The 57,228-nt window shown below is 63.1% G+C and carries 50 protein-coding genes, 1 pseudogene and 1 riboswitch (2 of these 52 running past the window's edge); of the genes and pseudogenes, 22 read left to right on the top strand and 29 right to left on the bottom strand.

Annotation, left to right across the window (positions count from 1 at the left end):
* From X757_RS156540 to X757_RS156555, 4 genes are all read right to left on the bottom strand, one after another.
* On the bottom strand, positions 1-791 hold the 5' portion of the coding sequence (locus X757_RS156540) for a potassium channel family protein (protein WP_023725720.1). It extends 13 nt beyond the left edge of the window; the window shows 791 of its 804 coding nt (coding positions 1-791); the start codon lies at positions 789-791; the stop codon falls past the left edge of the window.
* A gap of 153 nt (positions 792-944) precedes the next feature.
* A complete protein-coding gene (locus X757_RS156545) occupies positions 945-1,343 on the bottom strand; it encodes a nuclear transport factor 2 family protein (protein WP_023710634.1) in 399 nt (132 codons plus the stop codon).
* 169 nt (positions 1,344-1,512) lie between these two features.
* Positions 1,513-5,040 (bottom strand): DNA polymerase III subunit alpha, encoded by a 3,528-nt coding sequence (dnaE, locus tag X757_RS156550; protein WP_023725719.1) that lies wholly within the window; start codon positions 5,038-5,040, stop codon positions 1,513-1,515.
* 260 nt (positions 5,041-5,300) lie between these two features.
* Positions 5,301-7,313, bottom strand: coding sequence for an acetyl/propionyl/methylcrotonyl-CoA carboxylase subunit alpha (locus tag X757_RS156555; RefSeq protein ID WP_023725718.1), 2,013 nt, complete (start codon positions 7,311-7,313; stop codon positions 5,301-5,303).
* 237 nt (positions 7,314-7,550) lie between these two features.
* On the opposite strand from X757_RS156555, the gene X757_RS156560 reads away from it, so the two are divergent.
* The 6 genes from X757_RS156560 (at position 7,551) to X757_RS156585 (ending at position 12,426) form a co-directional block, all read left to right on the top strand.
* Positions 7,551-8,678 (top strand): S-(hydroxymethyl)glutathione dehydrogenase/class III alcohol dehydrogenase, encoded by a 1,128-nt coding sequence (locus X757_RS156560; RefSeq protein ID WP_023725717.1) that lies wholly within the window; start codon positions 7,551-7,553, stop codon positions 8,676-8,678.
* 122 nt (positions 8,679-8,800) lie between these two features.
* Positions 8,801-9,370 carry an S-(hydroxymethyl)glutathione synthase gene (gfa, locus tag X757_RS156565; RefSeq protein ID WP_023725716.1) on the top strand — a complete coding sequence of 190 codons (570 nt, stop codon included), beginning with the start codon at positions 8,801-8,803 and terminating at the stop codon, positions 9,368-9,370.
* Positions 9,371-9,433: 63 nt separating this feature from the next.
* Entirely contained in the window at positions 9,434-9,907 is a 474-nt protein-coding gene (locus X757_RS156570; protein ID WP_023695438.1) for a YaiI/YqxD family protein, read from the top strand.
* A 21-nt stretch (positions 9,908-9,928) separates the two neighbouring features.
* The gene (locus X757_RS156575; RefSeq protein ID WP_023704537.1) at positions 9,929-10,621 is read left to right on the top strand and encodes a DUF1345 domain-containing protein; all 693 of its coding nucleotides are present in this window, start codon (positions 9,929-9,931) and stop codon (positions 10,619-10,621) included.
* Positions 10,622-10,772: 151 nt separating this feature from the next.
* Complete coding sequence (locus X757_RS156580; RefSeq protein ID WP_245275045.1) at positions 10,773-11,633, top strand: cytochrome b/b6 domain-containing protein; 861 nt, start codon at positions 10,773-10,775, stop codon at positions 11,631-11,633.
* A 1-nt stretch (position 11,634) separates the two neighbouring features.
* Entirely contained in the window at positions 11,635-12,426 is a 792-nt protein-coding gene (locus X757_RS156585; protein ID WP_023725714.1) for a molybdopterin-binding protein, read from the top strand.
* Positions 12,427-12,578: 152 nt separating this feature from the next.
* On the opposite strand, the gene X757_RS156590 is transcribed toward X757_RS156585, so the two are convergent.
* Positions 12,579-13,577 (bottom strand): hypothetical protein, encoded by a 999-nt coding sequence (locus X757_RS156590; RefSeq protein WP_023725713.1) that lies wholly within the window; start codon positions 13,575-13,577, stop codon positions 12,579-12,581.
* Between the two features lie 199 nt (positions 13,578-13,776).
* Positions 13,777-13,863: riboswitch (glycine riboswitch) on the top strand.
* Positions 13,864-14,012: 149 nt separating this feature from the next.
* Between X757_RS156590 and gcvT the strand changes: the two genes are divergently transcribed.
* From gcvT to gcvP, 3 genes are read left to right on the top strand one after another with little or no spacing between them, the layout of a single operon-like run.
* A complete protein-coding gene (gene gcvT / locus X757_RS156595; RefSeq protein ID WP_023725712.1) occupies positions 14,013-15,113 on the top strand; it encodes a glycine cleavage system aminomethyltransferase GcvT in 1,101 nt (366 codons plus the stop codon).
* A gap of 5 nt (positions 15,114-15,118) precedes the next feature.
* Entirely contained in the window at positions 15,119-15,487 is a 369-nt protein-coding gene (gene gcvH, locus X757_RS156600) for a glycine cleavage system protein GcvH (protein WP_023725711.1), read from the top strand.
* Between the two features lie 17 nt (positions 15,488-15,504).
* Complete coding sequence (gene gcvP, locus X757_RS156605) at positions 15,505-18,315, top strand: aminomethyl-transferring glycine dehydrogenase (RefSeq protein WP_023725710.1); 2,811 nt, start codon at positions 15,505-15,507, stop codon at positions 18,313-18,315.
* A 12-nt stretch (positions 18,316-18,327) separates the two neighbouring features.
* On the opposite strand, the gene X757_RS156610 is transcribed toward gcvP, so the two are convergent.
* The 10 genes from X757_RS156610 to cpaB all read right to left on the bottom strand — a co-directional run bounded on the left by X757_RS156610 (position 18,328) and on the right by cpaB (position 28,510).
* Positions 18,328-19,491: a GGDEF domain-containing protein gene (locus X757_RS156610; protein ID WP_023725709.1), complete on the bottom strand. Its 1,164-nt coding sequence runs from the start codon at positions 19,489-19,491 to the stop codon at positions 18,328-18,330.
* A gap of 161 nt (positions 19,492-19,652) precedes the next feature.
* A complete protein-coding gene (locus X757_RS156615) occupies positions 19,653-20,123 on the bottom strand; it encodes a hypothetical protein (protein ID WP_023704531.1) in 471 nt (156 codons plus the stop codon).
* Between the two features lie 133 nt (positions 20,124-20,256).
* Entirely contained in the window at positions 20,257-21,309 is a 1,053-nt protein-coding gene (locus tag X757_RS156620; protein ID WP_245261854.1) for a hypothetical protein, read from the bottom strand.
* Positions 21,240-22,205 (bottom strand): type II secretion system F family protein, encoded by a 966-nt coding sequence (locus X757_RS156625; protein ID WP_023725707.1) that lies wholly within the window; start codon positions 22,203-22,205, stop codon positions 21,240-21,242. The genes X757_RS156620 and X757_RS156625 overlap by 70 nt, the downstream gene beginning before the upstream one ends.
* Position 22,206: 1 nt before the next feature.
* Positions 22,207-23,172, bottom strand: coding sequence for a type II secretion system F family protein (locus X757_RS156630; protein ID WP_023688292.1), 966 nt, complete (start codon positions 23,170-23,172; stop codon positions 22,207-22,209).
* A gap of 4 nt (positions 23,173-23,176) precedes the next feature.
* Positions 23,177-24,598, bottom strand: a complete 1,422-nt coding sequence (locus X757_RS156635) for a CpaF family protein (protein WP_023667600.1) — start codon at positions 24,596-24,598, stop codon at positions 23,177-23,179.
* Positions 24,595-25,809, bottom strand: coding sequence for a CpaE family protein (locus X757_RS156640; RefSeq protein ID WP_023667601.1), 1,215 nt, complete (start codon positions 25,807-25,809; stop codon positions 24,595-24,597). Before X757_RS156640 ends, X757_RS156635 begins: the two co-directional genes overlap by 4 nt.
* Before the next feature lie 45 nt (positions 25,810-25,854).
* Positions 25,855-26,121, bottom strand: coding sequence for a hypothetical protein (locus X757_RS156645; protein WP_023667602.1), 267 nt, complete (start codon positions 26,119-26,121; stop codon positions 25,855-25,857).
* A gap of 4 nt (positions 26,122-26,125) precedes the next feature.
* The gene (locus X757_RS156650) at positions 26,126-27,526 is read right to left on the bottom strand and encodes a type II and III secretion system protein family protein (RefSeq protein ID WP_031251186.1); all 1,401 of its coding nucleotides are present in this window, start codon (positions 27,524-27,526) and stop codon (positions 26,126-26,128) included.
* 78 nt (positions 27,527-27,604) lie between these two features.
* Positions 27,605-28,510, bottom strand: a complete 906-nt coding sequence (gene cpaB / locus X757_RS156655; RefSeq protein WP_023681601.1) for a Flp pilus assembly protein CpaB — start codon at positions 28,508-28,510, stop codon at positions 27,605-27,607.
* Between the two features lie 257 nt (positions 28,511-28,767).
* On the opposite strand from cpaB, the gene parE reads away from it, so the two are divergent.
* Positions 28,768-30,822, top strand: a complete 2,055-nt coding sequence (gene parE / locus X757_RS156660; RefSeq protein WP_023691142.1) for a DNA topoisomerase IV subunit B — start codon at positions 28,768-28,770, stop codon at positions 30,820-30,822.
* Positions 30,823-30,924: 102 nt separating this feature from the next.
* On the top strand, positions 30,925-32,994 hold the full coding sequence (locus tag X757_RS156665; RefSeq protein ID WP_023725705.1) for an FUSC family protein: 2,070 nt from the start codon (positions 30,925-30,927) through the stop codon (positions 32,992-32,994).
* A gap of 4 nt (positions 32,995-32,998) precedes the next feature.
* Here the strand turns inward: X757_RS156665 and X757_RS156670 are convergent, their stop codons facing one another.
* A complete protein-coding gene (locus tag X757_RS156670; protein WP_023701210.1) occupies positions 32,999-34,120 on the bottom strand; it encodes a DUF2336 domain-containing protein in 1,122 nt (373 codons plus the stop codon).
* Between the two features lie 151 nt (positions 34,121-34,271).
* Here X757_RS156670 and X757_RS156675 point away from each other — a divergent pair, with 151 nt between their 5' ends.
* Both X757_RS156675 and X757_RS156680 read left to right on the top strand, forming a co-directional pair.
* Positions 34,272-34,724 carry a MaoC family dehydratase gene (locus tag X757_RS156675; protein ID WP_023725704.1) on the top strand — a complete coding sequence of 151 codons (453 nt, stop codon included), beginning with the start codon at positions 34,272-34,274 and terminating at the stop codon, positions 34,722-34,724.
* Positions 34,724-35,599, top strand: coding sequence for a CoA ester lyase (locus X757_RS156680; RefSeq protein WP_023710650.1), 876 nt, complete (start codon positions 34,724-34,726; stop codon positions 35,597-35,599). Before X757_RS156675 ends, X757_RS156680 begins: the two co-directional genes overlap by 1 nt.
* Here the strand turns inward: X757_RS156680 and X757_RS156685 are convergent.
* Both X757_RS156685 and X757_RS156690 read right to left on the bottom strand, forming a co-directional pair.
* Complete coding sequence (locus X757_RS156685; protein ID WP_023725703.1) at positions 35,596-37,497, bottom strand: hypothetical protein; 1,902 nt, start codon at positions 37,495-37,497, stop codon at positions 35,596-35,598. The two genes, X757_RS156680 and X757_RS156685, sit on opposite strands and share 4 nt — an antisense overlap.
* A 111-nt stretch (positions 37,498-37,608) precedes the next feature.
* Complete coding sequence (locus tag X757_RS156690) at positions 37,609-38,193, bottom strand: nitroreductase (protein WP_023723386.1); 585 nt, start codon at positions 38,191-38,193, stop codon at positions 37,609-37,611.
* 165 nt (positions 38,194-38,358) lie between these two features.
* Between X757_RS156690 and X757_RS156695 the strand changes: the two genes are divergently transcribed.
* The 3 genes from X757_RS156695 to X757_RS1000000168860 all read left to right on the top strand — a co-directional run bounded on the left by X757_RS156695 (position 38,359) and on the right by X757_RS1000000168860 (position 40,490).
* Positions 38,359-39,321, top strand: a complete 963-nt coding sequence (locus X757_RS156695) for a hypothetical protein (RefSeq protein ID WP_023695450.1) — start codon at positions 38,359-38,361, stop codon at positions 39,319-39,321.
* 232 nt (positions 39,322-39,553) lie between these two features.
* Entirely contained in the window at positions 39,554-39,841 is a 288-nt protein-coding gene (locus tag X757_RS1000000168865; protein ID WP_031251184.1) for an ankyrin repeat domain-containing protein, read from the top strand.
* 82 nt (positions 39,842-39,923) lie between these two features.
* Positions 39,924-40,490 carry an ankyrin repeat domain-containing protein gene (locus X757_RS1000000168860; protein ID WP_023725701.1) on the top strand — a complete coding sequence of 189 codons (567 nt, stop codon included), beginning with the start codon at positions 39,924-39,926 and terminating at the stop codon, positions 40,488-40,490.
* Positions 40,491-40,694: 204 nt separating this feature from the next.
* Here X757_RS1000000168860 and X757_RS156700 read toward each other — a convergent pair whose 3' ends face one another.
* Together X757_RS156700 and thrS are read right to left on the bottom strand one after the other, a co-directional pair.
* The gene (locus X757_RS156700) at positions 40,695-41,633 is read right to left on the bottom strand and encodes a lysophospholipid acyltransferase family protein (protein ID WP_023725700.1); all 939 of its coding nucleotides are present in this window, start codon (positions 41,631-41,633) and stop codon (positions 40,695-40,697) included.
* An 85-nt stretch (positions 41,634-41,718) separates the two neighbouring features.
* Positions 41,719-43,692 carry a threonine--tRNA ligase gene (gene thrS / locus X757_RS156705; protein WP_023725699.1) on the bottom strand — a complete coding sequence of 658 codons (1,974 nt, stop codon included), beginning with the start codon at positions 43,690-43,692 and terminating at the stop codon, positions 41,719-41,721.
* A 207-nt stretch (positions 43,693-43,899) separates the two neighbouring features.
* Between thrS and X757_RS156710 the strand changes: the two genes are divergently transcribed.
* Complete coding sequence (locus X757_RS156710; protein WP_023695453.1) at positions 43,900-44,736, top strand: SAM-dependent methyltransferase; 837 nt, start codon at positions 43,900-43,902, stop codon at positions 44,734-44,736.
* 13 nt (positions 44,737-44,749) lie between these two features.
* Here X757_RS156710 and blaOXA read toward each other — a convergent pair whose 3' ends face one another.
* The 3 genes from blaOXA to X757_RS1000000168485 all read right to left on the bottom strand — a co-directional run bounded on the left by blaOXA (position 44,750) and on the right by X757_RS1000000168485 (position 46,373).
* Entirely contained in the window at positions 44,750-45,565 is an 816-nt protein-coding gene (gene blaOXA, locus X757_RS156715; RefSeq protein ID WP_023667616.1) for a class D beta-lactamase, read from the bottom strand.
* A gap of 157 nt (positions 45,566-45,722) precedes the next feature.
* Positions 45,723-46,091, bottom strand: coding sequence for a membrane protein insertion efficiency factor YidD (gene yidD, locus X757_RS156720; protein WP_023667617.1), 369 nt, complete (start codon positions 46,089-46,091; stop codon positions 45,723-45,725).
* Between the two features lie 102 nt (positions 46,092-46,193).
* Entirely contained in the window at positions 46,194-46,373 is a 180-nt protein-coding gene (locus X757_RS1000000168485; protein ID WP_198024397.1) for a hypothetical protein, read from the bottom strand.
* Positions 46,374-46,465: 92 nt separating this feature from the next.
* On the opposite strand from X757_RS1000000168485, the gene X757_RS156725 reads away from it, so the two are divergent.
* Positions 46,466-47,383, top strand: a complete 918-nt coding sequence (locus X757_RS156725; RefSeq protein WP_023725698.1) for a LysR substrate-binding domain-containing protein — start codon at positions 46,466-46,468, stop codon at positions 47,381-47,383.
* Positions 47,384-47,409: 26 nt separating this feature from the next.
* Here X757_RS156725 and X757_RS156730 read toward each other — a convergent pair whose 3' ends face one another.
* On the bottom strand, positions 47,410-47,808 hold the full coding sequence (locus X757_RS156730) for a cell envelope integrity protein TolA (RefSeq protein WP_156933417.1): 399 nt from the start codon (positions 47,806-47,808) through the stop codon (positions 47,410-47,412).
* Positions 47,809-47,848: 40 nt separating this feature from the next.
* A complete protein-coding gene (locus X757_RS156735; RefSeq protein WP_023667621.1) occupies positions 47,849-48,295 on the bottom strand; it encodes an iron-sulfur cluster assembly scaffold protein in 447 nt (148 codons plus the stop codon).
* Positions 48,296-48,536: 241 nt separating this feature from the next.
* Here X757_RS156735 and folE point away from each other — a divergent pair, with 241 nt between their 5' ends.
* The 3 genes from folE to X757_RS156750 all read left to right on the top strand — a co-directional run bounded on the left by folE (position 48,537) and on the right by X757_RS156750 (position 50,722).
* Positions 48,537-49,172, top strand: a complete 636-nt coding sequence (gene folE, locus X757_RS156740) for a GTP cyclohydrolase I FolE (RefSeq protein ID WP_023725696.1) — start codon at positions 48,537-48,539, stop codon at positions 49,170-49,172.
* Between the two features lie 35 nt (positions 49,173-49,207).
* Positions 49,208-49,666, top strand: a complete 459-nt coding sequence (gene hisI, locus X757_RS156745; protein ID WP_023688273.1) for a phosphoribosyl-AMP cyclohydrolase — start codon at positions 49,208-49,210, stop codon at positions 49,664-49,666.
* Positions 49,667-49,750: 84 nt separating this feature from the next.
* Entirely contained in the window at positions 49,751-50,722 is a 972-nt protein-coding gene (locus X757_RS156750; protein ID WP_023667624.1) for a patatin family protein, read from the top strand.
* Positions 50,723-50,737: 15 nt separating this feature from the next.
* Here X757_RS156750 and recJ read toward each other — a convergent pair whose 3' ends face one another.
* The 4 genes and pseudogenes from recJ to X757_RS156765 form a co-directional block, all read right to left on the bottom strand.
* Positions 50,738-52,522 (bottom strand): single-stranded-DNA-specific exonuclease RecJ, encoded by a 1,785-nt coding sequence (gene recJ / locus X757_RS156755; RefSeq protein ID WP_023695459.1) that lies wholly within the window; start codon positions 52,520-52,522, stop codon positions 50,738-50,740.
* A gap of 247 nt (positions 52,523-52,769) precedes the next feature.
* Positions 52,770-54,153, bottom strand: a pseudogene (locus tag X757_RS01000000164645) (homoserine dehydrogenase).
* Between the two features lie 50 nt (positions 54,154-54,203).
* Positions 54,204-55,421 (bottom strand): LL-diaminopimelate aminotransferase, encoded by a 1,218-nt coding sequence (locus tag X757_RS156760; protein ID WP_023681615.1) that lies wholly within the window; start codon positions 55,419-55,421, stop codon positions 54,204-54,206.
* Between the two features lie 90 nt (positions 55,422-55,511).
* Positions 55,512-55,922, bottom strand: a complete 411-nt coding sequence (locus X757_RS156765; protein WP_023667627.1) for a hypothetical protein — start codon at positions 55,920-55,922, stop codon at positions 55,512-55,514.
* 97 nt (positions 55,923-56,019) lie between these two features.
* Here X757_RS156765 and phaC point away from each other — a divergent pair, with 97 nt between their 5' ends.
* A protein-coding gene (gene phaC / locus X757_RS156770; protein WP_023725695.1) for a class I poly(R)-hydroxyalkanoic acid synthase crosses the window boundary here: on the top strand, positions 56,020-57,228 show its 5' portion. It continues 627 nt past the right edge of the window; 1,209 of the gene's 1,836 nt are visible here — the first part of the coding sequence; it begins with the start codon at positions 56,020-56,022; the stop codon falls past the right edge of the window.

Here is a 57,228-nt window from a genome sequence, read left to right as displayed (position 1 = left end):
TCCGGTATGTTGAGAAGATGCCCGCAGGCCTTGCAGTGCACGGCGTCCGGCTCATGCCGTTGCAGTCCGCACTGCGGACAGGGAAAGAACACCTTGGCGGGTCGAAAAATCGCCGTCGCCAGTCTGACGAACAGCGAGATGCCGATGATCATGGTGGCGATCGCGGTCAGCTTGCCGGCGATCCCCGGCAGCACGATGTCGCCGAAACCGGTCGTCGTCACCGTGGCAACGGTGAAATACAGCGCATCAATGTAGTTTTCGAGGCCGGCGCCGGTGCGGAAGAAGAAGGTGTAGACGAAGCCGGTGATGACGAACAGGAACGTCAACAGGTTGATGACCGCGTGGCTCGCCTCGCGCCAGGGCCTCAAGCCACGCATTTCGAAATGCCGCCACAGCGACCCGCTGCGCGACAGCGACCATAGCCGCAGGATGCGCAGGAACGCCAGATTTGCCAGCGCCGTCGGCATCAGCAGCGTCAAAAGGATGAAGACATCGACCCAGGATGTCGGCTGTTTCATCAGCCGCAACATGTCGTTGGAGGCTAACAGTCGGGCAATCAGGTCGGCGGCGACCAGCGCCGCGACGGTATAGTCGAGCCACAGGAATGACGGCTTGTCCTGGAGCACCGGCGTGGCAACGAAGAAGGCGATGATGGCGAGGTCGATGATGACCGCCACCAGTTGAAACCGGAACGCCGCCGGCGTGCGTCCGTGATAGAGCTTGCGCAGCCTGTCACGCAGCCGCGCCATCGCTGAGCTTTGCTGCAATCCGTCCTTCTCGGCTGCTTTCATCACCAAGTGCGTAACGGTCCCAGCCGGGGTCGTCTAGAGCATGATCCCAAAAAGTGGGTGCCGGTTTGCGGAAAAGATCATGCTCCAACAAAGGGTTAGATCATGATGAGATTTCAACCAAATCTCATCATGATCTAGTGGCCCCGGTGATCGTCAGCCCTCCACCACCTTGCCGTCCGGCCCCACGAGGCGCCAGGCCGAGGCGGTGTCGTAGACGAACCGCTCCTCCGCAATCCGGTCACCACGCCAGCGCTGCAGGGCCACCTCTTCCAGCCGGCGCACGGTGCCGGCCTTGTCGATACGGTCGAAGGTCCAGCGGATGGCGACATTGTCGCCATCGACCAGGAATGTCTGGACAGGATGGGTGTGCATCTTCTCGATCCGGTCGAGTGCTGCCTGCTCATGCGCCATCAGTGTTTCCTTGCCGCGCCGCGGGACGCCGAGATTTTCCTGCATGGTGGCATCGTCATGGTAGAAGTCGGCGATCGCCTTGACGTGGCTGCCTTCGACCACCTCCTTGAGGAAGGCTTCGACGCGTTCGCGGCTGGGCATGATTGTGCGTTCCTGTGAAGTTTCTGCTCAACGCATGTGGTTCAAAGGAAGGTCAGTTCAACCACGCCCCGCACGCTGGCCCTATCGGCTGCAATGTCAGGCCCAGAGCATTCTTAGGCCGTCATGCACTGGCCGACGTCGATGCGACTGCCGTGTATATCAGGGCAGCCTAGACGAGCTCGACTTCGACCACCCCCGGCACCGCGCGCATGGCCGACGCGATCTGCGGCGAGATGCGGTAGCGATTGGGCAATTCGATCTCGATCTCACCTTGCCCGGCCTCCTTGATCAGCACGAAGCTGACCTGGCCCTCGCCCTTCACCGCAAGCTGGCCGGCCAGCATGCCGATCGGAGCCGCATCGCGCACGAAGATGCGCAGCGCCTTCTGGATGCGGCTGGCCTCATCCTCCAGCGACTGCACCGTCTGGATGCGCAGATTGACCCCTTCGGGCCTATCCTCGGCCGAAACGGTGATCACCACCGAACGTCCAGGCTCGAGCAGATCGCGATACTGCGCCAACCCTTCCGAAAACAGCACGGCTTCATACTGGCCAGAAGTGTCGGAAAAGGCGATGACGCCCATCTTGTTGCCGGTGCGGGTCTTGCGTTCCTGCTTGGTGGTGACCGTGCCGGCCAGCCGGCCGGCGGCGGCGCCACGCTTGACCGCGGCCGAGAACTCTCCCCAGTTCTGCACCCGCATCTTCTGCAGGGCCGCCTTGTACTCGTCGAGCGGATGCGCCGAGAGATAGAAGCCGACGACCTGGAATTCGCGGTGCAGCCGGTCGGCGGCAAGCCACGGATCGGTCTGCGGCAGATTGAGCGCCTGCTGCTGCGCGCCGAGCGACGCGCCGAAAATGTCGTGCTGGCCCGAAATGGCATTCTGCTGCGCCAGCGAAGCCAGCCCCATCATCCGTTCGACGCCGGCCATCATCTGGGCGCGGTCGTGGCCGAAGCAGTCGAGCGCGCCGGCCATGATCAGGCTTTCGAAGACGCGCTTGCCGACGATCTTGGGATCGACCCTTTCACAGAAATCGGCGAGATTCTTGAACGGCTTTTCGCCGCGCATGGCGACGATGTGCTCGACCGCAGCGTCGCCGACGCCCTTGAGGGCCGCCAGCGAATAGTAAATGCGGTTCTCGCCGACCTCGAAATTGCGGAAGCCGGTCATCACCGACGGCGCCACCACCTCGATGCCGAGACGCAGCGCATCCTGGCGGAAATCGGCGAGTTTGTCGGTATTGCCCATGTCGAGCGTCATCGACGCCGCCAGGAACTCGACGGGGTAATGCGCCTTGAGATAGGCGGTCTGGTAGGACACGACGGCGTAGGCGGCCGCGTGCGATTTGTTGAAGCCGTAGTCGGCGAACTTGGCCAGAAGGTCGAAGATGAAGTCGGCCTGCGGCTTGCCGACGCCGCGTTCGACCGCGCCGGTGACGAAGCGCTCGCGCTGCTTGTCCATTTCGGCGCGGATCTTCTTGCCCATCGCGCGGCGCAGCAGATCGGCTTCGCCGAGCGAATAGCCCGACAGTTCCTGCGCGATCTGCATCACCTGTTCCTGGTAGACGATGACGCCTTGCGTCTCCTTCACCAGATGGTCGATCTTGGGATGGATCGATGCCATCTCCTCCTCGCCATGCTTTCTGGCGTTGTAGGTCGGGATGTTCTCCATCGGGCCGGGACGGTAGAGCGCCACCAGCGCGATGATGTCCTCGATACAGTCGGGCCGCATGCCGATCAGCGCCTTGCGCATGCCGGCACTTTCCACCTGGAACACACCGACCACTTCGCCGCGCGACAGCATGGCGTAGGTTTCAGGATCGTCGAGCGGGATCGTCGCCAGGTCGATCTCGATGCCGCGCCGGCGGATCAGCTTCACCGCCGTCTCCAGCACCGTCAGCGTCTTCAGGCCGAGGAAGTCGAATTTTACCAGCCCGGCCTGCTCGACATATTTCATGTTAAACTGGGTGACCGGCATGTCGGAGCGCGGATCGCGGTACATCGGCACCAGTTCCGACAAGGGCCGGTCGCCGATGACGATGCCGGCGGCGTGCGTCGAAGCGTGGCGGTAGAGCCCTTCCAGCTTTTGCGCCATATCGAGCAGCGTCTGCACGATCGGCTCCTTCTCGGCCTCCTCGGCAAAGCGCGGCTCATTGGCGATGGCATCCGCCAGCTTGACCGGATTGGCGGGGTTCTGCGGCACCATTTTGGAGAGCTTGTCGACTTGGCCGTAAGGCATTTGCAGCACGCGGCCGACGTCGCGCAGCACCGCGCGCGCCTGCAGCGTACCGAAGGTGATGATCTGCCCAACCTGGTCGCGGCCATATTTCTGCTGGACGTAGCGGATGACCTCTTCGCGCCGGTCCTGGCAGAAGTCGATGTCGAAGTCGGGCATCGACACGCGGTCGGGGTTGAGGAAGCGCTCGAACAGCAGCGAGAAGCGCAGCGGATCGATGTCGGTGATGGTCGTGGAATAAGCGACCAGCGATCCGGCGCCCGAACCACGGCCCGGCCCGACCGGAATGCCTTGCGCCTTGGCCCATTTGATGAAGTCGGCGACGATCAGGAAATAGCCGGGAAACTTCATCTTCTCGATGATGGAGAGTTCGAAATCGAGCCGCTCGCGGTATTGTTCGACCGTGTAGCCGGCGGTGGGTCCATGCGCCGCCAGCCGGGCGTCGAGACCTTCATGGGCCTGCCGGCGCAGTTCATCGGCCTCGGCCTTCAGCGCCACCTCATTGTCGGCGACATCGCCGCCGGTAAAGCGTGGCAGGATCGGATTGCGGGTCTTGGGATAGTAGGAACAGCGCAGCGCGATCTCGACGGTGTTGTCTATCGCTTCCGGCAGGTCGGCGAACAGCCGCGCCATATCCGCCTGGCTGCGCAGGAAATTGTCCGGTGTCAGCCTGCGGCGGTTGTCGGCGGCAACGACGGACCCTTCGGCAATGGCGATCAGCGCGTCATGCGCGTCATAGTCGTCGCGGGCGGCGAAGAACGCCTCATTGGTGGCGACCAGCGGCAGATCATGGATATAGGCAAGGTCGACCGATGATTTCTCGATAGCGCGGTCATAACCGGAAACACGGTCCAGCTCGACATAGAGCCGGTCGCCGAACAGCGCCTTGAGTGCCAGAAGCCGCGTCTCGGCAAGATCTCGGCGATCCTCCTTCAGCGCCCGGCCGATCGGGCCGCGCGGCCCGCCGCTGAGGCAGATCAGGCCATCGCTATGGCCTTCCAGCATTGCTGACGTCAGATGCACGGGCTCGCCCGGCGGCGTCTCCAGATAGACCTGGCTGACCAGCCTGACGAGGTTGCTGTAGCCGGCCTCGGTGGCGGCGAGCAGCACCACGGCGTGCATCTCCGGACCATGGCGGCGGCGGTCGCGCTGCGCGTCGCTGGTCTCGCCGGAAAAGGCGAGATCGATCTGGCAGCCGATGATCGGCTGGATGCCGTCCTTCACTGCCTTCTGGGCAAATTCCAGCGCGCCGAACAGATTGTTGGTGTCGGTGACGGCGATTGCCGGGCACTCGTCCTTGACAGCATGACCGACAACGGCGGCGACCTGCAAGGCTCCCTCGAGCAGCGAATACGCCGAATGCACCCGCAGATGGATGAACGGCCGCGCCGGCGCCTCCGGGCGCGCAGCAGCGAGCGCTGCTTCGCGCCTCAGGGGATCGCGTGGAAGTTTGTCATCCGCCATGATGTTTCAAATTGCTCGAAGGGCTTTGAGTCGATGGAGATGTATTGTCCCGGACCGGGCGATGCCAGTCCAGCACAAATGACCACCGACCACAGGCTTCCGTACCCAGCCGCACGGCTCAGAGATTGTTCGAAATTCGCTCTGGCGAGTCATATGATGGTGGTTTCGAGAACCGGAGCGCAGCGGCTATTGGTCCGTGAGCACGGGAAGCGCAGAAACCACCTTCAGATGGCCGCCGGAGTAGAATTTCCAAACAATCTCTAGGCGAACTCCATGATCACCGCATCGACAGCCAGGCTGTCACCCGGCTTGGCGTTGAGCTTCGACACGACAAGATCGCGGTCGGCGCGCAGCACGTTTTCCATCTTCATCGCCTCGACCACGGCCAGCGTCTCGCCGGCCTTGACCTCCTGCCCCTCGGCAACCGCGATCGACACGACCAGGCCCGGCATCGGGCAAAGCAGCATCTTGGACGTGTCCGGCGCCACCTTCTCCGGCATCAGCCTTTCCAGTTCAGCCGTGCGCGGCAGCATGGCGCGCGCCGTCACCGATATGCCTTTCCAGGCAATGCGCAGGCCGTTCGGCGCCGGCCTGATCTGCGCCGTGACCTTGCGGGCACCGACAGTGCCGCGCCAGATGAGGTCGCCCGGCCGCCAGTCGGACGCCACCGTCAGCGCCTTGCCGCCATCGACCGACAGATCGATTTCCATCGGAATGGAGATCATGCCTTCCAGGATCGAAGCCTGGAGATAGTCCTCACCGAGCTTCACCACCCAGTCGCGCTTGAGCGTGCCTGAATGCGGCGCCAGACGGCCGCCCAGCCGGTCGAGCCTGTCGCGGCGCAGAAGCTCGACCGCCGTGGCGATCGCGGCCAGCACTGCCTTTTCGTCATCGTCCGGAACGATCGGTGCGAAACCGTCAGGATATTCCTCGGCGATGAAGCCCGTCGATATCCGCCCCTCGCGCCAGCGCGGATGCTGCATCAGCGCCGCCAGGAACGGAATGTTGTGCTCGATGCCGTCGACGACGAAACTGTCCAGAGCTTCCGACATGGCGTCGATTGCCGCCAGCCGCGTCGGCGCCCAGGTGCAGAGCTTTGCCACCATCGGGTCATAGAACATCGAAATCTCGGAGCCTTCGGTGACGCCGGTGTCGTTGCGGATGACGATGTCGCCGAACGTGCCCTCCTCCGGCGGCCGGTAGCGCGTCAGCCGGCCGATCGACGGCAGGAAATTGCGGTAGGGATCCTCGGCATAGAGCCGGCTTTCCACCGCCCAGCCCTTCAGCTTGACGTCACTTTGCTTGATGCCGAGCTTTTCGCCGGCGGCAATGCGGATCATCTGCTCGACCAGATCGATGCCGGTGATGAGCTCCGTCACCGGATGCTCGACCTGCAATCGTGTATTCATTTCAAGGAAATAGAAGTTCTTTTCAGCATCGACGATGAACTCGACGGTGCCGGCACTCTGATAGTCGACCGCCTTGGCCAACGCCACGGCCTGTTCGCCCATCGCCTTGCGCGTCTTGGCATCGAGGAATGGCGACGGCGCCTCTTCCGCGACCTTCTGGTTGCGGCGCTGGATCGAGCATTCGCGCTCGCCGAGATAAAGCGCGGTGCCATGCGCGTCGGCCAGCACCTGGATTTCGATATGGCGCGGATCGACGACGAACTTTTCGATGAAGACGCGGTCGTCGCCGAACGAGCTTTTGGCCTCCGAACGCGCCCGGTCAAAACCGTCGCGCACTTCCGATTGGCTCCAGGCGATGCGCATGCCCTTGCCGCCGCCGCCGGCCGAGGCCTTGATCATCACGGGATAACCGATCTCGCCGGCGATCTTTTCGGCATGGTCGGCATTTTCGATGACACCAAGCCAGCCGGGAACCGTCGACACCTCAGCGGCCTTGGCGAACTTCTTCGATTCGATCTTGTCGCCCATCGCCTTGATAGCCTTGGGTTTCGGACCGATGAAGACAATGCCCTCAGCCTCAAGCGCTTCGCAGAAGGCGGCCCGCTCCGACAGAAAACCGTAGCCGGGATGCACGGCCTGCGCGCCCGTCTCCTTGCAGGCAGCGATGATCTTTTCAGGCAGAAGATAGCTTTGCGCGGCAGGCGATGGCCCGATATGCACGGCTTCGTCGGCCATTTCGACGTGCACGGCGTCGCGATCGGCGTCGGAATAGACCGCTACGGTGGCAATCCCCATCCTGCGCGCCGTCTTGATGACGCGGCAAGCAATCTCGCCGCGATTGGCGATCAGGATTTTCGTGAACATCGAAGGCGTTTCCTCGGTCTTTCGTCCTTCTTATGGGCTTCGGCAGCCGGGCTCAAGCACCGCCGGCAGCGCACCCATCAAGACACTCCCTGCCCGCCAGGCCCGTGCCGAGGGGCGAAGGTTGGGCTCGCCGACGACTGGGCCAAGATTTGCGCCATATTTGGTCGCCAAATCGTGTTGAAACAGTATAAAAACCCTGAAAGCCTGAAGACCAATCGCCTTGGGAGGAATTGCCTGATGAAAACCCGCGCCGCTGTCGCTGTCGCCGCCGGAAAGCCGTTGGAAATCATGGAGGTCGACCTCGACGGACCGCGCGAAGGCGAGGTGCTGGTCGAGATCAAGGCGACCGGCATCTGCCACACCGACGAGTTCACCCTGTCGGGCGCCGATCCCGAAGGTCTGTTTCCGGCAATCCTCGGCCATGAAGGCGCTGGCGTTGTCGTCGATGTCGGCAAGGGCGTCACCTCGGTCAAGAAGGGCGACCACGTCATCCCGCTCTACACGCCGGAATGCCGGCAGTGCCCGTCCTGCCTGTCGCGCAAGACCAATTTGTGCACCGCCATCCGCGCCACGCAGGGCCAGGGCATGATGCCGGACGGCTCGTCGCGCTTCTCGATCGGCAAGGACAAGATCTTCCACTATATGGGCTGTTCGACCTTCTCCAATTTCACCGTTTTGCCCGAGATCGCCGTCGCCAAGGTCAACCCGGACGCGCCCTTCGACAAGATCTGCTACATTGGTTGCGGCGTCACCACCGGCATCGGCGCGGTCATCAACACCGCGAAGGTCGAGCAAGGCGCGACTGCTGTCGTCTTTGGTCTCGGTGGCATCGGCCTCAACGTCATCCAGGGCCTGAAACTCGCCGGCGCCGACATGATCATCGGTGTCGACCTCAACAACGACAAGAAGGCATGGGGCGAGCGCTTCGGCATGACGCATTTCGTCAATCCGAAGGAGATCGACGGCGACATCGTTCCTCACCTCGTCAACCTGACCAAGCGCGGCGCCGACCAGATCGGCGGCGCCGACTACACATTCGACTGCACCGGCAACACCAAGGTGATGCGCCAGGCGCTGGAAGCCTCGCATCGCGGCTGGGGCAAGTCGGTTATCATCGGCGTGGCCGGCGCCGGCCAGGAGATTTCGACCCGGCCGTTCCAGCTGGTCACCGGCCGCACCTGGATGGGCACCGCCTTCGGCGGCGCGCGCGGCCGCACCGACGTGCCGAAAGTCGTCGACTGGTACATGGACGGCAAGATCCAGATCGACCCGATGATCACCCATTTGCTGAAGCTTGAGGACATCAACAAGGGTTTTGATCTCATGCATGAGGGCAAGTCGATCAGGAGCGTCGTCGTTTACTAAGTGCGATCAGCAAAAGTGGCGCCCGGTTTTGCGTCCGATCGCACACCAAACGGAGGAAGAACAAGCCGCCGACCGAAGGGCCAGCGACTGAAGTTGCACAGGTTCAACAAGGGAGGAAGACAATGCCTGAGAAACTGCATCCCAAAATCGACAATGGCTTGCCAAAGGAGAGCGCAAGCTTTGCCGGCGGCACGCTGGTCTGCGCCTGCACCAGCAAGCCGGTGAAGGTGACGGTCAAGGGCCAGATCGCCCACAACCATGCCTGCGGCTGCACCAAATGCTGGAAACCGGACGGCGCGGTGTTCTCGGTCGTGGCGGTCGCCGGCACTGGCGACGTCACAGTCACCGAAAACGGCGACAAGCTGAAAGTGGTCGACCCCTCGGCACTTATCCAGCGTCACGCCTGCACCGGCTGCGGCGTCCATATGCACGGACCGGTCGAGCGCGACCATCCGTTCAAGGGTCTGTCCTTCATCCATCCCGAGCGCTTCCAGGAAGACGGCTGGTCACCGCCGGGCTTTACCGCTTTCGTTTCGTCGATCATCGAATCCGGTGTCGACCCCAAGCGCATGGACGGCATCCGCGGCCAGTTGAAGTCGATGGGCCTCGAGCCCTATGACTGTCTCAACCCCGGCCTGATGGATTACATAGCCACCTGGACGGCGAAGAAGTCGGGCGCGCTGCCGGCCTGACAGTACGAGATTTCTGGCATGGGGCCGGGTAACATGCCGGCCCCATGTCCGTTTGGAGAGATAATGCCCGCACCCGCCATCTACGTCGACGCCGACGCCTGCCCGGTGAAAGCCGAGGTCGAGAAGGTCGCCGAGCGCCATGGCGTAGTCGTCACCTACGTCTCCAATGGCGGCCTTCGTCCGTCGCGCGATCCGATGATCCGTAATGTCGTCGTCTCCAAAAGTGCCGATGCCGCTGACGATTGGATCGTCGAGAACGCAAAACCCAACGACATCGTGATCACCGCCGACATCCCGCTTGCCGCTCGCACCGTGGCGCTCGGCGCGCATGTGCTTGGGCCAACCGGCCGGCCGTTCACGCCGGAGACCATCGGCATGGCGGTGGCAATGCGCGATTTGAAGCAGCATCTGCGCGAAACCGGCGAGAGCAAGGGCTACAATGCCAGCTTTGCGCCACAGGATCGCTCGCGTTTCCTGGGTGAGCTCGACCGTATCTTGCGGCGGGCTCTGAAATCCGTCACACCCGACCAGACGTGAAGCATCATCCGAGGTCGGGCTATGGCCGACACATCGCCGAATAACCCCTTGCAGCGGCACAAGCAGTTCTTTGTGTCGCTAGCCGTCGGTCTGGTCGTATTTGCCGCGGTATTGCCTTTGATTGGATCGCTCCCCGTCTCCACGCGGCTTGCCTATTCGATTTCGATTGCCGCCGATGCGTTCTTCGTCGTCTTCATCGCGCTCGTCATCGCCAAGATGCCGCTGCTGTCCGGCCGCTATCTCAGCAAGAACGCGCGCGAACTGGACCTCCCAGTGCTGGGCATCTTTGCCATCACGCTCGGCATCGTCGCCATGGCCATCGTCCTGCTGTTCCTTTTGATCAATCACAAGGATCGCGATCCCATCGAACTCGGCTTCGCCATGCTGTCGATCCCGCTTGGCTGGTTCACCATCCATGCCATGGCCGCCCTCCACTATGCGCATGTCTACTGGATGGACGGCGACGCGATCGATGCCGAAACCAAGAAGAAGATACCGGTCGGCGGCCTCGATTTTCCCGGCAGCAAACGGCCGGATGGTTGGGACTTTCTCTATTTCGCGACGGTGATCGGCATGACCGCGCAGACCGCCGACACGGCGATCACGACCTCGCATATGCGCCGCGTGGTGCTTGTCCATTCGATCCTGTCGTTCTTCTTCAACACCGTCATCGTCGCCGCCGTCGTCAATCTCGCGGTGAGCCTCGGCAATTGAGTATCCGTGCCCGCGATAAACCCGTGCCCGTAATAAAAACGTGACCGCATGAAACATCGCTTTCGATAGCGACGTATTGGGAGGACAAGGACGAGCGCGGCCATCCCAGGATCGCGCAGCCGGAGGCGAGGAAAAGATGGAAACCATTACCATGAGTCAGCCCGGCGCAGGCGCCAATGCCGCCGGACCGAAGGATGCGACGCTGATCTACCGGCAATCGCGCTGGACCCGCCTGACGCACTGGCTGTGGGCGATCTCGCTGTTCTTCATGCTCTTGTCCGGCCTGCAGATCTTCAATGCCCGGCCCCAGCTCTACATCGGCAAGCAATCCGGCTTCGAGTACAACAACACCGTCTTTGCCATCGGCGCCGAAAACACCGCCACCGGCCCGCGCGGCTATACCGAAATCTTCGGCCATCGCTTCGACACCACAGGCGTGCTCGGCTGGTCTGGCCCGGCCGGGCAGCAAACCTCGCGTGCCTTCCCGTCCTGGGCGACAATCCCGTCCTATTACGATCTCGGCACCGCCCGCGTCGTGCATTTCTTCTTCGCCTGGATACTGACAACCACCTTGGTCGTCTGGCTGGTCGCCAGCCTGGTCAACGGCCATCTGCGCCGCGATCTGGCGCCGCGCCTTGACGATCTCAAGCGGCTGCCGCAGGACATCATCGAGCACGCCAAGCTCAGGTTCCACCACACACGCGAATACAACACGCTGCAGAAAATGGCGTATGGCGGCGTGCTGTTTGCGCTGTTGCCATTGATGATCATCACCGGCCTTGCCATGTCGCCGAGCATGAACTCGGTGCTGCCCTGGCTCAACGAACTGCTCGGCGGAAGGCAGACGGCGCGCACCATCCATTTCACGGTGATGGTGCTGCTGGTCGGCTTTTTCATCGTCCATATAATGATGATCCTCGCCGCCGGCCCGATCAACGAACTGCGCTCGATCATCACCGGCTGGTACCGCACCGATCCGCCAACGCATGGCGACACCGAGAGGAGTGCGTGAGATGGCCAAATTCCCGATCAGCCGCCGAAAGTTCCTAACGGGTGCCGGCCTCGGCGTTTCCGGCATCATGTTGTCGGGCTGCGATGCCTTCGACAGCCAGCTCGGCATGGGCGATGGCCTGCGCAGTTTCCTCGAAAACGCCAATGGCCTGACCTACCGCGCGCAACGCTGGCTTGCCGGCCGCGATGCTCTGGCGCCGGAATTCACCGAGGCCGACATCCGCCAGCCGCAGCGGCCGAACGGCGTCACCGCGCCCGACGATGACACCTACAAGGGCCTGCTCGCCAACAATTTCGCCGACTGGCGGCTGGAGGTAACGGGCCTGGTCGAAAAGCCGCTGTCGCTCAGCCGCGAGCAGTTGGAGAACATGCCGAGCCGCACGCAGATCACCCGCCACGACTGTGTCGAAGGCTGGAGCTGCATCGCCAAATGGACCGGCACCCCGCTGTCGCTGGTGCTCGACCAGGCTGTGGTCAAGCCGCAGGCCCGCTATGTCATGTTCCACTGCCTCGACACGATCGATCGTAGCCTCTCCGGGGAAATCAAATATTATGGCACCATCGACCTGATCGATGCCCGCCACCCGCAGACGATCCTCGCCTACGGCCTCAACGGCAAGCCGCTGCCGGTCGAAAACGGCGCGCCGCTGCGCGTGCGCGTCGAACGACAGCTCGGCTACAAGATGCCGAAGTATCTCTACAAGATCGAGCTCGTCGACAGTTTTGGCAATATCGGCGGCGGCCACGGCGGCTATTGGGAAGACAATGGCTATGACTGGTATGGCGGGATTTGATAGGCCTCGCATTCTGACCGAGCACGATCTGACTCCGACCGAACCGAGCTTGCCTGAGGAAGCCGGTTTCGAGCGCGTGGCCGAACTTGGCGATTGGCCTGAAGACACTCCAATATCGTCCTCTGCAAAACGGTCGCAGAAAACGGCGCGGGTTAAGCAACCTTGTCGAGCAGCGGCTTGAGCGCCGGATGTATCTCCGGCGACGCGTGTATGATGAGCGCCAGCAGGGCGCGTTCGTTCTCGTGCAGCGGGCGGTCTGTGCCGATGCGATCGGCCAGCCATTTCGCCTCGCTGGCGTCGATCGTCTCGGCACGGCGCGCGAGTGCCTCGGCGGCACGGTTCTTCGACTCCCATTCGGCCTCGATATCGCCGGGCGAACGATAGGCTTCCATGATGCCGGCCAGTCCGCCCGACACCATGCGGCTGAAGAAGCCACCAATTTCGGGCTCGGCCTGGTCCAAGAAACTGTCACGACGCAGCGCCACATCGCGCGTCGGCGCTTCGTAGCCGGCCGAACACATGACGAAATTGGCGAGCGCCTTGACGAACAGGTCGTTCCAGGACGGGTCGTTGTGGGCCGCTGCGGTCTGCTCGTTGATCTGGAACAGCACCTCGGCCTCAACCCGTGTGATGGCGATGTTACCGTCGCCGCCATAGGCATGGAGAATGCGGCGCAACAGATCGACCTCTGCCTTGGCGACCAGCCCGGGAACCAGCGCGCCGCCGAGCATCAGTGGTCCCTTGCCGTCGACCACCGCGTTGGCGACCTGCTCGAGCGCATAGGCGGAGAGCCGGCCGGGCGATGATTTCGCCCTTTCCAGCACATGCACCAGCAGCTCCAGTTCGGTCACACTGTCGACCATTCCGTCGCGCGAGATGGTCTGGATCAGCCAACCGGCATTGTCTTCAGAGATATAGCCTGCCGGCTTTTCCTGGTAGACGATGTAGTCGGTAACGGCCTCGACGAAGAATTCAGGCCATTGCGGGCATTTGTCCGTCGCTGTCGCATCGAGCGCGAACAGTGCTTCAGCCTCGCCGCGCGTCACCACGCCGTCAGCGAACACTTCGCGACGCAGCAAGACATCTTCCGCCGTGATGCGGTCCTTCGAGGCCAGCCCCGCCACCGGCGCGCTCCCGATCCGTTCGCCCATCTGTCAATCCCCATCCGCCGTGCCCAACGCAATTGCCGGCCAAACCGTCAGCCCAGAATATCGCCATTGTCTTGAAAAACCGGCAAACGGCGTGGTTAGCGAAGACTGTAAAGACGACGCGCTTTACGTGTCGCTGGCAGGTGACAAGGTGTCGCCGACAAGCTATGGATGGCGCGTCGAGGGCTTAAGTTTTGAGTCCTACCTGTTTGCGGGAGAGAGCAGCGCGAGCTGCCGCCGAAGGGGAAATCGCCCGAAATCTCTCAGGCAAAAGAACCGTAGACGGGAAAGACACTCTGGAAAGTCGGGGCTTGCCCCCGCGCCGAAGGTGTAAGCGTCGCCGACAGAGTTCCGGTTGCGCGAGTCTCTCAGGCTTCAGACAGAGGGGCACGGACTGGTCGCCAGCAGCGGCCGATTGCGTGCGACTCTGGAGATGACATGACGGGCGACGACACCAAACACCTTCCTCTCGAAGATCTGCACACCGCCGCCGGCGCACGCTTTGGCGCCTTTGCGGGCTGGTCGATGCCGCTGACCTATCCGGCCGGCGTGATGAAGGAGCACCTTCACACCCGCGAACATGCCGGCCTGTTCGAGATTTCGCATATGAAGCTGTTCGCTGTCAGCGGACCGGGCGCTGCGGCACTGCTCAACCGCGCCAGTCCGCTCGATGCCGGCGCGCTTGAGATTTCACAGTCCAAATATAGTTTCTTCCTCAACGAGGCCGCCGGGATCATCGACGATCTGATCGTCACCCGGCTCGGCGCCGAGCGCTTCATGGTGGTCGCCAACGCCGGGAATGCGGTCGAGGACGAGAAGCATTTGCGTGCGCTGGCCGCGGACTTCGACGTCAAAGTCGATGCGCTCGACCGCGTCTTCCTGGCGATCCAGGGGCCGGAAGCCTGGGCTGCCTTGTCCCGCGCCGGCATCGAGACCGGCTCACTCTTGTTCATGCATGGCATCGAGCCGAAGCAAAACTGGTTCATGAGCCGCTCCGGCTACACCGGCGAGGACGGCTTCGAGATCGGCCTGCCGGAGGCGGATGCGCGCGCTCTGGTCACGAAACTGCTCGAGGACGAGCGTGTGTTGTGGATCGGCCTTGCTGCCCGCGACTCGCTGCGGTTGGAGGCCGGCCTGTGCCTGCACGGCCAGGACATCACGCCGGAGATCGATCCGGCGAGTGCCGGCCTGATGTGGGCGATCCCCAAAGATCTCCGCGCCGGCGGGTCCTTCATCGGCGCCGATGCGCTGCGGTCCATCCTGGAGCGCGGGCCGTCGCAAAAGCGCGTCGGCCTGAAGCCGGACGGCCGCCAGCCGGTGCGCGCCGGCGCTGCTTTGTTCGATGCCGACGGCGATCCGGCCGGCTACGTGACATCAGGCGGCTTCGGCCCGTCGGCCGGCCATCCCGTCGCCATGGGCTATGTGTCAACGGCCTTGGCCAAGCCGGGCACGAAACTGTTCGCCGACGTTCGCGGGACGAAAATCCCGGTCGATATCAGTTCCTTGCCCTTCACTCCTCATCGCTACCGCAAAGGATAATTCCGATGGCAAAAACCTATTTCACACAAGATCACGAATGGCTGAGCGTCGAGGGAGGCATCGCCACCGTCGGGATAACCGACTATGCGCAGGAACAGCTTGGCGATCTCGTCTTCGTCGAACTGCCTCAAATCGGCACCAAACTCAGTAAGGGCGACACCGCCGTGGTCGTCGAATCCGTCAAGGCGGCATCCGATGTTTATGCGCCGGTTGATGGCGAGATCACCGACGCCAACGGCGCGCTGTCCTCGGACCCGTCGCTGGTCAACTCCGCTGCGACCGGCGACGGCTGGCTGTGGAAGATGATGCTCGCCGACGAAGGCCAACTCGCAGGCCTCATGGATGAGGCCGCCTACAAAGCCCATATCGGTTGATATCAGGACCTATTGCCATGAGCGCAGCACTTACCCCCTTCTCGGCCCGCCACATCGGTCCTGATGTAAACGATGTCAGAGCCATGCTTGCCGTGATCGGCGTTCCCTCTGTCGAGACGCTGATCAGCCAGGCTGTGCCGCAGTCGATCCGCCTCGATCTGCCGCTGACCCTTCCCGCGCCGGCGAGCGAAGCCGAAGCGCTGGCCGAATTGTCGGCGATCATGGCAAAAAACACGGTGCTGAAGAGCTTCATCGGCGCCGGCTATCACGGCGTCCACGTGCCGCCGGTCATCCAGCGCAACCTGTTCGAGAACCCGGCCTGGTACACCGCCTATACGCCCTACCAGGCCGAGATCAGCCAGGGCCGCCTGGAAATGCTGTTCAACTTCCAGACCCTGGTCACCGAATTGACCGGCCTGCCGGTGGCTTCGGCTTCCCTGCTCGACGAAGCGACGGCGGTGGCCGAAGCGGTCGGCATCGCGCTGCGCCATCATCGCGACAAGCGCACCAAGGTAGCGCTGGCCGGCACGCCGCATCCGCAGACGCTGGACGTCGTGCGCACCCGCGCCGAGCCGCTCGGCATCGAGATCGATGGCGAGACCATCGACGACAACACCGCCGCCCTGCTGGTCTCCTGGCCGGACACGTTTGGCGTCTATGGCGACCACAAGGCGGCGATCGAGAAGGCTCGCGCCACCGGCGCCGTGGTCGTCTTCATCGCCGATCCGCTTGGTCTCACGCTGACCGACGCGCCGGCCAGGCTTGGCGCCGACATCGCCGTCGGCGCGATGCAGCGCTTTGGCGTGCCGATGGGCTTTGGCGGCCCGCACGCCGCCTATTGCGCCGTCTCCGACAAGCTGACCCGGCTGATGCCCGGCCGCCTCGTCGGGCAGTCGATAGACAGCAAAGGCCGTCCCGGCTATCGCCTCGCCCTGCAGACGCGCGAACAGCATATCCGCCGCGACAAGGCGACCTCCAACATCTGCACCGCGCAGGCGCTGCTTGCCAACATGGCGACCGCATACGCGATCTGGCACGGGCCCACTGGTTTGCAGGCGATCGCAGCCCGAATTCATGAGCTCGCCAACGGCCTCGCAGCAGGCCTGAAAACCGCTGGTGTTTCCGTGCTCGGCTCAAGCCGTTTCGACACGGTGACGGCCGAAGTGAAGGGCAAGGCAGCTTCGATCGCCGCTGCCGCTGAAAAAGGTGGCCGGCTGCTGCGCGTCGTCGATGCCGACCGCATCGGCATCGCCTTCGACGAAACCTCGACCGAGGCGGATCTCGAGGCTATCGCCGCCCTGTTCGGCGCCAAGTCCGGCGCTACTGAGGCCGGCGCGATGCCCGGCAAGCCGCGCGGCAAGGAGTTTCTGACCCAGCCGGTTTTCCGCGAAAACCACTCCGAGACCGACATGATGCGCCTGCTGCGCAGGCTAGCCGACAAGGATTTGGCGCTCGACCGCACCATGATCCCGTTGGGCTCCTGCACCATGAAGCTCAACGCGGCGGCCGAAATGATGCCGGTCAGCTGGCCTGTTGTCGCCAACCTCCATCCCTTCGCGCCGGCCAGCCATTCGGCCGGCTATCGCGCCATGGTCGGCGAGCTGGAAGGCTGGCTGGCGGAGATCACCGGCTTCGACGCCGTCAGCCTGCAGCCCAATGCCGGCAGCCAAGGCGAATATGCCGGCCTGCTCGCCATCCGCGCCTTTCACCGTTCGCGTGGCGAAGGCCATCGCACCATCTGCCTGATCCCCCAGTCCGCGCATGGCACCAATCCCGCGAGTGCGGCGATGGCCGGCATGAGCGTCGTCGTCGTGCGTTGCCTGGAGGACGGCAATATCGACATGGACGATATGCGGGCCAAGGCCAACGAGCATTCGAAGAATCTCGCAGCCCTGATGTTCACCTATCCCTCGACGCACGGCGTCTACGAAGAAGGCGCGCGCCACCTGTGCGCTCTCATTCACGAGCATGGCGGCCAGGTCTATTTCGACGGCGCCAACCTTAACGCCCTGGTTGCTTTGGCGCGGCCCGCCGATATCGGCGCCGATGTCTGCCACATGAACCTGCACAAGACCTTCTGCATCCCGCATGGCGGCGGCGGTCCGGGCGTCGGTCCGATCGGCGTCAGGGCGCATCTGAAACCCTATCTGCCGGGTCATGTCACCGAAGGTTCGGCGCATGCCGTGTCCGCTGCCCCGTTCGGCAGCGCTTCCATCCTGCCGATCACCTGGATGTACATCCGCATGATGGGCGCCGCCGGCCTGAAGCAGGCGACGGAGACGGCGATCATCTCGGCCAATTATGTGGCGACGCGGCTCGCGCCGCACTTCCCGCTTCTCTACAAGGGCAGGCACGATCGCATCGCGCATGAATGCATCCTCGACACGCGCGTGCTCAAGGAGAGCGCTGGCATCAGCGTCGACGATATCGCCAAGCGGCTGATCGATTACGGTTTTCACGCGCCGACCATGTCGTTCCCTGTCGCCGGCACGCTGATGGTCGAGCCGACCGAATCCGAGCCCAAGCGCGAACTCGACCGGTTCTGCGAGGCGATGATCGCCATTGCCGGCGAGGCAGCGAAAGTGGCGAAGGGTGAATGGCCGCTCGAGGACAACCCGCTGGTCAATGCCCCGCACACGGCGGCCGAAACCCTTGCCGGCCAGTGGACCCACCCCTATTCGCGGCTGGAAGCGGCCTACCCCGCCGACGATGTCGATACAGCGGCCAAATACTGGCCGCCGGTCTCGCGCATCGACAATGTCGCCGGCGACCGCAACCTCGTCTGCTCCTGCCCGCCGCTGTCGGAATATCTCGGCGCCGCCGAATAACACTCTGGCCTGTCAGGCTGAGCGCAGGGCCGGTCCGTCGGCTTTGCCGTTGAGGACAAGCACGCGATTTCGCCCGGCGTTCTTGGCCGCGTAGAGCGCCCGGTCGGCCTCGGCCAGCACTTCATCCAGGCTGCTGCCGTCTTCCTTGCCAAAGCCAATGCCGCCGCTGACGCTGCTGCGCAACGGCCCGCGCGGCGTCGGCACCACTTCCGTGTCGAAGGCGACGCCGATCCTGCTGGCGAAATCGTAGGCCTTGTCTTCGGTCATCCGAGACATGACCAACGCGAACTCCTCGCCGCCCAGCCGGAAGGCGTCGACGCCAACCCTGTCATACTTCTTGATGACTGCGGCGAAACGGCAGAGCACCCGATCGCCGACGGGATGGCCATAGACATCGTTGGTTCGCTTGAAGTGGTCGAGGTCGAACATGGCGACCGACATGAACGGGCCGAAGACGCGCTCGCGATAGAGCGAGTTCAAAGCCCGCCGGTTCATCAGACCGGTCAACGGGTCGGTCAAGGTCTCGGCCTTCAGTTCGATCTGTGCCTGCAGATGATGCAGCGACAGCGTCAGCGCGCCGAGCGCCGTCATGCAGGCGACTGCCACGACCGAATTCAACCGCTCGGCCCAATTGTCGGGTGCGACGCCGAGCACCCACTGGCCCTTGACCAGAAGCACGGCGCCGCAGAGCCCGAAGGATACGCCGCAGACGCCGCTTAGCGCCGAAACGACCAGCAGAATGCCGCGATCCTGACTGCCCTTGATCCAGAACATCACCCCGATCGAGGCGAGCAGCACTGTTACCGTCGTATAGGTGAGGATGAAGCCGACACCATCGAAACCGAGATAGGTCACGCCGGCGCAGACAGCCATCGCAAGCATGGCCGGCAGGACAGCGCGGCTGTAATTTCGCACACCAAGATATTGCATGGCCGAAAGTGAAAGCGCCAGGAAACCGAGGCTGAGCAGCGCCAGCGCCGCCTGGCAAAGCAAGGGACTGGGCTCCCTCGTGTAGCGCCAGAAGACGATGACGTGGGCGACAAGGACGAGAATGCCGCACGCCACCGTCAGCACGAAGCGTGCACGCGGCGCCGTGAACCAGATCACAAACATGGTGACGCTCAGGCATGTGCCCGACAGCGCAGCCGCCAGCAATAGCGAACTGAAATCCAGCATGGATGAGCGGCAACCTTTGGGATCTTCGATTTGTGGCGCATCATAGGCATGCAACCGGCCGGAGATACCGTTTTCGGCCGGTTTTCAAAGCAACCTGCCGACAGGGTTTACAAAGCGTCGACTGCCGTCCCGCGAAGCTCGGCACGCGAGTGTCCCTAGTCTCAGCCCTTGTTGAGCAGCGCCAGATTGGCGTTGATCACGCTCGGGTCGGCCATGCCGGCCCTTGCTTCCATGAGCAGCGCTCTCGCCTTGTTCTTGTTGCCGCGCAGCAGCTGCGAATAGCCCATATTGTTGACAATCTGCGGCTTGCGCCCGGCAACCTTCAAAAGCTGGTCGTAGGCGCGGTCGGCGAAGTCGAAGCGGCCGAGTTCGTCATAGGAGGCGGCAAGCCCCATCCATCCCTCGGCACTGTCGGCCTTCAGTTCCACGGCCTTGCGGAAATGCTGTTCGGCAAGGCCGTAATTGGCCTCGCGGAACTGCGCCTTGCCTTGCGCAAGGTCGGAGGTGCTGACGTCTTTTGCCACCGGTTGGATCGATGTGGTCTTGGTTTTGTCGACGTTGTCGGTCGTGCAGCCGCCGACCATCAAGACGGCCGCTAGCGCGGCCATTACCGTGAAACTTCTGTGACGCATGCCCCTGGCCCCAATCGCCCGATTTACCGGGTCGTTCTCTGAGGAAGCAGACTACAACAGGGCGATTAAACTTCAGTGCGGAAACGCGCCTAAAATTTGGTTTCGGGCACAGAAGCCATTAACCAACCGAAGCCTATTCCGGCTCCAGCGCCTTGAGCCCCGCCGGAAACTGATAGCGCCTGCCGTCGTAGCGCAGCCGGTAGGTTCGTTTCATGGACCTGCCGGGATGGGACTGGCACTCGCCATTCTTGTCGACAGACGGATTGTCGGTGTCCAACCGCTCGAACACTGTGATGTCGTGATAGCCGTGATGTCTCGCCGGGCTCATCGCCAGGCTGACCCGGTTGGATTGAAAGGATCCTGCGCAATTGGTGTCGCCTTCGCCGCCAAAGCCGGCCACGATGATGCCGTCGAGCACCAGGCGCAGAGCACCGCCGTCAAGGGCATAGAGCCGCAGGTCGGTTTCACTGTAAGGATTCGGCTGCGAATGGTTTGCCATGTCGATGCGCAGGCCGAAGGCGCTGACATCGGGCGCCAATCTGTAGCGCCCGGTATCGAAGTCGATCTCGCGGATGCCGACGGCATCATCGGTCATCAGCCCGGGCTGGAGCAGGCGCTGGCGCACCTGCCGGGTCTTCCTGTCGACGACCAGAAGCTCGACATCGCCGAAATGCCCGTCGTCGCTGGATTGGGAGCTGTCGATCAGCGGCACGGCGACCAACAACAGGTCGTCATGGGCGGGCCAGATCTTGCAGACCACGCCGAATGGCGCATCGCCATCCCAAAGCGTCTGGGCGATGCTGGTATGAGGTTCGAGCGTGAAGGAGGCGCCATCGGCACTCTTTTGGGCCTTGGGATATGCCTGCTGCACCAGAGCGGCAGAGTCGCCGCAATCGTCGGCCGCGGCCGAGGCCGGCGACAGACTGGCCGCGGCGAGGCCGAGGAAGGCGGTGCACAAGACTATTCGCATGGACGGCTCACTCATTTTGCTTTTTGCGGACTTTGCCGAAGGAGAGCGGCCAAACCGGCCGGATATGACATCCAGGCGAAGCGTAGTTGAAGTGAGTAACCGCAGAAAGCCGCCGGGCGGCCACTTGGTATCTACTGCCTTGGTATCTACTGAACCGCCGTCATTTTGACGATGATCGGGATGACGGCGATCATCAGCACCACCGGCAGGATGCACACCACCACCGGCACCGACATCTTGGCCGGCAAGGCATGTGCCTTCTCCTCGGCCAACGACATGCGCTTGTGGCGCATTTCGTCAGAGAACACGCGCAGCGCCCCGGCGAGGCTGGTGCCGAGTTCCTTCGACTGCTGCAAGAGCGTGGCGAAGGAGCGCACCTCGTCCAGGCTGAGGCGGTCGGCGAGCGCCTTCAATGCATCGTCGAGGCTGCGGCCGGCCCTGAGTTCCAGCGACACCAGCTGCAGGTTTTGGCTCAGCGACGGATAGGTCTTGGCCAGTTCCTTCGAGACGCGCTCGATGCCGGCCTCCATGCTCATGCCGGCATCGGAGCAGACGATCATCAAATCCATGAAGTCGGGAAAGCCGTTGCGGTATTCGCGCATCTTTTCCCGCACCTTTTGGCTGAGCACCAGGCCGGGCACGAAATAGCCGGCGGCTCCCGACAGGATGATGAAGGTCCAGCGGCTGGTCGCGGTGGAATCGGCGCTGCCCATCCAATGGTTGACCAGGAACGCGCCGATCGCTGCGCCCACCAGGCAGGCGAAGCGGATCAGGAAGAATGTGCCGACCGCGCGCGGCTCCATATAGCCCGCCTGGATCAGCTTCATACGCAGCCGGGCGACATTTTCCGGATCGCTCTTGGCGTAGAATTCCTGCGCCCGCTTCACCGCCTTCTCGCGCACGACGCTCTGGTTCTTCTTCGGCGCCACCTCGGCCTGTTGGGGAGTCTTGCTGTCGTCGATCTTGAGCCGGCGCTTGAGATCGTTGCGGTCGCCTTTGGCCACCACCAGCGGCCATGCCACCGCGCTGCCGCCCAATGCCAGCAGCATCGCGGCTACCGGCATCAGCGACGTCGGCGCCAGCGAGGCAAGAAACTGGATCACCTGCTCCATCTCAGAACCGGAAGTTCGACATCTTGAACATGATGATGTTGCCCAGCATCAGCCATGTCACCGAACCGCCCAGCAGATACCAGGTCTTCGGCACATCCCAGACGCTTTGATAAAATTGCGGCATCATCACCATGATGGCGGCGAACAGCAGCGCCGGCACCGCCGTCAGGATATAGGCCGACATACGACCCTCGGTCGAAATGGCGCGCACCTTGCGGCGCAGCTTGCCGCGTTCGCGGATCGTCGTCGACAGCCCGTCGAGGATCTCGCGCAGATTGCCGCCCGAACTCGTCTGGATGGAAACGGCGGTGACGAACAGCGGCAGATCCTCCTGGCCGACGCGATCAAACAGTGAATTCAACGCCGAAACCAGGTCGGAACCATAAGTCACCTCGTCGGAGATAACGCCGAATTCGGTGCCGATCGGATCGGGCATCTCGCGCGACACCATGGAGATCGCCACCGGAACCGGATGCCCGGCCTTCAAGCCGCGCGTGATCAATTCCAGCGCCTCCGGCAACTGCACGCCGAAACGCTTCACCCGCCGGGCACGCTTGGAACGCAGCACAATTACCGGCAGCAGCGCTGTCAGCACCACAAACAGCAAAATGGCGAGCAACAGCGGCAGGCCGTACCAGAGCGCGACGAGCATCATCGCCAGCGCCACGCCCGTCGTCATCGTCAGGAATTTCGGCAAGGGCATCACCATGCCAGACTGCGTGCGCAGCGCGCGAAAACGGTCGGGCGAGAAGAATGACGTGCCGGAATCGAGGCCGCGTTCCTTGCGCAGCTGGATCAGCACCTGTTCCTGGCTGATCTTGTTTTCCTGCAGCTTCATGCGCCGGTTGATAGCCAGGCGCTTGTCGCTGCGGCCGGCATAGAGCAGATAGCAGCCTTCGGCGATCATGATGCCGGTCAGCGCTGCCGCGGCATAAACGACATAGATCGGGCTGAAATTCTCGAACACCCGGCTACTCCTGCGGCCGGCCGGGTTCGAAATATTTGCCGGGGAATTCAATGCCCATATTGCGCAGGTCCTCGAGGAAACGCGGGCGAATGCCGGTCGCCTCGTAGTGACCGAGGATCTTGCCGTCGGCCTCCATGCCAGTGCGCACGAAGCGGAATATCTCCTGCATCTGGATGACGTCCCCTTCCATGCCGGTCACCTCGGCGACGCTGGTCACCTTGCGCTTGCCGTCCGACAGTCGCGTCAGCTGGACGATAAGGTCGAGCGCGCTGGCGATCTGACTGCGGATCGACTGCACCGTCATCGGCATGCCGGTCATGCCCAGCATCTGCTCGAGGCGTGAAATGGCGTCGCGCGGCGTGTTGGCGTGGATGGTCGCCATCGAGCCTTCATGTCCGGTGTTCATCGCCTGCAGCATGTCGAAGGCCTCCTCGCCGCGGCACTCGCCGAGGATGACGCGGTCGGGGCGCATGCGCAGCGCGTTCTTGACCAGGTCGCGCTGCTTCAGCTCGCCATGACCTTCGATGTTGGCGGGGCGCGTTTCCATGCGCGCGACATGCGGCTGCTGCAGCTGCAGTTCGGCCGCGTCCTCGATGGTGATCAGCCGTTCGTCTTCCGGAATGAAGGCCGACAATGCGTTGAGCATCGTCGTCTTGCCGGTGCCGGTACCGCCCGAGATGATGGTCGTTTTGCGGGCGTGGACTGCAGCCGCCAGCACCTCGGCCATGTTCTGGGTGATGGCGCCGAACTCGACCAGCTTGTGCAGGCCGAGCTTGTTCTTTGAAAACTTGCGGATCGACACCAGCGGCCCGTCGACGGCGACCGGGCGAATGGCGGCGTTGAAGCGCGAGCCGTCGAGCATGCGGGCATCGACCATCGGTTGCGATTCGTCGACCCGGCGGCCGACGGCGGCGACGATCTTGTTGACGATGCGCAACAGGTGCGCCTCGTCCTTGAACGGGATATGGACCTGCTGCAGCTTGCCCCGCTTTTCGACGAAGCAGTTCTGGTGGCCGTTGATCAGGATATCGTTGATGTCGGGATCCTTGAGCAGCGGTTCCAGCGGCCCGAGGCCGACCATCTCATCGACGATGTCGTCGACCAGTGCTTCAAGTTCGACGGTGTTGATCGCCATACGCTCCTGGCGGGTCTTTTCCGACACGAACTCCTGCACCTGCCGGCGCATCTCATCCTTGGGCAGGCGCTCCAGCGCGACCAGGTTGATTTCCTCGAGCAGCAGCCGGTGGATGCGCACGCGGGCATCGAGCACCTTGTTGGCGCTTTTTCCCGGTGTTGTCTCCGGCTTCGGCGGCAAGGCCTTGCGGTTCGTCGGGATGACCACGGCGTGATGCGCGACCGGCGCCGCCTCGGCCGGCTTCAGCGCGCGGACGTCACGGTTCTGCAGGGTCGAGAAGCGGCTGGTCATCCGGCTTTCCTCTTCAGGAGGCCCCTGCCGATGCCGAACAGCGAGCGCGATTTCTCCGGCGTCACCACGGCTTCTTCCGGCAGGATGATCCTCTTCAGATCGTTGACGACGTTGGCGTTCGGGTCGATCTCATGCAGCGGCACGCCGCGGTCGACCGCTTCACGCACAAGCCGGTAATTGTTGGAGATGCCGCCGACGAAATGCTCGCCCAGGATTTCCTGGACATCCGCCTGCTTGATGCCGTTGTCGAACATCTTCTGCTCGAAACGATTGACGATGACGTTCGGCTTCACTTCCTTGCCGGCCGTCTCGTAGACCGCCTGGATCAGCCGCTGCGTGTGGCGCAGGCATGGCACCGTCATTTCGGCGACGATGTAGAGCTTGTTGGAGCCGAGCAGCACCGTCTCCGTCCACGGAAACCAGGTGCGCGGCATGTCGATGACGACGTTATCGAAATAGGCCGAGACGAGATCGAGCATGCGCACCACGACATCGGTCTTGAACGAGCGCATTTCCGACGGATGCGTTGGCGCCGCCAGCACGCAGAGCCCGCTCGCATGCTTGGACAGCATCACATCCAGCAGCTGACGGTCGAGGCGCTCGGGCTGGTTCTCGATTTCGGTGATGTCGAAGCGCGGCTCGAGGTCGAGATATTCGGCGCAGGCGCCTTGCTGGAAATTGAGGTCGACCACGCAGGTCGACGCGCCGCGCGTCACCGAATGATGCAGCTGGAAGGCGGTCTGCAGCGCCAGCGTCGTGGTGCCGACGCCGCCGGCGGCCGGCATGAAGGTATAGATCTGCGACTCGGTGTTTTCCTCGCGCCCCGGCCCTTGCAGCGCGCGCACGACCGACCGCACCAGATCGGCGGTGGTGATCGGCTTGACCAGGAAATCGGCGACCTGGAGCTGCACCAGGATACGCACTGCGGCTGCGTTGAATTCCTGGGTGACGACGACCACCGGAACGCGGCCTTCAAGCCGGCGCATGATGCGCTGCAGCGACTCGATCTCTTCCAGCTTTGCCGCATCCATGTCGACGATGAGCGCGCCGAAATCGGCTTCCTGGACCTCGCCGCGCAGTTCGGTAATGTTCTTCTCGACGGTCGAAAGCTGGATCACCTCCGAGGCCGCGAACGCGGTGCGCGTATCCTGCGCAAAGGTCCGGTCGCTGGACACCAGCAGGATCTTCTTGGTCTTGATGCCGCTTGCCATTTTGTCAGCCTGTCAGGTCATTCCCGGTCAAATCACCGGGGCAAATCAATCGGTTGTCGCTGTCGGTTGCACGGCCTTGGCAGCAGCAGCCTGGTCGGCGGCGTTGACTGCCGCCTCACTGCGCTGCGCCGGCACCAGCAGCCTGGTGTTCTGGACGCCGTATTTCCAGGGATCGACCATCTGCATGGCCGTATTGGCGGCCTGTGCGTTGCCGGCGGCAATCGTCGGTCCCTCGGAGCGGACATAGTCGTCGCTGGTGCAGCCGCCGGCGAGGCCGGCGATCAGCAGGGCGATGCATGATTCCACGCGCATGGCTTCAATCCTTCGGCAGGTCGAGGAAATGCCCGACGGTGGTGACCGCGGCCGGCTGTGGCGTACTGCCGCTGGCCATTGCCACTGCACGATTGGCTTCGGACGATTTCACTTCCTCGGTGTTGTTGAGGAAATAGTCGACATTGCTGGCCGGCTGCGTGCCGTCGGTCGGCTCGAGCAGCTTCTTCGACGGATCGACCGGCTTGACCAGATAGGGGGTGACGATGATCACCAGATCGGTCTCGCGCCGCTGATAGGATTTGGAGGAGAACAGCGAGCCGAGCACCGGCAGCTTGCCGAGGCCGGGTAGACGCGATGTGGTAATGTCGTTCTGTGACTGCAGCAGGCCGGCGATCATGAAGCTCTGGCCATTCTTCAGGTCGACGGATGTTTTGGCGCGGCGCACGATAAAGCCCGGGACCGAGATATTGCCGATATTGTAGGAGGCCGAAGCGTCGATCGAGGACACTTCCGGCGCGATGTCGAGGCTCACCAGCCCGTCCTTGAGAACCGTCGGCGTGAAGTCGAGGCTGACGCCGTATTTCTTGTAGCTGACGGAAATCTTGCCATTGTCCTCGGAGACCGGGATCGGGAACTCGCCGCCGGCGAGGAAGCTTGCCGTCTGGCCCGAGCGGGCGATCAGGTTCGGCTCGGCCAGCCGCCTGGCGAGACCACGTTCCTCCAGCGCCTTGATGGCGACGTCGATCGACAGGCCGTTGGACAGCAGCCGGCCGATGATCTCGCCATTGCCGGCTCCCGGCACCGTGCCAGGATCGAGGGTGACGTCGCGCCCGCCAATGCCGTAAGCGAAATTGGCGCTGTATTTGGCGCCGAGATCCTGTCCGGCCTGGCGATTGATCTCGACGAAGCGGACGTTGAGCTGAACCTGCTGCGAGGACGAGATGTTGACCGAATTGATCACTTCTTCATTGCCGGAGAAGCGGCTGGCGATCTTGCTTGCCTTCTCGGCGGCGACCGCGTCATCGGCCTCGCCCGACAGCACGACGCGGCCATTGGCCGAGCCGACCTTGATCTTGGCGTCCGGCACGCTGGCGCGAATGGTGCTGGCCAGCTGGTCGGTGTCCAGCGTCACCTCGATGTCGACGGTGCCGACCAACTGCTTGTTCTCGTCGAACAGCGCGATGCCGGTGGTGCCGAGATTGTTGCCCAGCACATAGAAGGATTTGTCGGTCAGCGGATTGACGTTGGCGATCTCCGGATCCCCGATGACGATCTGGTAGAAGGCGGCATTGGTCATGACCGTCTTCGGCTTGCCCTTGGCTACCTTGATCGACGCATTCGTTGTCGACGAGACATGGACGATATCGTTGTCGGCCTTGGCTGGCGCGCTGAGGCCGAGCATTACGGCCGCGGCAAGGCAAGCCCCCACCGCAAGCGCCCGCATTGGGCGCAGCCCTTTCGTCGTTCGAAATGCATGAAGTCCCGACATTTGTCCCGCCCCTCGCCCGGTCCCCACCGGCAGTTATTGCTGGTCCCGCGCAGGAACCTGGTATTCTTCGACCTGCGTGCCGCGCGTCACGATGATCGTCTTGAATTTCGGCTTCTCAGGCTCCTTGGTCGCGGCAGTGAACAGCGCGCCGGCAGCGGCCTGGACGCCGGAGGCGACCGACCCGCCGAAGGACGAGATGGTGGTGACGCCGTCCTTGGCGGCCCCTCCGTCTGCGGCCGAGCGGAGCGACAGCGATAAGGTGCCGACGGTGCGGGCAAGCGCCACTTTCTGCGCGCCTTCGGTCGTCACCTCGATGGTGACGGAATTGGCGATCTGCGGTGTGGTCTGGCGCTCGTCGGCGCCCTGCCCCACGGTCAGCACCTTGGCGTCGGAGACGACGATCTCGGAGGTAACGGTCGATCCGGCAGCGCCCTGCGCGTTCTTGGCCACTTCCTGGATTTCGCCCGCATCGCGTGTCAGCACCACGTCGACCCGGTCGCCCGGCATGACGAAGCCGCCGACACCGGCGATCTCGTCGGTGCGGATTGTCACCGCCCGCATGCCGGGCGTCATCATGTTGGATAGCGTCGCGCGGCCGTTCGGCCCCGACAATTTGCTGATCAGCACCGGCTCGTTGATCTCGATCGGCGACAATACCACGCGGCTGCCTTCGGCGAGCAACGCATTGACTGTGGTGAACGCGCCCTGCGGCACCGAATCCTCGGACCATGGGATTTCGCTGAGCTGCGCCCGGTCAAGCTCCATGCCGTAACGCAGCGGCGCGTTGGCCACCACGATGGTCTTGAAGACGACCTTGGGGACGGCGGGCGCCGGGATCGACGCCGTTTTCTCTTCGGCATCGGCCTTGGCCTGGCTTTTCACCCAGAAATCCGCAGCAAAGATTGAAATCGCGCCGAAGACGGCAGCGATGCCAATCATCGTTATGGCCTTGCCCCTCACAACCAACCCCTGACATTCGTGGTCTTTTGTTTTGTTGAGGCTACGCTAGGCCGCTTTGTTAAAGATTCAGGAATCGCGGCCGCTCCGCACGGACCTATTTCCGCCGGCTTGGTTATCGAAAGGTTTTAGGATAAGAAGGGTTTAATCCCCGAACGTAACAGGAACTTCCGTCGCTTGGCGCCGAAAAGCGTGGCAGTATCGACGGGTGATTCGCGGCACCGGATTCTATGGTAGGCATGGACGACAACAACGATCTTTTCGGCAATCTGGAAAAGCAGCCCCAACCGGCTCGGACACCTTCGCGCCCGGCCGACCCGCTGGTGCAGGCCACGAAGCGTCCTGCCGCGACCAAGGACGGCAGCGAGGGCTATAGCGCCGCCGACATCGAGGTGCTGGAGGGGCTGGAGCCGGTGCGGCGCCGTCCCGGCATGTATATTGGCGGCACCGACGACAAGGCGATGCACCATCTGTTTGCCGAGGTCATCGATAATTCGATGGACGAGGCGGTCGCCGGCCATGCCACCTTCATCGATGTCGAGCTGTCGGCCGACGGATTTCTGACCGTCACCGACAATGGCCGCGGCATTCCGGTCGATCCGCATCCGAAATTCAAGAAACCGGCGCTCGAAGTCATCATGACGACGCTGCATTCGGGCGGCAAGTTCGATAGCAAGGTCTATGAGACCTCCGGCGGTCTGCACGGTGTCGGCGTCTCGGTCGTCAATGCGCTGTCGGACCATCTCGAAGTCGAGGTCGCGCGCGGTCGCCAGCTTTACCGCCAAAGGTTCTCGCGCGGCGTTCCGGTGAGCGGGCTGGAGCAGCTCGGCGAAGTGCACAACCGGCGCGGCACCAAAATCCGCTTCCATCCCGACGAGCAGATTTTCGGCAAGGGCGCCGCCTTCGAGCCGGCGCGGCTCTATCGCATGACCCGCTCGAAAGCCTATCTGTTCGGCGGCGTCGAGATCCGCTGGAGCTGCGACCCATCGCTGATCAAGGAAAAGGACCAGACGCCGGCCAAGGCGGAGTTCCATTTCCCCGGCGGCTTGAAGGACTATCTCAAGGCATCGCTCGGCGATGATTTCCAGGTGACCCGCGAAATCTTCGCCGGCAAGAGCGAGAAGCAGGGCGGCCACGGTTCGCTGGAATGGGCGGTGACCTGGTTCGGCGGTGACGGCTTCGTCAACTCCTACTGCAACACAATCCCGACCGGCGAAGGCGGCACGCATGAGGCCGGCTTTCGCAATGTGCTGACGCGCGGGCTTCGGGCCTATGCCGACCTGGTCGGCAACAAGCGCGCCTCGATCGTCACCTCCGAAGACGTGATGATCTCGGCGGCAGGCATGCTGTCGGTGTTTATTCGCGAGCCGGAATTCGTCGGCCAGACCAAGGACAGGCTGGCAACGATCGAAGCCATTCGCATTGTCGAGACCGCCATCCGCGATCCCTTCGACCACTGGCTGGCCGACAATCCGCAGGAAGCCTCCAAGCTGCTGGAATGGGTGATTGCGCGCGCCGACGAGCGGGTGCGCCGGCGCCAGGAAAAGGAAGTGTCGCGCAAGAGCGCGGTGCGCAAGCTGCGCCTTCCCGGCAAGCTCGCCGACTGCACGCAGAATGCCGCCGCGGGCGCCGAACTGTTCATCGTCGAAGGCGACTCGGCCGGCGGCTCGGCCAAGCAGGCGCGCGACCGCGCCAGCCAGGCGGTGCTGCCGCTGCGCGGAAAAATCCTCAACGTCGCCAGCGCCGGCAACGACAAGCTAGCCGCCAACCAGCAGATTTCGGACCTGATTCAGGCGCTCGGTTGCGGCACGCGCTCGAAATACCGCGACGAGGATTTGCGCTACGACCGCGTGATCATCATGACCGACGCCGACGTCGACGGCGCTCACATAGCCTCGCTGCTGATCACCTTCTTCTACCAGGAAATGCCGAACCTGGTGAATGGCGGCCATCTCTATCTGGCGGTGCCGCCGCTCTATTCGATCCGGCAAGGCGGCAAGGTTGCCTATGCCAGGGACGATGCGCACAAGGACGAGCTGTTGCGCACCGAATTCACCGGCCGCGCCAAAGTCGAGATCGGCCGTTTCAAGGGCTTGGGCGAAATGATGGCCGCGCAGCTCAAGGAAACCACCATGGACCCGAGGAAGCGCACGCTGCTCCGGGTCGATGTCATCGACGCCGTGGCGGCGACCAAGGATGCTGTCGACGCGCTGATGGGCACCAAGCCGGAAGCCCGCTTCCGCTTCATCCAGGAACGCGCCGAATTCGCCGCAACGGAAGTGCTGGATATCTGAGCGCCGGCCGACTCTTTGTTTTGACGCAGTTCCGGGCGGAAAACCGTTTCACACTTTTCCTCGAATTGCTCTAGCCTGCGCTTCCGATACGGAGACCAGCTTGTGATCTGGGCGCGGCTGAAGAGCTACTTCGAAACCAGTTTGGCGGGCCTGAGGCAGCCGACGCGCTCGGATTGGATTTTCGCCCTGCGCACGGTTTCGGCCGGTCTGATCGCGCTTCTCGCTGCTTACGCGCTAAAACTCGACCACCCGCAATGGGCGATGATGACGGTCTTCATCGTCGCCCAGCCGGTCGCCGGCATGGTGCTGGCGAAAGGTTTTTACCGGCTGCTCGGCACGCTGGCCGGTGGACTTGCGGCGATCGGCATCACCTCGGTTTTCGGCACCAATCCCTGGCTGCTGGTCACGGCGCTGTCCGTCTGGATTGGGCTGTGCACGCTGGTTTCGTCGCTGCTGCGCAATCCGGAAGCCTATGGCGCCGCACTTGCCGGCTATACCGCGATGATCATTGGGCTGCCGGCTTTCGGCCAGCCGCACGTGGTCGTCGATCTCGCTGTCGCGCGCTGCGCGGAGATCGTGCTCGGCATCGTCTGCGCCGGCCTGACCAGCCGGCTGATCCTGCCCAAGCTGGCCGCTGACGCCATCATCTCCAGGCTGAAGCGAAGCATCCTCGACCTTGCAACCTATGCAGGCGGCGCTTTTTCCGGTGGCGACCCGGCGACGCTGGCCGGCCTGGACCGCAAGCTGATCACCGACGCCCAGATGCTGGCCGAGATGCGCGCCTATGCCCGGCTCGAAGCACCGAGCTTCGCCACCCGCGCCCATCCGGTCCGCCTAACCATCGGTCAGCTTCTCTCGGCGCTGTCGGCGGCGCGCGCGCTGCATTCGCATGCCGCGCCGAAAAACGCAGCGCTCATTCCGGTACGCTCCGAACTGCAGTCGTTGGTCAGCGAGCTGGCAGCGACGCCCGAGGCGCTGGACGACACGTCGCCCTGGGTGACGCGGCTCGACGCGATTGCCGGCAAGGCCCGGCAAATGCCCGACGCCTCGACCGATCAGGGCGACGACAGGGTCGGCACCATAACCCGCCTCACCATCGCCGCCGATTTCGCCGAAGCCTTCAAGCAGGTGCTGCGCGGCCTCGACGCCCTGCGCGCACCAGTGACGCGCCCGAGCCGGATCAACAGGCAGCAGCCTGCGCTGGTGGTGCACCGCGATTATCCCGGGGCTTCGCGCAATGCCATACGCGCGGCGCTGGCCACGCTGGCGGTCGCCGCCTTCTGGCTGACGACGAAATGGTCCGACGCGGCCGGCACCGTCATCCTCGTTGCCGTCGTCTCCAGTCTTTTCGCCGCGCGGCCTGACCCGGTGCGGGTGTCCTGGGGCTTCTTCAGGGGAACGCTGCTGGCTTTGCCCTTTGCCTTCCTCGTTGGCCAGGTCGCGCTGCCTGCCCTGCCCGGCTTCGGCTGGTTCACGCTGTTTGTCGTGCCGATCCTGGTGCCGACGGCGCTGGGCATGGCCAATCCGCGCACCGTCGGCGTGGCGACGGCCTTCGCCATCAATTTCCTCGCCTTCCTCAGCCCGCATCAGGCGATGACCTATGCCCCAGGCCCGTTTTTCGCCGGCTCGGCGTCGGTGCTGGTCGGCATCCTGCTTGCAATCGGCGTCTTCATCGTGGTGCTGCCCGCCGATCCATGGCTCGCCGCCAACCGCATCGTGCGCGCCATGCGCGAGGATCTGGCCCGCCTGTGCCTGCATGAGCGGGTGCCGCGGCGTTCGGCCTTCGAGAGCCTTGCCTATGACCGCATCAACCAGCTGATGCCGCTGCTGCAGAATACCGGCAGGAAAGGCGATGCCATCCTCGGCGGCGGCGTCGCCGCCGTCACCGTCGGCCTTGAAATCCTGCGGTTGCGCGCCGCGCAGCAGAGCCCGGCCATTCCTTCCGAAACCGCGCTTTCGATCGACAATTTCCTGCGCGGCCTGGCGCGTGAACTGCTCTTTCGCGCACCCGGCGATCCGCAGACGGCAACCATCACTGTGGCCCGGCAATATGCAGCAGGCCTCTCAGAGCGCAGCAGCAGTGCGGATATGCTGCAAATCGCAGCCTCGCTGCGCATCATCGCCGCCGCGATCGAAGACTTTCCGGATTTTTTTGCGAGGGATCGCGGCTAGGGCGTCAGGCCGCGGCTATCGCCAGCGCATGCCCGCGCGCGTTTTCCCGCAGCGCGTCGAGGTGGATCGACTTGACCAGGCCGGCGAGATCGCCCTCGGTGGCCGGACCGCCGAGCTCCTTCAGCATCAGCCAGCTGACCTCCTGCACGCCGGCGAGGCGCTTGCCGTTGGCGACTTCGCGCCAGATTTTGAGCGCGCGCAGGATGATGCCATGGGTGGAAGCGGCAAGGCCGGCGCCGCGGAACAGCGCCTGCAACGCAACGTCCTGGCCGCCTGCGAGCAAGGCCCGCACCCGCTGCTCCGACTGCTGGCTGAGTGCAACCAGGGCCGAGCCGAAAAAGTCGACCTTGCCGTGGGCAATGGCACGGATGATGAAACTTGCGGTCAGGTCGCCGCGCAGGCGCAGATGTTCGATAAGTGCCGCATGTTCCTCCGCGCGCGTGCCTTCGACCAGCCGCACCGAAGCCTTGACGCAAGCATCGCGCGTGACGCGCTCGGCTCTGGCCGCCCCCATCAGCGCCATCACCAGCGGCGAAGCCTTCAGCGTTTCGCCGAGCTTGACCAGTAGCATGTGCCGGCAGTCGGCCGGCAGCCGCACATCCGTGACCATTGCCTCGCGCAAATGAGCGATATGGCCATGCCGCTCGGCGATGCGGCGGAAGGAGAGCGAGGCTATGTCGGCGCCGTCATTGGCGAGCAGCGCCGCACACGCTTCCGGTTCGCCGATCTCGGCGATCGCCGCGGCAACCGCCATCGAAACGACCGGCCGGTCGGCGATCAGTTTTTGCGTCGCCTTGTGCCCGGCCGCGACGCGGTCGATCAGGTCGGCGTCCGTCAGCAGCGGGGAGCGCGCCAGCACCAGGGCTGCCACTTCCGGCTGATCGGAGGCAAGCGCGCTGATGATCTGCAGCGGCGCGTGATGGCTCATCGACAGCGCTTCGGCCATAGCCAGCCGCACCTTCGACGAGGCGTCGTCGAGCAGCAGCGTCAGCGCCGCTTCGGCCGCGCAACGGTCTTCGAAAGGCAGGTCGGAATTGACGTAGGCGCGGGCCAGCGCGCTCGCCGCCGCGGCGCGCTCCGAAACTCTCGCGGTGTAGATCCATTTGAGAAAATGCGAGACAACCATACTGCCTGCTACGCCCCTTGCCGGAAAGCTTCCGGCCCCAGGAATGACCCTAGGCAGAAATGGTTTACGAACGGTTCACCATGTTTATTAACTGGCTTGCGGGTGGCATGGGCAGCGCCTATCAACCGTCAGGCAGCGGAGGAGAAAAACGATGCCCGGGCTTTATCTCGAAGAGTTCGTCGTCGGACATGTCTTTCGGCACACGCTGCGCAAGACCGTCACCGAAAGCGATAACATGCTGTTCTCGGTGATGACGCTGAACCCACAGCCGCTGCACATCGACTTCGACTTCGCCGCCAAGAGCGAATGGGGCAGACCGCTGGTCAATTCGCTGTTCACGCTCGGCCTGATGATCGGCATTTCCGTCAATGACATCACCGGCGGCACCACAATTGCCAATCTCGGCATGAAGGAGACGGTGTTTCCGCACCCGGTCTTCCACGGCGACACCATCCGTGTCGAAACGACGGTGCTCTCAGTCAGGGACTCGAAATCGAAGCCGGACCGCGGCATCGTCGAGTTCGAGCATCACGCCTACAATCAGAACGATGTGCTCGTTGCCAAATGCACGCGCCAGGCGATGATGATGAAAAAGGCGGCCTGATGCGCTCGCTGCTGTTTGTGCCCGGGGATTCCAAAAAGAAACTGGAGAAGGGTTTTGGCGCCGGCGCCGACGTGGTCATCGTCGACCTTGAGGATTCCGTGGCGCCACAAAACAAGCCGTCGGCACGCGACATCGCAGCACGCTTTATTGCCGGCAACAGGCAGCAGACAAGCTCCGCCATCTATATCAGAGTCAACGACCTATCGACCGGGTTGACCGACGATGATCTGGCCGCCCTGGTTCCGGTCAAACCCGACGGCATCATGCTGCCGAAGTCGAACAGCGGCCAGGATGTCCAGCAGCTATCCGTAAAGCTCCGCGTACATGAGGCCGAAAACGGATTGCCGGATGGCGCGATCAAGATCCTGCCGATCATTACCGAGACCGCTGCTGGGTTGCTGGCCGCCGCGACCTATGCCGGGGCAAGCGCCAGGCTTGCCGGCCTCACCTGGGGTGCCGAAGATCTGTCGGCGGCGATCGGCGCGCAGGCTGCGCGCGACGACAACGGCCGCTACACCGATGTCTTCCGCCTTGCCCGCACCATGACCATCCTTGCCGCCGGCGCAGCTGAAGTCGCGGCGATCGACACGGTTTTCCCCGCCTTTCGCGACATGGCCGCCTTCGAAGCCGAATGCACGGAGGCCGAGCGTGACGGCTTTACCGGCAAGATGGCGATCCATCCGGCGCAAGTGCCGGTCATCAACGCCGCCTTCACGCCATCGGCGGAGGCAGTACAACGCTCGCAGGCCATCGTCGCGGCCTTCGAGGCGGCCGGAAATCCCGGCGTGGTCGGCATTGACGGCAAGATGTATGACCGGCCGCATCTCAGGCTCGCCGAACGGCTTCTGGCTCGCGCCAAGGCAGTCGGGGTTTAGTCCCGCGCCAGCACGATGACCCGGTCCTCAGGCAGGTAGGCCAGCGCTTGCGACTTCAACGGGTTGACGGTGACGCCGCCCAGAGCCCGCTCATCACTCTGCGCAGCGCGAACGCGCCTATGTCCGATGGCGATCTCGCCGCGCAGCCGCGCCGATTCCGCGATCGTCCAGAACGTCACCGGCTGGTCGATGGCGACATAGTGGCCGACCGGACGCATGTAGATTTCGGAGCCCTCCTCGTCGAGCAGGTCATCGAAGATCGCGGCGAGATTCTGGTTCTCCGATGCCTGCGCCAGCATCAGGCTGACCAGCCGGTTGCTGACGACGAAGTCATCGGCCTTGGTCACCGCCGCCAACTCGCGGTTGCGCACGTCGATCATTTCGCTGACAATCGAGATATGCGTGCCGGCATCGTCTGCGATTTTGCGCAAATGCAGCAGCGTCACCAGCGTGCGCGTATCGGCGGGCTGCGCTGCCATGGTCTCGCTGTAGCCGAGGACGAGCACGTGGTCGTAGGAAGGCACGTCCAGGCTTGCCAGTGCTGTGCTGCTTGACGTGTCGGTGATCCGGCAGGAAACCGACAGATTGTCGCCGACGACCGGCAGCCCGGCAACTTCCTGTTCGAGGCCTGGCGTATCGGCGGCGATGGTCAGGATCGAACCAGGCGCGACATAGCGCGACAGTTCATAGGTTATGATCGGACCGCGCCGGTTCCAGCCAAGGATCAGCGTGCGCTCCGGCTTCGCCTCGATGGGCTGATGGCGAAGAATCGCCGCGGCATCGATCTTGGCTCCGGCGCTTCCCAGCTTGATGGCGGCATCGTCCTCGGCAATGATGATGGCGCGCATGTCCTTGCCGATTACCAGCTCCGGTGGCGGGTTGAGGTTGACGCGCCCCTGCTGGTCGCAGAGCCCGATCAGCGTGCAATGCTCATACGCCATCACTGCCTCGCCGAAGGTCTTGCCGGTGAGGTCAGGCTGCTCGGTCGTGTAGATTTCGCAGCCGTCGAAATCGAGCAGCTCCGAATAGACGCCGCTGAGACCCGACTGCCGGCTCGAATGCACGACGATGCGCGAGATCAGCTGGTCGGCCAGGACAAGCTGTACCTCGGCCCCGCCGACGACGCGGGCGACCTCGGCGTTCTTTCCGTCGCGGATCTCGGCGGCGATGTTATAGGGCGCCGTGCGCCGGTTCGGGTCGTTGGCCAGCGCCAGCACCGTCTTGATCACCTGCGAATCCGGGTCGTCGCCGTCCGGCGACAGCACGATGATCGAGCGCGAGGTCTGCGGGTTGACGATGGCCAGATCGTAGAGGTCGGTCGGGTCGCCGCTGCGGCAGATGATGCGTGTATTGCCCAGTCTGCCGACTTTGGCGGCGATCTCGTCCTCCATCGCCACCTTGTCCATATTGGCCATGACGACAATGCGCGGATGGCGGCGGCTGGCATTGGCAATGACGAGTTCGGAGATGACGTCGAAGATCGACGGCGACCAGTTGAGGATGATGGTGTGGTCGCTCTCCAGCACCCGCGAACGGCCCTTGCGCAATTCATCGAGCTTGCTGTCGACGCCGGCGCTGAGCACGCCGATGAGGGCCGACACGACGAAGATGCCGGCGAGCGTGACAAAGAGCATGACGAGACGAAAGGCCCAGCCGGTGTCGCCGCCCATCGTGCCGGAATCGAGCGTGCGCATCAGCGATTCCCAGAATGCTTCGAAGAAGTTCAGTGGTTCGCCGCCCTCCGGCGCGATGCGGGTCACCGCAAGGAAAGCCGCGGCGGCGATGATGATCAGCAGCGAAGCGACGGCGAGCCAGCCGATCAGCGCGATCGGCCCGGCCGCCATGCTCTTGTCAAACCCATAGCGCAGCCGGGTTCGCAGCGAGTCTCGTTTCTTCATGTCGCCGGCGACCCCCAAAAAAATCCCCATGGTCGATGCGCCAACCCCCAACGCATCGCCGAAGCCGCTGTCTTAGCCTGTGTTTAAATAAAGGGGAATCGCTTTCGGGTGTCAGCCGTTCCACGGCCCCGCATAATCGGCATAGAGCTTTGCCGGATCGGGCCGCGGCCGTTCCGGCGCCGGTCCCTGATAGCAGCCGATATGGACGAAGCCGACAACACGTTCCTGTGGCGCCACTCCCAACAGCGCCCTGCCCTCCGCCACGTCGGAATACCAGTTGCTGATCATGTTGGTGCCGTAGCCCAGCGCATTGGCTGCGATCATCAGGTTCATCGCCGCCATGCCGCCGGACAGGAACATTTCCCATTGCGGGATTTTTGGATTGTCCTTCGGGCTCGAGACCACGCCGATCACCAGCGGCGCACGCGAAAACCGAGCCAGTTCCTGGTTGCGGCGGTTTTCCGGCAGCGGTCCTTCGCGCTGTTCGGCGAGCGCCGCCAGCTTCCTGCCGATCTCGACGCGCGCCTCGCCGCGATAAAGGATGAAGCGCCACGGCTCCAGCCGGCCGTGATCGGGCACCCGGCTTGCAGCCGCGATCATGGTCGCGATATCGCCATCGCTGGGCGCCGGTTCCTTCAATTCAGGAATCGGTGCGGAGTTTCGGGTCAGCAGGAAGTCGATGATCGGCGACGCCATGGGGGCCAGGTCTCCTAAAGCACTCGATTTTGAGCTGAAGCGCGCCATTGCGGATCGGGGCGGCTCGGGCATTGGCGCGGGCGCGCCGGACGAAAGAACCTGTTGCCAAGGCGGTCGGACTCTTAAGCCTTGAAATTGCCACCGCCTTGGGCTTCAACGCAAGGCATGTTTGAGGGGACATCGCGCCTTTTCCTGATTTGGCTCGCCGTAGCGCTGTTTGCGCCGGCCTCGATGGCCATGGCGCAGAATGCCGACGGCATCGGCAATCTGAAACTCCCCGATATTTCGAGCTATGCACCGCCCAAGGGCGAGACGCCGCTGGCACTCGGTGGCGGCGGTGCCATAACGCTGTCGGCGCAGTTGACCGACAAGGGCGCCGACATCACGCGCGGCATCGTCTGGCGCGTCTTCAAGCCCGAGGCCGCCGGCGACGGCAAGCTGCCGATGGTGGCTTCCGCGCATGGCGGCAGCGCCGTGTTCCAGCTCGAACCCGGCAGCTATCTGGTCCACGCCTCATACGGACGCGCCGGCGCCACCAAGCGCATCACCGTCGGCAAGGACGCCAGGCGCGAAAGCCTGGTGCTCGATGCCGGCGGCCTCAAGCTCGACGCGGTGCTGTCGGGCGGCGTGCGTATTCCGCCGAAAAAACTGCGCTTCTCCATTTATGAGGGCACCGCCGAGGCCAATGGCGACCGCGCTTTGATCATTCCCGATGTCGAGCCGAACAGCGTCGTGCGGCTCAACGCCGGCGTTTATCATGTCGTCTCCACCTATGGCGCGGTCAATGCCGTCATTCGCTCCGACATCCGTGTCGAAGCCGGCAAGCTGACCGAAGCCACCGTCGAGCATCGCGCGGCGGAGGAGACCATGAAGCTGGTGCGCGAGACCGGCGGCGAGGCCATCGCCGATACATCCTGGTCGCTGCTCAACGAATCCGGCGATCCGATCAAGGAGGCCGTCGGCGCCTTCGCCTCGATGGTGCTGGCCGAAGGCCAATACACCATCATCGCCAAGAACCGCGACCGCATCTACCAGAAGGATTTCACCGTGGTCGCTGGGCAGAACCAGGAGATCGAGGTGCTGGCCACCGAAGCCTCGGCCATCGATCCCGAGGAAGGCGCCGACTAGGTTGTGGACTCATAAGCCCGAAGCCACAGCCGGACGGATCGACCTTGCGATTCGTTTCTAGGCACCGGTTGGAGTGGCTACGATCCGGCATTCGTGGTATGTTTTTGCGGCCTTGAAAGCATGACCCGTACCGCAGTTTGCCTTGGGANGTGGCTACGATCCGGCATTCGTGGTATGTTTTTGCGGCCTTGAAAGCATGACCCGTACCGCAGTTTGCCTTGGGAGATGCCAAATGCGCATGTCCTTGCTTTTCATTCCACTACTGCTTGCACCGATTGTATCGCATGCCGCCGGCATTCACGACGCCGCCATGAAGGGCGATGTCGCGGCGATCACGGCAGCGCTCGACGCTGGTGCCGGCGTCGATGAGAGCGACGGGCGCACGACACCACTCTATCTTGCGGTCAAAGGCGGTCATTTTGCAGCGGCAAAACTGCTCATTGAACGCGGTGCCGACGTCAACGCCGTCCCGGACCCGCGNCAAAGGCGGTCATTTTGCAGCGGCAAAACTGCTCATTGAACGCGGTGCCGACGTCAACGCCGTCCCGGACCCGCGTTTGGGTCCTGCCCTTATTCTGGCTTTGGCAAAACGCAGGACCGATTTGATCAATCTGTTGCTGGACGGGGGCGCAAATCCAAATTCGAAGCGCAGCCGCGAAAACGCTATCCACATCGCAGTCAATCTCGGTTGCCTCGATTGCGTGAAAGCACTGGTTGAGGCCGGCGCGGACGTGAATGCGAAGACAAAGGACGGCAAGACACCGCTCCATCTGGCAAAATTCAAGGGGCAACGCGAAGTTGCTGNCTATCTCATGTCGCACGGCGTCGTGTTGCCAACGCCAGCTCCGATCTCGATGAAGTTGGCTGCTGCCGATGTCGAGAAAGGCCGAACCTACTTCACACACGTGTGCCACGGTTGCCACAATGCCGAGCCACAGGGAGGGATCAAAACGGGACCGAACTTATGGGGCGTCGTCGGCCGCGACAAGGCATCCATGGCAAATATGCGTTACTCCGACACCTTGCTGGCCTTAGAGGGTGTATGGACGTACGAGGACCTGAACACATATCTGCTTGAGCCCATGCTCACCACGCCGGGTGTTTACATGGAGGTGCCTGGCGTCCCGGACGAGACCGAACGGGTCAACCTGATCGCNATATCTGCTTGAGCCCATGCTCACCACGCCGGGTGTTTACATGGAGGTGCCTGGCGTCCCGGACGAGACCGAACGGGTCAACCTGATCGCCTACTTGCGTACACTCAGCGACAAACCGCTCCCACTGCCCTAGGAGCTATTGAGCAAAAAGGCCGAGGTTGTCGAAAGTTGACCGACTGAACGTCGTTTATGAGTACACGCCCTAGTTAGCGTCTCTCAGGCTGCCTTGCGCATACGGCGCGGCAGGAAGTGGACGCGGCTGCGCGGTGCGTCGGGCGCCAGATCGAAGACGCCGCGATGAAGGCGATCAAGCAAGGTCTTGCGGTCGCGCAGCGGCTCCAGCTCATCCCAGCGCAGTACGTTGCCGACGCGAACGTCGATCGCTTTGCCGGACAGCCGCGCGAATTCGCGGATGAGCATTGAAAGGCGCAACGTCAGCGACGCCTTGCCGACGAATTTCGCCAGCCTTCCTTCGCGCTCCCCCATGTTCATCGGGCCGCTGACCAGATGGAACAGCCGGCCGTTCTGCCCGGAAAAATGCATCGGCACCACCGACGCCTTGGCGTCCTGCACGAGGCGCGCCGGAAACATCTTCCACGGCAGGTCTCGCGCCCGGCCAAAGCCTCTCGGCGCGGTGGCGACGCCGCCGGCCGGAAATACCACGATGGTGACGCCCTCTTTCAACAGCCGCACTGCCTCGTGGCGCACCGCCATGTTGTTCTTCACCGCGTCCTTGGTCTCGGAAAAGTCGATCGGCAGCGAGTACGGTTCCATTTCGCGGACCTTCAGCAGATCCTTGTGGATCATGACGCGGAACGGACGCCCGAGCTGCTCGACCAGCGACAGCACGGCAATGCCGTCGCCAATGCCGAACGGGTGGTTGGCGACGATCACCAGCGGCGTGTCCGGCAGCCCCGCCGGCGGCCACCGATCGGTGCTGCGCACCTTGACGTCGATCAGCTCCAGCATGCGGCTGAACACCCGCTCGCCCGTCGGCGCCACCTGACGGCGCCAGAAATCGTAGAGCGCGGCATACCGGTCGCGCCCCGAGAGGCCTTCAATGGAATGGATGAACCAGCGCGTCAGCGCCGGCTGGCTCGCATTGGCGTAGGAGAGTTCGGGAAACGGTCTTTCCCGTATCTTCAGCTTGAGCATGGGGGCTCGTTACAAGGTTCGCGTGACAGGCATGTGAAAATGGCGGTGGATCGCTCCACCGCCATTTCTCCGAAACATTGTTTGCTCAGGCCGCGCTTCGCCTGCGGTCGGGCGAAACAGCCTCGTCAGAAAGCAGCTTCAGCGCCTCCGCCAGCTTGAGCGATTCCTGATCGCGCGAGCCGAGCCGGCGGATGTTGACCGTCTCCTCCTCCGCCTCGCGCTTGCCGCAGACGAGGATCACAGGAACCTTGGCCAGCGAATGCTCACGCACTTTGTAGTTGATCTTCTCGTTGCGCAGATCCGGTTCGGCCAAAAGTCCTGCCGCCTTCATCTGTGCGACAACCTTTCGCGCATAATCGTCAGCATCCGAGGTGATCGTGGCCACAACCACCTGCAGCGGCGCGAACCACAGCGGGAAATGGCCGGAATAATGCTCGATCAGGATGCCGAGAAAGCGTTCCATCGAACCGCAGATGGCGCGATGCACCATCACCGGCTGCTTCTTTTCCGAATCCGAACCTATGTAGAAGGCGCCAAAGCGTTCCGGCAGATTGAAGTCGACCTGCGTGGTGCCGCACTGCCATTCGCGGCCGATGGCGTCCTTCAGCACATATTCGAATTTCGGCCCATAGAAAGCGCCCTCGCCCGGATTGATCGAGGTCTTGATGCGGTTTCCCGAGCGCGTCCTGATTGTATCCAGCACGTTGCCCATGATCGCCTCGGCATGATCCCAGGCCTCGTCGGTGCCGACGCGCTTATCCGGCCGCGTCGACAGCTTCACGCTGACATCGTCGAAGCCGAAATCGGCGTAGGTCGACAGGATCAGATCGTTGATGCGCAGGCACTCCGCGGCCAGCTGCTCCTCGGTGCAGAAGATGTGCGCATCGTCCTGCGTGAAGCCGCGCACGCGCATCAGCCCGTGCAAGGCGCCGGACGGTTCGTAACGATGCACATTGCCGAATTCCGCAAGCTTTACGGGCAGATCGCGATAGGATTTCAACCCATGCTTGAATATCTGCACGTGGCCCGGACAATTCATCGGCTTCAGCGCGAACACGCGGTCGTCGTCGGTGTCGTCGCCGGCCACCGTCACCTTGAACATGGCATCGCGATACCAGCCCCAGTGGCCCGACGTCTCCCACAGGCTCTTGTCGAGAACCTGCGGTGCGTTGACCTCCTGGTAGCCCTGCTCGTCGAGGCGGCGGCGCATGTAGTTGACCAGATTCTGGAACATCTTCCAGCCCTTGGCGTGCCAGAAGACGACGCCCGGCCCCTCTTCCTGGAAATGGAACAGGTCCATCTCGCGGCCGAGTTTGCGGTGGTCGCGCTTCTCTGCCTCTTCCAGCATCGTCTGGTAGGCATCGAGTTCAGCTTGCTCGGCCCAGGCCGTGCCGTAGATGCGGGTCAGCATGGGGTTGTTCGAATCGCCACGCCAATAGGCGCCGGCCACCTTCATCAGCTTGAAGGCGTTGCCGATCTGCCCGGTGGAGGCCATGTGTGGGCCGCGGCAGAGGTCGAACCAGTCACCCTGGGAATAGATCTTGAGATCCTGGTCTTCGGGAATGGCGTCGATCAGCTCGAGCTTGTAGCGCTCGCCCTTCTCGGCAAAGACCTTTTTCGCCTTGTCGCGCGACCAGACTTCCTTGGTGAACGGCTTGTTACGCGCAATGATCTCGCGCATCTTCTTTTCGATCACCGGGAAATCGTCAGGCGTGAACGGCTCGTTGCGGGCGAAGTCGTAATAGAATCCGTTCTCGATCACCGGCCCGATGGTCACTTGCGTTCCCGGCCACAGTTCCTGCACGGCCTCCGCCAGCACGTGTGCTGCATCATGACGGATGAGCTCCAGCGCGCGCGGATCGCTGCGGGTGATGATCTCGACCTTGCCGGACTTGCCAAGCGGGTCGGAAAGATCGCGAACGGTGCCGTCGATGGCATAGGCGACAGCCTTCTTGGCCAGCGACTTCGAGATCGATTCGGCGAGGCCCGCACCGGTCATCGCCGCGTCATAGTCGCGGACGGAGCCATCGGGAAATGTCAGGGAAACGGAATTCAGCATCGGGTATCTCCTATCCAGTCCCGCAAACGAGCGCGGGTGGTCGTGGTGTGAAGCCGGAGGCATCCGGCAGCGGGCGGGTTTTAGAGGCCACGCGGCATCAGGTAAAGAGCCGTCGTTGGCGCAGCTGTCAGGAAATGGCGCGACAGATGTCGCAGGCCAGTCGCACAGGCTTGCGAATTTCCCCGACACGAGGTTGGAATCCCCGGCATGGAAGACGCAAAATCCAGCCGAACCGCCTTGGGCGTCGCGCGCATGCGGGCCCTCCACCAGTTCTCGCAGCAGGCGGCGCTGTTTCGCGACCCATATGCGAGTGCGATACTGGGCGATGCCGCACCGACGGTGCAGGAGCTCGAGCAGGAAGGTGAGCGCAGCCGGCGCATGCGCCTGTTCGTGGCAGCGCGCGCCCGCCTCGCCGAGGACTGGCTGGCTGCGGCGGTGCGCCGGGGCGTCCAGCAAGTGGTGGTGCTCGGCGCCGGCCTCGACACTTTCTCGCTGCGCAATCCGTACCCTGATGTCGCGGTGTTCGAAGTCGATCACCCGGCGACACAGGCCTGGAAACGGAAATGCATCGCCGATGCTGGTCTTGCCGAACCGCGGGCCACCATGTTCGTGCCGGTCAACTTCGAGCGCCAGCGCCCCGCGGATGGCCTGGCATCGGCCGGTTTGCGGCAGACCGAGCCCAGTTTCTTCATCTGGCTGGGTGTCGTTCCGTATCTGAGCCAGGACGCAATCTTCAGCACCCTGTCCTGGATTGCCGGCATGCCCGGTTCGGAGGTCGTCTTCGACTACAGCGAGCCGGCCGAGAACCGCGATGCGGCTGGACAGGCTGCCCTCTCTTTCCATGCGGCGCGCGTCGCCGCTGCCGGAGAGCCCTGGATCAGCTTCTTCGTGCCCGCGGCACTGGCGCAATCGCTGCGCGAGCTCGGCTTCGATGAGATCGAAGATCTGGAAAGCAGCGACATCGCCGCCCGCTTCTCCAGGACGCCAAAGGCGGAGACAAGGAATTCCGGCGGCCACATCCTTCGTGCCCGCCGGAGCACTTGAAGCTAAAGCAAGTTCACTTCACCAGTTGCGGCAACTCCCTCAGTAACGCCGCGCGTGTCGCCGGGCCTTTCGGCATGTCGATCGGCTTGGTGTCGACGACCAGCCGGGCGAAGACGATCCGGCGGCCGCCCTTTTCGGCCCAGCCGACGAACCAGCCCAGCGCGCGCTTGTCCTTGCTGTTTCCCAGCCTGGTGCTGCCGGTTTTGCCCCGCACCGTCCAGCCGCCGGCCTGGAAAGTCGGCAGGATGGCTCGGGTCATCTCATGCGCCTTGGCAGAAACCGGCATCTTGCCGGCGAGCAGCTGGCGCAGGAAGGCTGTCTGTTCGACCGGCGATATCTCAAGCGAGGAATTTATCCAGGATTGCGTGAGCCCGTTGTCCTTGTCGGCATCGCCCGAGACATCCATGTTGCCGTAGCCGAATTTCGAGACGTAGCCGGCAAAGCTTTTTGCGCCGAGCCGGCGCACGATCTCGCGCGAATACCATACGATCGAGTCGCGCTCCCAGATAGTCGGGTCGACGGCTTTGTGGTCGCGGCTCACGGCCCTGAATTCAGGCTTGTAGTCCCAGGTCGGCGTATGCGCATCGCTCAGGATACCGCTGTCGTAGCCGATCAGCGCCAGCGGCACCTTGAAGGTCGACGCCGGGCTGACGCGTTGGTCGCAGACGCCGCTTTGATAGAGCGTCTCGCCGCTCGCCGCGTCCTGGATAAGCGTGCAGGCGACATCGCCAAGCGGAGCCGATTGCGCCCGCATCGGAAATCCCAGAAACCAGGCCAGCAGGAAGAGGACTGCGGCAATGATGAAGGGATGGGTTTCGATCCGACGCATGTGGGCTCTCCTGGGAATGAACAGGAGGCGCTTAGCCAAGTGTCTTGGCTCGATTTTGACTCAAATGCGCAGTCTTTGTGCAGCCCGTTGTTAACCTTACCGGATTGTAAAGAAATGCCGCGCTGGCGATCTGGATCAGGCACCAGCGCGCCCGCCGTCAGGCCTCGCCGCGCTTCCTGCCGATCTGCCAATAACGCCATGGCATGAACCAGACATAGCGCTGATCGAGTACCTCCGGCACGCGATCGATGCCATGCGAACCGAAAGGGCCGCAGCGCAGCACGCGGAACAGCCCCATGAAGCCGCCGGCCCACAGACCATGGCGGGCGATCGCCTCATGCGCGTATTCGGAACAGGTCGGCAGATGCCGGCAGGAATTGCCGACAAATCCGGACAGCGTCAGTTGATAGAGGCGCACCAGCGACGTGCCGAAAATGCGGCCGGGTGTTTTGCGCCAGGGACCGGGCCAGTTGCGCCCGCGCCGGGTCCGTCCTGCGGCATGCACATGCCGATGCTGGTCGCCCACCGCAGTCTCTTTCCGAACGCGACCCGAAACCGGCTTCCGGGTCAGCTTGCGTTTCCAAACCGATAGATGTGAGCTTCGGCCGGCAAACGCAATCCTCTTCACTCACTCGCCTCTTTGTCGGCTCAGGGTCGCGAGCGGCGAAAGGGATGCCGCTCCGATGGAGCCGCCCAGCGGGTGGCCGGCCTTTGCTCGGTGCGCTGCACATGGATGCCGCCTGTCGCCATGCCACTGAAATGTCGCGATCCGCATCACATCGCAAAAGATCTTCAGTAACTGGATCATGGCGCATCTCCTTTGAGGCGGATTAGACGCCCGCTGGCCTTCGCCTTCAAACGAGTATAATTTCCGGTTCGGATAACTTTGGGTTATGCGAAATGAAGCGCGGACGGTTGCCCCTGACGGCGTTGCGAAGCTTCGAGGCAGCCGGCCGGCAATTGAGTTTCAGCCGGGCCGCCGAGGAGCTGTTCGTCTCGCAGGCCGCCATCAGCCGGCAGATCCGCGAACTCGAGCAGTTCTTGCGCCAGCCCTTGTTCCGCCGTCATCACCGCCGCGTCGAGCTGACCGAGGCCGGCCAGCGCCTGCTCGATCAGTTGGTCAGGAGTTTCGACGACATCGACAGGCTGCTTTCGGACCTGGTGGCTGCCCCGGCGCAGTCGGTGGTCCGCGTCAGTGTCGAGCCGTCACTGGCCTCGGTATGGCTGTTGCCGCGGCTCAACCGCTTCAGCCAGTTGCGGCCCGATATCGACGTTTCCCTCGAAGTCGACCCAAGGCCGATCGAGTTCCGCAGCGATCAGCCCGAACTCGCCTTGCGCTTCAGCGCGCGCGCCACCTCATGGCCGCGCAGCGAGGCCGAATGGCTAGCCTCGACCGTCGATTCACCGGTCCTGTCGCCCACCTTGCTGGCATCGGGCCCTGCCCTCGAAAAGCCGCTCGACCTTGCCCGCTACACGCTGTTGCACGAGGAGAATCGTCAAGGCTGGGCGCGCTGGTTCGAGGCAGCCGGCGTCGCCGCCGACGCCATTCCGGCGCGCGGCCCTATGCTGGCGGATGTGTCGCTGTCGAAGCAGGCGGCCCTGCTCGGCCACGGCGTGGCACTGGGCGACCTGTTGCAGATCGGCGAGGAGATTGCATCCGGCGCGCTGATCAAGCCGTTCGACATTGATGTCGCATCCGGCGCCTACTGGCTGGTCGCCAAGAGTTTGAAGGACCTGCCGGAACCGGTCAAGGCGTTTGCCGACTGGGTGAGAAGCGAATTTGCCGAAAGCAGACGGGCGCAGACACTGCAGACCTAAGCCGGCGTAATCTTAGCGTTCGGCTTCTATTTCTGCTGCGGGGTGGATGACATGTCTCGGGCGTCGAAATTGACAGTGATCTCGCGCCAAGCCTGGTAGCTGTCGACATAAGCGGCAAGGCCAGTGAAGGGCGCACAACGGGCAATTGCCCGAACTGCGCTTTGATTGAACATCTTGCCCTGTGGCTCTGTCGCGGGGTTGAGTACCTTTGGCGGTCCCGCCAGCGAACCATCCCGGTTCAGGCTGATTTGGACGCGCGTGATCGTGATCACTGATCCGTCGCCGACTGGGATATTCCAGCAGCCAGCCAGCTTGTCAAAGAGATAGGTGGCGGCCTTCTGCTGCGAAGCGCTTTCTTCTCCGGCAGCATAGCCACTCGTCACCAGCGAAACCGCAACGCCCAAAGCCACCATCAACCAATGCAAGCACTTCCTCCGTCATGGCCTGCGCGAAGTCTGCGCTATGTCACACCGCTTCTTCGGCGCGTTTCTTCTCGATCTGACCGATGGCATCGACGACCGCATCGAAGGTCAGCATGGTCGAGGCATGACGCGCCTTGTAGTCGCGCACCGGCTCCAGATATCTCAGATCGGCAAAGCGGCCTTGCGGCGGCGCGCCGTTTTCCTTGAGCATCTTCAGCATGGTGTCGCGCACCGCCCGCAATTCGTCGGCGCTGGCGCCGATGATATGTTGAGCCATGATCGAGGACGAGGCCTGGCCGAGGGCGCAGGCCTTCACGTCATGCGCGAAATCGGTGACGACGCCATTGTCCATCTTGAGGTCGATGGTCACCGTCGAGCCGCACAATTTGGAATGGGCCTTGGCCGTCGCATCCGGATGATCGAGCCGGCCGATGCGTGCGATGTTTCCGGCAAAACCCAGAATTTTCGCATTGTAGACGTCGTCAATCATATTTTTCCAATCCGTCGCCGCCAAGCGAACAGCGATTGCCGCTGTGGCGTCTTTCATTCGCTGCGTACGACCATATATAATGGTGGCAGTCGGGTATCGACAAGGCACTGCAAAGCCATCGTCCTTGCCCATTTCGTTCACGCCGCTTGCGGGCTGGAAACAGGGCGAGTTTTCAGCACCCGAAAGGTCGTGGTCCGTTCAACTCGTTCCTTCTGAGAGAGGAACTACGGGAGACGCCTTTATGGATGCCGTCATCAAGAAAATCATGGCCCCTTCCGACTATCTGGACAAGCCGGTCACCGACAGGCCGAGCGAAGCCGAGGTCGAGGCCGCCGTGCGCACGCTGTTGCGCTGGACCGGCGACAATCCGGACCGCGAGGGCCTGATCGACACGCCCAAGCGCGTCACCAAGGCCTTTCTCGAAATGTTCAACGGCTATGACATGTGCCCGGCCGAAGAGCTCGGCCGCACCTTCGAGGAAGTCGCCGGCTATGACGATCTCGTCATCGTCAGGGACATCCAGTTCCACTCGCATTGCGAGCACCACATGGTGCCGATCATCGGCAAGGCGCATGTCGGCTACCTCCCGGATGGCAAGGTCGTCGGCCTGTCCAAGATCGCGCGCGTCGTCGATATCTTCGCCCATCGCCTGCAGACTCAGGAGGCCATGACCGCACAGATCGCCGGCGTCATCCAGGACGTGCTCAATCCGCGCGGTGTCGCCGTCATGATCGAGGCCGAGCATATGTGCATGGCCATGCGCGGCATCCGCAAGCAGGGCTCCACCACGCTGACCTCGACCTTCACCGGCGTGTTCAAGGACACGCCCGAGGAACAGGTCCGTTTCGTCACCATGGTGCGCGGCCTCGGGGCGTAAGCCCCTCGCCGGCATCGCTAGATCAAGGACCGGCGATGTCGGCACTAACATTTCCCAAGGCTCCATCAGACAAGAAGGCTCTCGAAGAAGGCGCGGTGTTTTCCCCGCGCTTCGATGCTGCCGGGCTGGTCACCGTCGTCGTCACCGACGCCGCTGACGGTATGCTGCTGATGGTCGCGCATATGAATGCCGAGGCGCTGGCGCTGACGCTCGAAACCGGCATCGCGCACTACTGGTCGCGCTCGCGCAGCACGCTGTGGAAGAAGGGCGAAACATCAGGCAATTTTCAGACCGTCGTCGAGATGCTCACGGATTGTGACCAGGACGCCATATGGTTGCGCGTCAAAGTGTTGGGCCACGACGCAACTTGTCACACCGGCCGGCGTTCATGTTTTTATCGGACGGTGGGGCTAATCGGCGGCAAGGCAACGCTTGCCGGCGATGGCAGCACGCCGCTGTTCGATGCGGAAAAAACGTATCGGAAGCCCGCGTGAACCATTCAACAGTCGCAAACCACTCATATTCACTATTCTCAAACGTCCTTCCTGTAGAACGGACGCGGGATAAGGGAGATCATGATGCTCGAGTGGGCGTCATTGCGTAGCAGACCGGACGTGCGGGAGGCCAATGGCCCCTCATCGTCCGGCGGCGTGCCTGACCCGCAACCCGCGGGCAAGACAGGCATTTCGCTCGCGCTGGGCGGCGGCTGCGCACGCGGCTGGGCGCACATTGGCGTGCTGCGCGCGCTCGACGAAGCCGGCATCGAAGTCTCGATGATCGCCGGCACCTCGATCGGCGCGCTGGTTGGCGGCTGCTATCTCGCCGGCAAGCTGGACGAACTCGAGGAGTTCGCCCGCAGCCTGACCAAGCGGCGCATCTTCGGCCTGCTCGATCTCAATCTGCGCGGCAGCGGCCTGTTCGGCGGCATGAAACTGGACGTCAGGCTGCGCGAGCACATGGCAGGCATCCGCTTCGAGGATCTGACGAAACCCTTCGTCGCCGTTGGCGCCGAAATTCGCACCGGCCATGAGATCTGGCTGTCCAGCGGTTCGCTGATCACCGCGATGCGGGCTTCCTATGCGCTGCCCGGCGTGTTCGAACCGGTGAATTGCAACGGCCGCATTCTGGTCGACGGCGCGCTGGTCAACCCGGTTCCGGTTTCGGTCTGCCGCGCCTACGAGCAGCCGCTGGTCGTCGCGGTCAACCTTCACTACGATCTGTTCGGCCGCGCCGCCGTCATCAAGCACAGCGCCGGCGAACTGCTCATCGAGAAGGACGCGCCCCGGCCAGGCCAGGCCAGCCCCGACCACCAGCCGCACCAGAGCCGTCTCGGCATCACCGGCGTCATGGTCGAAGCCTTCAACATCATCCAGGACCGGATTTCACGCGCAAGGCTAGCGGGCGATCCGCCCGACATGTCGCTCCAACCGAAACTCAGCCATATCGGCTTGACCGAATTCCACCGCGCGGATGAGGCGATCAGCGTCGGTTACCAGGCGACGATGGCGCAGATCAGCGAGTTGAAGCGGCTGCAGACGGTCCTCGCTTAAACCAATTAGGCAATGTCAGGCTTTGGCCGCATCGGTGATGCGGAACTGCACCGTGCGGTTGCCGTTCCAATAATTCCCCGACAGCGAGCCGGCTACATGGATCGTGTTGCCCCTGTTCTTGAACAGGAATTCGCCCAGCGCGGTATCGACGGATCGAAAGGCGATGCCCTGGATGCGGCCGCCGCTTTCCGACTGCAGATCAGCCCGGATGTGGTTGGTGCCGACAGCCCGCGCGTCGGCCAGCCGATGGCGCGGCAGCGCGAACACCGGCGCGACATGGCCGGCGCCGAAAGGCCCGGCCTTTTCCAGCGCATCGAGCAAAGCAATCGTCGCGCCCTCGGCGGCGAGCGCGCCGTCGACGGCCAGACTTTCTTCGTCCTGCAGCCGGAACACTTCGGCCGCCGCGCGCTCCTCGAAGAAAGCACGGAGTTCGCCGAGCTTGGCGCGTTCCACCGTGATGCCGGCGGCCATGCCGTGGCCGCCGCCCTTGACGATCAGCCCGGCATCGGCGGCTGCGCGCACCAGCCGTCCGAGATCGAAGCCCGACACCGAACGGCCAGAGCCGGTGCCGATGCCATTGGCGTTGAAGGCGATGGCGAAGGCCGGCCGCCGCGCATGGTCCTTCAGCCGCGAGGCGATCAAGCCGACAATGCCGGGATGCCAATTGGTGCTGGCGGTGACGATGATGGCCGGCCCGTTGCCGCCGGCAAGTTCGGCGTCAGCCTCGGCGCGCGCCGCTGCCAGCATCTCCAGCTCCATCTGCTGGCGTTCCTGGTTGAGCCGGTCGAGTGTCTCGGCAATGGTCCCGGCCTCAACCGGATCGTCGGTGGCGAGCAGCCGGCTGCCAAGTGCTGCATCGCCGATGCGGCCGCCGGCATTGATGCGCGGCCCAATCAGATAGGCGAGATGAAAGGTGCTTATCGGCTCACCGATGCGGGACACCCGCGCCAGTGCGGCGAGCCCCTCATTCTTCTGCTGCCGCGCCATCTGCAGTCCCTTGACGACGAAAGCGCGGTTCACGCCGATGAGCGGCACCACATCGCAAACCGTGGCCAGCGCCGCCAAGTCGAGCAACGACAACAGGTCCGGTGGCGCTGCGTCGGGCAATCGGCTGCGCAGGACCCTCGCCGTCTGCACCAGAGTGAGGAAGACGACACCGGCGGCGCACAGATGGCCTTGCCCGGAAAGGTCGTCCTCGCGATTGGGATTGACGACCGCGGTCGCCTCCGGCAGCGGGCCGCCGACCTGATGGTGGTCGAGCACCACCACATCGGCGCCTGCGGCCTTGACGGCATCGATGGAGACAGCGCTGTTGGTGCCGCAATCGACGGTGACGATCAGCGTCGCGCCGCGCGAGACCAGTTCGCGCATAGCCTCCGGATTGGGGCCGTAGCCCTCGAAGATGCGGTCGGGAATGTAGATCTCCGAAGGCACCGAGAAATGCGTCAGGAAGCGCTTGAGCAACGCCGAAGAGGCGGCGCCGTCGACATCGTAGTCGCCGAAGATTGCCACCTTCTCCTTGGCCATGACCGCTTCGGCGATGCGGGTCGCAGCCTTGCCCATGTCGGTCAGCGAAGCCGGATCCGGCAACAGATTGCGGATCGTCGGATCGAGGAAGCGCTCGGCCTGGTCCGCGGTGACGCCGCGCCCGGCGAGCACGCGAGCCACAATGTCGGGCACGCCGTGGCCCTGCGCTATGGCCAGCGCAGTCATGTCCTGCCGCTCGCTCAACCGGTGTTCCCAGGAAACACCGGTCGCCGACTGCCTGACGTCGAGGAAGAAGCGTTTGTCGCCCGTCATAGGAGGCGTAGTCTACAGATTGTCATTTCCGGCAATATGCGACGGCTAAACAGGAAAGTCTCAACTTTTCCACCTCCTGGTGACGCGCCTTGATCTCGCGGCTCACGCCTCCGCCAGAACCCGATGATGACTAGTGGGTTCGACCTGAAATCTCAATCCGGCTCCAAATCAAAGAGAGAGCATTATGGCGTCCGAAACCACTTTTCAGCAGCAGCATCAATCGGTTAAAGGAGAAAAATGACTTGGCCTAGCCCGCACGCTCGATGCGGATAACCTGCGGCTTGTCTGTGAGGTGGCCGTCCTTGGTGATGCCGTCGACAGCCTTGCGCACCGCTGCTTCCGTCGTCTCGTGGGTGACCAGGATCACCGTCTTTTGCGCGTCCGTCTCGCCGCTGACGGCATGCTGGACGATCGATTCCAGCGAAATGTCGTTGTCCGCCATGCGCTTGGCGATCGCGGCGAAGACGCCGATGCGGTCGTGCACGGTCAGCCGGATGAAATAGCCGCCGGCATGGCTGCGCATCTGCGCCTTCTTGTAGGGGCGCAGTTCCTTGGCCGGCAGGCCGAACACCGGACCGTGCTGGAAGCCCGGCCGGCTCTTTGCGATGTCGGCGATATCGCCGACCACTGCCGATGCGGTGGCGTTGCCGCCGGCGCCGGGGCCGGAGAGCAGCAGTTCGCCCAAAATGTCGGTTTCGATGGCCACTGCATTGGTCACGCCATGCACCTGTGCGATCACCGACGCGGTCGGCACCATGGTCGGGTGCACGCGCTGCTCGATGCCGCTGTCGGTGCGCTGCGCGACACCGAGCAGTTTTATCCGGTAGCCGAGATCGGCGGCAGCGCGGATGTCGGCTTGGCTGATGTTGGAAATGCCTTCCATGTAGATGTCATTGGCCGCGATCCTGGTGCCGAAGGCCAGGCTGGTCAGGATCGACAATTTGTGCGCCGTATCATGGCCCTCGATATCGAAGGTCGGGTCGGCCTCTGCATAACCCAGCCGTTGCGCGTCCTTCAGGCACTTGTCGAAGGAGATGCCCTCGGCCTCCATGCGGGTCAGGATGTAGTTGCAGGTGCCGTTGAGGATGCCGAAGACGCGGGTGACCGAATTGCCGGCCATCGCCTCGCGCATCGTCTTGATGACCGGGATGCCGCCGGCAACTGCCGCCTCGTAGTTGAGCAGCACGCCCTTCTTCTCGGCGATTTCGGCAAGCGCCACGCCGTGCTTGGCCAACAGCGCCTTATTGGCGGTGACGACATGACGTCCGGCTTCAAGTGCTGCCTTGACCGACGCGCGCGCTGCCCCTTCGTCGCCGCCGATCAGTTCGATGAAGACGTCGATATCGGCGGCCTGCGCCNGACGCGCGCGCTGCCCCTTCGTCGCCGCCGATCAGTTCGATGAAGACGTCGATATCGGCGGCCTGCGCCATCTTGATCGGATCGTCGAACCATTTGGCGGCGCTGAGGTCGACGCCACGGTCGCGCTTGGGATCACGCGCGGAAACGGCCGCGACGATGACATCGCGTCCGCACTGGCGCGTCAGTTCCGCTGCCTTGTCGCGCAGCACGCGCGCCACCGAGGCACCGACAGTACCCAGACCGGCAATTCCAACACGCAACGCTTCAGCCATGCCCGGCGACGCCCCTCAAAAAATCTACTCGAATAAGATGTGCGGCGACTTTAGCGATGCGCGGCGAGCGGCACCACATTGTTCGGCTGCTTGGCGCTGGACGCCAGGAAGCGCTTGATGTTGCGCGCCGCCTGCCGGATCCGGTGCTCGTTCTCGACCAGCGCGATGCGAACATGATCGTCGCCATGCTCGCCAAAGCCGATGCCCGGCGCCACCGCCACGTCGGCGTGCTCGATCAGGAGCTTGGAAAACTCAAGCGAGCCGAGATGCTTGAACGGCTCCGGGATCGGCGCCCAGGCGAACATCGAGGCAGCCGGTGCCGGAATGGTCCAGCCGGCGCGGCTGAAGGCATCGACCATGACGTCGCGGCGCTTCAAATAGACCTCGCGCACTTCGGCGATGTCGGCGCCGTCGCCATTCAGCGCATGCGCCGCCGCCACCTGGATCGGCGTGAAGGCGCCGTAGTCGAGATAGGACTTCACCCGCGTCAACGCCGAGATCAGCCGCTCATTGCCGACGGCAAAGCCCATGCGCCAGCCGGGCATGGAGAAGGTCTTCGACATCGAGGTGAACTCGACGCAGACATCGATGGCGCCCGGCACTTGCAGCACCGAAGGCGGCGGATTGCCGTCGAAATAGATCTCCGAATAGGCAAGGTCCGACAGGATGATGATGTCGTTCTTCTTGGCGAAGGCGACCACGTCCTTGTAGAAATCGAGCGAGGCGACCAGCGCCGTCGGGTTCGACGGATAGTTGAGGATCAATGCCAGTGGCTTCGGGATCGAATGACGGACACCGCGCTCGAGCGCCGGGATGAAGCCGTCATCCGGCTCGACCTGCAGCGAACGGATGACGCCGCCCGACATGATGAAGCCGAAAGCATGGATCGGATAGGTCGGGTTGGGGCACAGGATCACGTCGCCCGGCGCGGTGATCGCCTGCGCCATATTGGCGAAGCCTTCCTTCGAACCGAGCGTCGCCACCACCTGCGTGTCGGGATTGAGCTTCACGCCGAAACGGCGCTGATAATAGGCGGCCTGGGCGCGGCGCAGACCTGGGATGCCGCGCGAGGAGGAATAGCGATGCGTGCGCGGATCGCGCACCACTTCGCACAATTTGTCGACGATCGCCTTCGGAGTCGGCAGGTCGGGATTGCCCATGCCAAGGTCGATAATGTCAGCGCCGCGCGAACGGGCGCTGGCCTTCAGCCGGTTGACCTGCTCGAACACGTAGGGCGGAAGCCGGCGGACCTTGTGAAATTCTTCCATGTCAGTTCCAGACGATTTAAGATTGGCTTTAGCACAGTTGGCTTGGCTAGGCGCCCTTGGCAAAGACCGCTTTCGGCGCGCGATATAGCCTTATTTGCAGGTAGGGTCGAGGGCGGGATCGCATTTGGCTTCGATCTGCTTCAGCGTGTCCTTGCCATGGTTCTTCGCCAGCGAATTCAGCGCCGCCGGGCTGGTGGACGGGGCACCGCCGCCGCCCTTGGCCACTTGCCCCTGCTGTTCGCCCTTCAACTGAGCAAGCTTGGCCTGCGTCTCCTCAGGGGTGAGTTGCTTTGCCGCCACCTGCGGTGGGATGTTGAGATTGGGATAAGAGCCGGTGTCCTGCGCGCCCTGGGTCAGGCCGACATTCATCCCGTTGCCGGTGTTGGCGCTCGTGCAGCCACTTGCCGCCAGCAGCCCTGGCGCCAGACAGGCGATTGCAACCGCGATGCGGCAAAAGCGGCCTGCCCCCGAAAAAATGGTCTCGCCGGTGTTAATCGTCATATTGTTTTCCTGGCAGCCGGGGTACAGCGCATTGGACCCGGTCAGATGTCCCATGATAATATGTCAAGAAAACGCCTCGGGAGGAACCCCGCGAGCCATGTCCAAAACACCTGATTCGAGCAAAGCGGAAGATGATCAATCTTCGACCGTCGAGCAATATCTGGTGAAAGACCCGGAACGCTTCGCGTTGAACATGGCGCGTATGGTCGAACAGGCCGGCAAAGCCGCCTCCGCCTGGGCCGAGCCGCGCGAAAAGGGCGAGGTGCGCGATCATGTCGCCGAACCCGTGGTCGACATGGTAAAAACCTTTTCCAAGCTCAGCGAATATTGGCTGGCCGACCCGCAACGCGCGCTGGAAGCGCAGACGCGACTGTTCGCCGGCTACATGACGGTCTGGGGCAACGCCATCCAGAAGGTTAGCCCGAATGCCGAGGCGCCCGACGATGCGGTCAAGCCCGAGCGCGGCGACAAGCGTTTTCAAGACCCCGAATGGGGTCGCAACGCTTTCTTCGATTTCCTCAAACAGGCCTATCTCGTCACCTCGCGCTGGGCGGCCGACCTGGTCGAGCACGCCGAAGGCCTCGACGATCACACCCGCCATAAGGCCAGCTTCTACGTCAAGCAGGTGTCCAATGCCATCTCGCCGTCGAACTTCATCCTGACCAATCCGGAGCTGTTTCGAGAAACCGTTGCCTCGAATGGCGAAAACCTGGTGCGCGGCATGAAGATGCTGGCCGAAGACATCGCCGCCGGCAAGGGCGACCTGAAGCTGAGACAAGCTGACTATTCGCCCTTCGAGATCGGCAAGAACGTCGCGACATCTCCCGGCAAGGTGGTCGGGCGCAGCGATGTCGCCGAAATCATCCAGTACGATCCGACGACGGAGACGGTGGTCAAGCGCCCGCTGCTGATCTGCCCGCCCTGGATCAACAAGTTCTACATCCTCGATCTCAACCCGCAAAAGTCCTTCATCCGCTGGGCGATCGAGCAAGGCCATACCGTGTTCGTCATCTCCTGGATCAATCCCGACGAGCGGCACGGCGCCAAGGGCTGGGAAGCTTACATACGGGAAGGCCTGCAATACGGCCTCGACACGATCGAGAAGGCGACCGGCGAGAAAGAGGTCAACGCCATCGGCTATTGCGTCGGCGGCACGCTGCTGGCGGCCGCACTCGCACTGCTGGCACAGGAAGGCGACAACCGCATCAAATCGGCGACCTTCTTCACCACGCAGGTCGACTTCACCCATGCCGGCGACCTGAAAGTCTTCGTCGACGAGGACCAGGTGGCAGCGGTCGAGAAATCG

Source organism: Mesorhizobium sp. LSHC412B00 (assembly GCF_000503035.1).
Lineage (GTDB): Bacteria > Pseudomonadota > Alphaproteobacteria > Rhizobiales > Rhizobiaceae > Mesorhizobium.
This window is presented reverse-complemented; position numbering and strand designations above follow the sequence as displayed.

What these genes read in the sequence shown, in the direction of transcription:
- X757_RS156545 (WP_023710634.1), bottom strand. Translation starts at nt 1,343, where the DNA reads ATGCCCAGCCGCGAACGCGTCGAAGCCTTCCTCAAGGAGGTGGTCGAA.
- dnaE (WP_023725719.1), bottom strand. Translation starts at nt 5,040, where the DNA reads ATGGCGGATGACAAACTTCCACGCGATCCCCTGAGGCGCGAAGCAGCG.
- X757_RS156555 (WP_023725718.1), bottom strand. Translation starts at nt 7,313, where the DNA reads ATGTTCACGAAAATCCTGATCGCCAATCGCGGCGAGATTGCTTGCCGC.
- X757_RS156560 (WP_023725717.1), top strand. Translation starts at nt 7,551, where the DNA reads ATGAAAACCCGCGCCGCTGTCGCTGTCGCCGCCGGAAAGCCGTTGGAA.
- gfa (WP_023725716.1), top strand. Translation starts at nt 8,801, where the DNA reads ATGCCTGAGAAACTGCATCCCAAAATCGACAATGGCTTGCCAAAGGAG.
- X757_RS156570 (WP_023695438.1), top strand. Translation starts at nt 9,434, where the DNA reads ATGCCCGCACCCGCCATCTACGTCGACGCCGACGCCTGCCCGGTGAAA.
- X757_RS156575 (WP_023704537.1), top strand. Translation starts at nt 9,929, where the DNA reads ATGGCCGACACATCGCCGAATAACCCCTTGCAGCGGCACAAGCAGTTC.
- X757_RS156580 (WP_245275045.1), top strand. Translation starts at nt 10,773, where the DNA reads ATGAGTCAGCCCGGCGCAGGCGCCAATGCCGCCGGACCGAAGGATGCG.
- X757_RS156585 (WP_023725714.1), top strand. Translation starts at nt 11,635, where the DNA reads ATGGCCAAATTCCCGATCAGCCGCCGAAAGTTCCTAACGGGTGCCGGC.
- X757_RS156590 (WP_023725713.1), bottom strand. Translation starts at nt 13,577, where the DNA reads ATGGGCGAACGGATCGGGAGCGCGCCGGTGGCGGGGCTGGCCTCGAAG.
- gcvT (WP_023725712.1), top strand. Translation starts at nt 14,013, where the DNA reads ATGACGGGCGACGACACCAAACACCTTCCTCTCGAAGATCTGCACACC.
- gcvH (WP_023725711.1), top strand. Translation starts at nt 15,119, where the DNA reads ATGGCAAAAACCTATTTCACACAAGATCACGAATGGCTGAGCGTCGAG.
- gcvP (WP_023725710.1), top strand. Translation starts at nt 15,505, where the DNA reads ATGAGCGCAGCACTTACCCCCTTCTCGGCCCGCCACATCGGTCCTGAT.
- X757_RS156610 (WP_023725709.1), bottom strand. Translation starts at nt 19,491, where the DNA reads ATGCTGGATTTCAGTTCGCTATTGCTGGCGGCTGCGCTGTCGGGCACA.
- X757_RS156615 (WP_023704531.1), bottom strand. Translation starts at nt 20,123, where the DNA reads ATGCGTCACAGAAGTTTCACGGTAATGGCCGCGCTAGCGGCCGTCTTG.
- X757_RS156625 (WP_023725707.1), bottom strand. Translation starts at nt 22,205, where the DNA reads ATGGAGCAGGTGATCCAGTTTCTTGCCTCGCTGGCGCCGACGTCGCTG.
- X757_RS156635 (WP_023667600.1), bottom strand. Translation starts at nt 24,598, where the DNA reads ATGACCAGCCGCTTCTCGACCCTGCAGAACCGTGACGTCCGCGCGCTG.
- X757_RS156640 (WP_023667601.1), bottom strand. Translation starts at nt 25,809, where the DNA reads ATGGCAAGCGGCATCAAGACCAAGAAGATCCTGCTGGTGTCCAGCGAC.
- X757_RS156645 (WP_023667602.1), bottom strand. Translation starts at nt 26,121, where the DNA reads ATGCGCGTGGAATCATGCATCGCCCTGCTGATCGCCGGCCTCGCCGGC.
- X757_RS156650 (WP_031251186.1), bottom strand. Translation starts at nt 27,526, where the DNA reads ATGCGGGCGCTTGCGGTGGGGGCTTGCCTTGCCGCGGCCGTAATGCTC.
- cpaB (WP_023681601.1), bottom strand. Translation starts at nt 28,510, where the DNA reads ATGATTGGCATCGCTGCCGTCTTCGGCGCGATTTCAATCTTTGCTGCG.
- parE (WP_023691142.1), top strand. Translation starts at nt 28,768, where the DNA reads ATGGACGACAACAACGATCTTTTCGGCAATCTGGAAAAGCAGCCCCAA.
- X757_RS156670 (WP_023701210.1), bottom strand. Translation starts at nt 34,120, where the DNA reads ATGGTTGTCTCGCATTTTCTCAAATGGATCTACACCGCGAGAGTTTCG.
- X757_RS156675 (WP_023725704.1), top strand. Translation starts at nt 34,272, where the DNA reads ATGCCCGGGCTTTATCTCGAAGAGTTCGTCGTCGGACATGTCTTTCGG.
- X757_RS156680 (WP_023710650.1), top strand. Translation starts at nt 34,724, where the DNA reads ATGCGCTCGCTGCTGTTTGTGCCCGGGGATTCCAAAAAGAAACTGGAG.
- X757_RS156685 (WP_023725703.1), bottom strand. Translation starts at nt 37,497, where the DNA reads ATGAAGAAACGAGACTCGCTGCGAACCCGGCTGCGCTATGGGTTTGAC.
- X757_RS156690 (WP_023723386.1), bottom strand. Translation starts at nt 38,193, where the DNA reads ATGGCGTCGCCGATCATCGACTTCCTGCTGACCCGAAACTCCGCACCG.
- X757_RS156695 (WP_023695450.1), top strand. Translation starts at nt 38,359, where the DNA reads ATGTTTGAGGGGACATCGCGCCTTTTCCTGATTTGGCTCGCCGTAGCG.
- X757_RS156700 (WP_023725700.1), bottom strand. Translation starts at nt 41,633, where the DNA reads ATGCTCAAGCTGAAGATACGGGAAAGACCGTTTCCCGAACTCTCCTAC.
- thrS (WP_023725699.1), bottom strand. Translation starts at nt 43,692, where the DNA reads ATGCTGAATTCCGTTTCCCTGACATTTCCCGATGGCTCCGTCCGCGAC.
- X757_RS156710 (WP_023695453.1), top strand. Translation starts at nt 43,900, where the DNA reads ATGGAAGACGCAAAATCCAGCCGAACCGCCTTGGGCGTCGCGCGCATG.
- blaOXA (WP_023667616.1), bottom strand. Translation starts at nt 45,565, where the DNA reads ATGCGTCGGATCGAAACCCATCCCTTCATCATTGCCGCAGTCCTCTTC.
- X757_RS1000000168485 (WP_198024397.1), bottom strand. Translation starts at nt 46,373, where the DNA reads ATGATCCAGTTACTGAAGATCTTTTGCGATGTGATGCGGATCGCGACA.
- X757_RS156725 (WP_023725698.1), top strand. Translation starts at nt 46,466, where the DNA reads ATGAAGCGCGGACGGTTGCCCCTGACGGCGTTGCGAAGCTTCGAGGCA.
- X757_RS156735 (WP_023667621.1), bottom strand. Translation starts at nt 48,295, where the DNA reads ATGATTGACGACGTCTACAATGCGAAAATTCTGGGTTTTGCCGGAAAC.
- folE (WP_023725696.1), top strand. Translation starts at nt 48,537, where the DNA reads ATGGATGCCGTCATCAAGAAAATCATGGCCCCTTCCGACTATCTGGAC.
- hisI (WP_023688273.1), top strand. Translation starts at nt 49,208, where the DNA reads ATGTCGGCACTAACATTTCCCAAGGCTCCATCAGACAAGAAGGCTCTC.
- X757_RS156750 (WP_023667624.1), top strand. Translation starts at nt 49,751, where the DNA reads ATGCTCGAGTGGGCGTCATTGCGTAGCAGACCGGACGTGCGGGAGGCC.
- recJ (WP_023695459.1), bottom strand. Translation starts at nt 52,522, where the DNA reads ATGACGGGCGACAAACGCTTCTTCCTCGACGTCAGGCAGTCGGCGACC.
- X757_RS156760 (WP_023681615.1), bottom strand. Translation starts at nt 55,421, where the DNA reads ATGGAAGAATTTCACAAGGTCCGCCGGCTTCCGCCCTACGTGTTCGAG.
- X757_RS156765 (WP_023667627.1), bottom strand. Translation starts at nt 55,922, where the DNA reads ATGACGATTAACACCGGCGAGACCATTTTTTCGGGGGCAGGCCGCTTT.